27 protein-coding genes (2 of these 27 running past the window's edge) are annotated in these 57671 nt (G+C 72.6%); 16 read left to right on the top strand and 11 right to left on the bottom strand.

Annotated features, from left to right (window positions below; translation table 11 throughout):
* The 4 genes from uca to ACGFW6_RS02050 form a co-directional block, all read right to left on the bottom strand.
* Window positions 1-289, bottom strand: partial view of an urea carboxylase gene (gene uca / locus ACGFW6_RS02065; protein ID WP_393503530.1) — the 5' portion only. It extends 3305 nt beyond the left edge of the window; only the first 289 of its 3594 coding nucleotides appear in the window; its start codon is at window positions 287-289; its stop codon lies off the left edge, out of view.
* Complete coding sequence (locus tag ACGFW6_RS02060; RefSeq protein ID WP_393503528.1) at window positions 286-1113, bottom strand: urea amidolyase associated protein UAAP2; 828 nt, start codon at window positions 1111-1113, stop codon at window positions 286-288. Before ACGFW6_RS02060 ends, uca begins: the two co-directional genes overlap by 4 nt.
* A gap of 73 nt (window positions 1114-1186) precedes the next feature.
* The gene (locus ACGFW6_RS02055; protein ID WP_393503525.1) at window positions 1187-2122 is read right to left on the bottom strand and encodes an urea amidolyase associated protein UAAP1; all 936 of its coding nucleotides are present in this window, start codon (window positions 2120-2122) and stop codon (window positions 1187-1189) included.
* 64 nt (window positions 2123-2186) lie between these two features.
* Window positions 2187-3785 (bottom strand): amino acid permease, encoded by a 1599-nt coding sequence (locus tag ACGFW6_RS02050; protein ID WP_393503522.1) that lies wholly within the window; start codon window positions 3783-3785, stop codon window positions 2187-2189.
* 233 nt (window positions 3786-4018) lie between these two features.
* Here ACGFW6_RS02050 and ACGFW6_RS02045 point away from each other — a divergent pair, with 233 nt between their 5' ends.
* On the top strand, window positions 4019-5218 hold the full coding sequence (locus tag ACGFW6_RS02045; protein WP_393503519.1) for a cytochrome P450: 1200 nt from the start codon (window positions 4019-4021) through the stop codon (window positions 5216-5218).
* Here the strand turns inward: ACGFW6_RS02045 and ACGFW6_RS02040 are convergent.
* Window positions 5203-5535 (bottom strand): hypothetical protein, encoded by a 333-nt coding sequence (locus tag ACGFW6_RS02040; RefSeq protein ID WP_393503516.1) that lies wholly within the window; start codon window positions 5533-5535, stop codon window positions 5203-5205. The genes ACGFW6_RS02045 and ACGFW6_RS02040 overlap by 16 nt on opposite strands.
* 999 nt (window positions 5536-6534) lie before the next feature.
* Between ACGFW6_RS02040 and ACGFW6_RS02035 the strand changes: the two genes are divergently transcribed.
* From ACGFW6_RS02035 to ACGFW6_RS01980, 12 genes are all read left to right on the top strand, one after another.
* Window positions 6535-7446 (top strand): ParB/RepB/Spo0J family partition protein, encoded by a 912-nt coding sequence (locus ACGFW6_RS02035; RefSeq protein WP_393503514.1) that lies wholly within the window; start codon window positions 6535-6537, stop codon window positions 7444-7446.
* A gap of 447 nt (window positions 7447-7893) precedes the next feature.
* Window positions 7894-10014, top strand: coding sequence for an ABC transporter ATP-binding protein (locus ACGFW6_RS02030; protein WP_393503511.1), 2121 nt, complete (start codon window positions 7894-7896; stop codon window positions 10012-10014).
* A 46-nt stretch (window positions 10015-10060) separates the two neighbouring features.
* The gene (locus ACGFW6_RS02025) at window positions 10061-16432 is read left to right on the top strand and encodes an amino acid adenylation domain-containing protein (RefSeq protein WP_393503508.1); all 6372 of its coding nucleotides are present in this window, start codon (window positions 10061-10063) and stop codon (window positions 16430-16432) included.
* A complete protein-coding gene (locus ACGFW6_RS02020) occupies window positions 16429-20970 on the top strand; it encodes an amino acid adenylation domain-containing protein (RefSeq protein ID WP_393503505.1) in 4542 nt (1513 codons plus the stop codon). The genes ACGFW6_RS02025 and ACGFW6_RS02020 overlap by 4 nt, the downstream gene beginning before the upstream one ends.
* Before the next feature lie 62 nt (window positions 20971-21032).
* Window positions 21033-35942, top strand: coding sequence for an amino acid adenylation domain-containing protein (locus ACGFW6_RS02015; protein ID WP_393503502.1), 14910 nt, complete (start codon window positions 21033-21035; stop codon window positions 35940-35942).
* 37 nt (window positions 35943-35979) lie between these two features.
* On the top strand, window positions 35980-42453 hold the full coding sequence (locus ACGFW6_RS02010) for an amino acid adenylation domain-containing protein (protein WP_393503499.1): 6474 nt from the start codon (window positions 35980-35982) through the stop codon (window positions 42451-42453).
* 4 nt (window positions 42454-42457) lie between these two features.
* On the top strand, window positions 42458-42679 hold the full coding sequence (locus ACGFW6_RS02005; RefSeq protein WP_393503496.1) for an MbtH family protein: 222 nt from the start codon (window positions 42458-42460) through the stop codon (window positions 42677-42679).
* Between the two features lie 38 nt (window positions 42680-42717).
* Complete coding sequence (locus ACGFW6_RS02000) at window positions 42718-43995, top strand: cation:proton antiporter (RefSeq protein WP_393503494.1); 1278 nt, start codon at window positions 42718-42720, stop codon at window positions 43993-43995.
* 37 nt (window positions 43996-44032) lie between these two features.
* On the top strand, window positions 44033-45517 hold the full coding sequence (locus tag ACGFW6_RS01995; protein WP_393505048.1) for a tryptophan 7-halogenase: 1485 nt from the start codon (window positions 44033-44035) through the stop codon (window positions 45515-45517).
* 17 nt (window positions 45518-45534) lie between these two features.
* Window positions 45535-46728: a cytochrome P450 gene (locus ACGFW6_RS01990; RefSeq protein ID WP_393503491.1), complete on the top strand. Its 1194-nt coding sequence runs from the start codon at window positions 45535-45537 to the stop codon at window positions 46726-46728.
* Window positions 46729-46741: 13 nt separating this feature from the next.
* On the top strand, window positions 46742-47992 hold the full coding sequence (locus tag ACGFW6_RS01985) for a cytochrome P450 (RefSeq protein WP_393503488.1): 1251 nt from the start codon (window positions 46742-46744) through the stop codon (window positions 47990-47992).
* Between the two features lie 25 nt (window positions 47993-48017).
* Window positions 48018-48251 carry a ferredoxin gene (locus ACGFW6_RS01980; protein WP_393503485.1) on the top strand — a complete coding sequence of 78 codons (234 nt, stop codon included), beginning with the start codon at window positions 48018-48020 and terminating at the stop codon, window positions 48249-48251.
* Window positions 48252-48448: 197 nt separating this feature from the next.
* Here the strand turns inward: ACGFW6_RS01980 and ACGFW6_RS01975 are convergent, their stop codons facing one another.
* Window positions 48449-49573 carry an alpha-hydroxy acid oxidase gene (locus tag ACGFW6_RS01975; RefSeq protein ID WP_393503482.1) on the bottom strand — a complete coding sequence of 375 codons (1125 nt, stop codon included), beginning with the start codon at window positions 49571-49573 and terminating at the stop codon, window positions 48449-48451.
* Window positions 49560-50657: a 4-hydroxyphenylpyruvate dioxygenase gene (hppD, locus tag ACGFW6_RS01970; protein WP_393503479.1), complete on the bottom strand. Its 1098-nt coding sequence runs from the start codon at window positions 50655-50657 to the stop codon at window positions 49560-49562. The genes ACGFW6_RS01975 and hppD overlap by 14 nt, the downstream gene beginning before the upstream one ends.
* A gap of 170 nt (window positions 50658-50827) precedes the next feature.
* Between hppD and ACGFW6_RS01965 the strand changes: the two genes are divergently transcribed.
* Both ACGFW6_RS01965 and ACGFW6_RS01960 read left to right on the top strand, forming a co-directional pair.
* Entirely contained in the window at window positions 50828-52159 is a 1332-nt protein-coding gene (locus ACGFW6_RS01965; protein ID WP_393503477.1) for a PLP-dependent aminotransferase family protein, read from the top strand.
* Window positions 52156-53304: a prephenate dehydrogenase gene (locus ACGFW6_RS01960; RefSeq protein WP_393503474.1), complete on the top strand. Its 1149-nt coding sequence runs from the start codon at window positions 52156-52158 to the stop codon at window positions 53302-53304. The genes ACGFW6_RS01965 and ACGFW6_RS01960 overlap by 4 nt, the downstream gene beginning before the upstream one ends.
* 144 nt (window positions 53305-53448) lie before the next feature.
* Here ACGFW6_RS01960 and ACGFW6_RS01955 read toward each other — a convergent pair whose 3' ends face one another.
* From ACGFW6_RS01955 to ACGFW6_RS01940, 4 genes are read right to left on the bottom strand one after another with little or no spacing between them, the layout of a single operon-like run.
* Complete coding sequence (locus tag ACGFW6_RS01955) at window positions 53449-54621, bottom strand: ABC transporter permease (RefSeq protein ID WP_393505046.1); 1173 nt, start codon at window positions 54619-54621, stop codon at window positions 53449-53451.
* A 47-nt stretch (window positions 54622-54668) separates the two neighbouring features.
* Window positions 54669-55382, bottom strand: coding sequence for an ABC transporter ATP-binding protein (locus tag ACGFW6_RS01950; protein ID WP_393503471.1), 714 nt, complete (start codon window positions 55380-55382; stop codon window positions 54669-54671).
* Window positions 55379-56680, bottom strand: a complete 1302-nt coding sequence (locus ACGFW6_RS01945) for a peptidoglycan-binding protein (protein ID WP_393503468.1) — start codon at window positions 56678-56680, stop codon at window positions 55379-55381. The genes ACGFW6_RS01950 and ACGFW6_RS01945 overlap by 4 nt, the downstream gene beginning before the upstream one ends.
* Window positions 56677-57198, bottom strand: coding sequence for a hypothetical protein (locus ACGFW6_RS01940; protein ID WP_393503465.1), 522 nt, complete (start codon window positions 57196-57198; stop codon window positions 56677-56679). Before ACGFW6_RS01940 ends, ACGFW6_RS01945 begins: the two co-directional genes overlap by 4 nt.
* A 160-nt stretch (window positions 57199-57358) precedes the next feature.
* Here ACGFW6_RS01940 and ACGFW6_RS01935 point away from each other — a divergent pair, with 160 nt between their 5' ends.
* Window positions 57359-57671, top strand: the beginning of a protein-coding gene (locus ACGFW6_RS01935) for a response regulator transcription factor (protein ID WP_030952744.1). It continues 341 nt past the right edge of the window; only the first 313 of its 654 coding nucleotides appear in the window; it begins with the start codon at window positions 57359-57361; the stop codon falls past the right edge of the window.

The following is a 57671-nucleotide window of genomic DNA, read 5'->3' as shown; positions in this document are numbered from 1 at the left end:
CGGCGCGGGCGAAGGCGGCGTTCTCGGACAGGAAACCGTAGCCGGGGTGGATGATGCCCGCGCCGTGTTCGAGCGCGGCCGCCACGATCGCGTCGCCGCGCAGATACGAGTCGCGGGCGGGCGCCGGACCGAGCCGGACGGCGTGGTCGGCCTCGCGGACGTGCGGGGCGGCGCGGTCGGCGTCGGAGAACACGGCGACGGTCGCCAGGCCCATCCTCCGGGCCGTGCGGATGACGCGGCGGGCTATCTCCCCGCGATTGGCGACGAGTACGCCGACGGGGCGGGTCACGCGGCGTCCTCCGAGGTGTGCGTGCCCTGTGCCGCGGCGGGTTCCCGGCTCGCGTCGAGAGGGCTCGCGGAGATCTCCGGGGTGCGGGGGTCCACGACGATCATCCGCAGCGGGGTCGGGTTGAAGTCGTTGCACGGGTTGTTCATCTGCGGGCAGTTGGACACCATCACCAGGACGTCCCGCTCGGCGCGCACCGCGACCCGCCGGCCGGGCGCCGACATGCCGTCGACGATGCCCAGCGCGCCGTCCGCCTCGACGGGCACGTTCATGAACCAGTTGAGGTTGGAGACGAGGTCCCGCACCCCGAGCCCGCGCCGGGAAGCCTCGGCGAGGAAGTTCTCGCGGCAGCCGTGATGGAACATCACGTGGTGGCCGTAGCGCAGGGTGTTGGACTCCTTGCCGCAGGCACCGCCGATGGTGTCCTGGCGGTCGATCTCGTTGGCGACGACGGTCATCAGCGGGCGGCCCTCATTGCTGCGCAGGACGGTGCCGGTACGCACATAGGCGTTGCCCTGCCAGGCCAGGGTGTCGGGGACGCTGTAGCGCTCCTGGGGGTCGTCCGCGTTGTAGAGGAGACAGTCGGCGGACTGGTTGCCGCCCACGTCGACGATCGTCAGGACGTGACCCTCGGGCACCACCGCCGACCAGGGCGCGTTGGGCGCCACCTTCTCGTCCAGGACCACGGCGCCCCCGACCAGGCTCGCCCCCCAGTCAAGGGGCGAACCTTCGGCGTGCACGGCACCGACCGGAACGGTGGAGGCGACGGTGCCGCCCGAGGCGGTGGGGTAGGTGCGCAGGATGTTTCCCGTGCTCGCGGCGCTCACGGTGCTTCCTGCGCTCGCGGCGCTCACGGTGCTTCCTGCGCTCGCGGTGCTCTCGGTCCGACTGGTCGTCATGTCACAGCCCCCGGGCTTCGCAGTAGTCGACGGTGTTGAGGTACGCCCGGTGCAGCTCGGGCGTCGTGGTGAACCGCTCCTCGCCGGGACCTGTCGCGGGGCCGCGCCAGGCGTGCACCCGCAGGGGTCCGACGATGTAGTCGGGGCGCGGGTCCAGCGGGTGCGCGACGTTGGCGACCAGCACCAGGAGGGGCATTTCCGCGACGAGTTCGACATGCGTGCCCCGTCCCGCGCCGCCCTGCCACGCGAGGGCACCGTCGGCCTCGACGCGCACCCCCTGGAAGAAGGACACCCCGGGCGGCAGATCGCGCCGGCCCAGGCCGTGTCTGGCGGCCGCCTTGAGGAAAAGGGCTCGGCCGGACGGCGACGGTCCCTCCGGGCGGGCGTCCCCGTACTTGCGCTCGTTCCAGGCGTCGGTGGTGGTGCCGCAGAAGGCGTCGTGCCGACCGGAGGAGTCGCCGGTGACGACGGCCAAGATCCTGCCGTCGCCCGACAACAGAGGGTGGTTCACGCCCAAGTAGGCCTGCCAGGGGATCTTCTGGGTGTCCGCGACGTTGAGCCGCTCGACCGGTTCAAGGGCGTTGAAGAGCAGCAGATGGGCGCAGGCGTCACCGGTCGGGTCGTCGAAGCGCAAGCGGCTGCCGCGGGCGAGGACCTTGTGGGTGTAGCCGCCGGGCGCCACCGTCTCCGCCCACACCAGCGCGGCCGGGTCCACGCCCGGCGGGCAGTGGGGGGTGGCGGAGGCGGGCAGGTACGGCATCCACTCGCCCGCCTGTCCGCCCTGGGCACGGGCGTCGTCGCGGGCGTTGCGGACGCTGTCGGTCAGGTGCAGGTCACGCACGCCGCCGGGGGTGTTCTCGGTGGCCTGCTGCGCGCCGGGGTCCGCGGTGGGGCGCCGGTCGTGCGGGGTGGCCGTCGGCCCTTCGGTCCTCGTCATGGGTGTGCCGTCGTCCCTTCTTCGGTGCGTCCGGTAGTGCGTGGCCGGGTGTGCGGTGATGGCGTCAGGCGGGCTCGGGAACGGCCTCGGTGGGCGGTTCGAGGTGTGTGTGGGGGACGTGCCGCAGTTCGATGTGGTGGTGCAGCCGGCGGGCGAGGAAGTAGGCGGCGCCGACGGCGAGGCTGAGCCCGATGAAGAGCAGCGCGCTCCACTGCAGCCACCAGGTGCCCTCGGTGAGGTCGTAGATCTCCGCTCGCGGCCACAGCAGGTTGACCGCCATGCCGATCTGGAAGAGCACGGCGAGCGTGTTGACGAGCGTTCCCCAGCGGCCCAGTGAGAACAGCGGCCGGCCCGTCTCGTCGACGCCGTCCGGGAGCCGGTCGGTGCCCCGGTGCCGGATCCGGGCGACCAGCAACGGGAGTGTCACGCCCAGGTAGGCGAGGTAGAGCATGGCGATGCACAGACTGGAGAGGGCGGTGAAGATCGCCGACTGACGGACGTTCACGAGGAGCGCGATCGCCGCGCCCACGCCCACCACGATCGAGGTGGTGATCGGTGTGCCGGTGCGGGCCGAGACCTTCGCGAGGGAGCGGTGGAAGGGCAGGGCTCCCTCGCGCGCCATGGAGTAGATCATGCGGGCGCCGGAGGTCTGCACGGCGAGCGTGCAGGCGAACACCGCGACCGCCACGCAGCACAGCAGCAGTCGGCCCAGGACGTCGCCGAGCCGGTCGGTGAGCACCCAGGAAAGGCCGCCGGCGGCCAGGTTGCCGTCGGTGAGGCTCCTGGCGGCCAACAGCCCCGACAGGATCAGCAGTGCTCCGCCGACGCCCGAGATGACCAGCGCCCGCAGGATGGTCCGCGGAGTGGTCCGGCGCGGGCTGTGCGTCTCCTCCGCGAGCTCGCCCGCCGAGTCGAAGCCGACCATGACGTACGCCGCCATCAGCGACGACGCGAGGAACGCCCCGAGATAGCCGCCCTCCGCGGCCCAACCGGTGTTGTGGAGCACCACCTGCGGGCCTCGCTCCGGCAGGAAGAAGAGCACCAGCACCAGGGCGATCACCCCGACGATCTCGATCGTCACGCCGACGCTGGTGGCGGCGGCCATCTGACGGATGCCGAGGATGTTCACGACGGTGGTGATCACCAACAGGACGCAGCCCAGGAGGACCGCGTTCTGGGCGCCGCTCGGGGAGGCGACCGACGGATCCGCGTGCGGGCCACCGACGAGCTGGAATCCGGACCAGATGCCCGGCAGCACCGCCTGCGCGGCGATCGCGGCCGCCGCGACGGTGAGGATCTGACCAATGATCATGATCCAGCCGGTGAACCAGCCCACCGTGGTGCCCGCCAGTCGGCTCGACCACTGGTAGATCGCCCCGGAGATGGGCCAGCGCGCCGCCATTTCGGCGAAGCAGAGGGCGACCAGCAGCTGGCCCGCGAAGACCAGCGGCCAGGTCCAGAAGAACGCCGCCCCGCCGAGGCCGAAGCCGAGGCCGAAGAGCTGGAAGACGGTGGTGAGGATCGACACGAAGGAGAACCCGGCGGCGAATGACGCGAAGCCGCCCATCCCGCGCCGCAGTTCCTGGTGGTAACCGACGGGAACGGGTCCGGTCCCGACGCCATCGACGGGATGTGACGCAGGGGTGAGCTCAGATCGGTTCATCACCGCACCTCCGGGCGAGGGTTACCTGTCGGGCGACAGGTATTGCGATGGTGAGGTGGAGCGGTCTCGCGTCCGAGTCACGGGCGTTAACGTCGTGTAACCGGGCCCTCTCATCCGGGACTTGCCGGATCCGCGGTGCCCGGCGTCGCCCGGGACAAGCCGCCGTCGGCAGGTCCGGTCGTCCCGTTAACCTTGACCATGAACGGTTTCCCAGGCCACGGCCGAGGTGTGCGATGAGGACGGTCGGCTCTTTCCCGGTCGGAGCGGCGACCACGCTCGCCGAGCTCACCCGGGATCCGCACCCGCGACTGGCGGAGCTGCGCGCGCGGGAGCCCGTCTCCTGGCTGCCCGAGCTGGACGGCTGGCTGGTGACCCGTCGCGACCTCGCGCTGAGCGTGATGCGCGACGCCGCGACCTTCACCGTCGACGACCCCCGGTTCTCCACCGCGCAGGTCGTGGGGCCGAGCATGCTGTCCCTGGACGGCGAGGAGCACACCCGTCACCGTGAGCCCTTCGCCGCGCCCTTCCGGCCCAGGGCGGTACGCGACGGATTCGCCTCGTTCATCGAGCGTGAGGTCGATCGGCTCATCACCGCACTGGAACCGGCGGGCGCCGCCGATCTGCGGCGCACCTTCGCCGGTCCGCTCGCGGTCGCCGTCGTGACCGAGGCGCTCGGGCTGGTGGGCACCACCGCGGACACGGTGCTGCGCTGGTACGACGCGATCGTGCGGTCGGTCTCGGACCTCACCGCCGGACGCGCGGCCGGGCCTGCCGGTGGTGCCGCCTACGCGCAGCTACGGGCCGCGGTGGAGGACACCATCGCCTCCCGGGGCGCGTCGTCGCTTCTCGGTTCGGCCGCCGGTCGGCTGGCGCCGCCCGAAGTGGCCTCGAACGCCGCTGTCCTGATGTTCGGCGGCATCGAGACCACCGAGGCGATGATCACCAACGCGCTGCTGCACCTCCTGCGACACCCTTCCCAGTTGGCCCTGGTCCGAGCGGACGCCGACCTGCTGGACGGCGCGATCGAGGAGTCGCTGCGCCTCGAACCCGGCGCCGCGGTCGTGGACCGCTACGCCACACGGGACACGGAGCTCGGACCGGCCACGATCCGGCAGGGGGAACTGGTCACCGTCTCCCTCGCGGGAGCCAACCGCGACCCGGCCGTGTTCCCCGACCCCGACCGATTCGACGTCCGCCGCGAGAACGCACGTCTGCAACTCGCCTTCGCACAGGGCCCGCACTACTGCCTCGCCGCACACCTGGCCCGCCTGGAGGCCCGCATCGCCCTGCAGCGTCTGCTCGAACGCCTCCCCGCCCTGCGTCTCGACCCCGACCGTCCCACCGCTGCGTGCGGTCTGGTCTTCCGCAAGCCTCCCTCCCTGCACGTGCGGTGGGAGGAAAGCGGGGCCGGTGCCGCTCACCCCGCGGAGTAGCGGTTCCGTACGTCGCCGTCGTCGGCCGCGTCCGTATCCGCGGCCGAATCCAGGCTCGGCAGCACGAAGTTGACGATCGTGAGGTGGTGGCCGCAGTGGGGGCAGGACGCCTCGGTTCCGAGCGGCGGCAGCGGCGTCGGCCGACCGGTGTCTCCGTCGTCGGTGGAAGTCTCGGAGACGGTCCGCGTCTTGTCGGCCCGCTCCCACAGGGCGCGGCAGGTGGCGGTGCAGAACCGTGAGTCGGGGCGGCCCCGGCGACGGGCTGTCGGGACGAACTCGACGCCGCAAGTGGCGCAGAGACTGGTTGCGTTGCCCATGGAGCCTCCCGGGTCGGAGTGGGGGTGGTCGCGATCCGTGCTCAGTAGAGCGCGTCCATGGTTACCGCGCCGGAACGCCTGCCGTTACCTCCCTGCAACCCGCCCTGTGCGACGTGCCCGCGACGGCGCAGGCCGAGCGGCTGTTACTTCGCTGAAACCCCCTCGGTGAGAGCATCGGGCGCCGGCGGTGAAGTCAGGACTGCCCAGACCCCGCGCGAAACGGATTTGATCGGTCGCCGGGTTGCGAGCTCGGCAATCGGCGGCCCCACGGGAGGGAGAGGAAATCCGCTTCCGGGGTCTTCGGCGCCCGTTGCGACGGCCGCCGCTTTTATCGTGCCGAGTTGTGCACTTGCCCGACCGAGCGGTCGGACGGTGGTTGAATGGGCGAGGGATAGCCGGTAGGTAAGGGAGAATGTTCCATTCCGGCTTCGGTTCGCCCCGCATCCGCGTGTTCGGGGAAATTGGCGGGCCGTCTCAAGTGCTGGATGGCGCGCTGCGGTCCGACTTCTGGACTGTGCGCTGCTGTTAGAGTGAACGCGCCAGGAAAAAGGACTCTTGTTCGCCTGGAGTCTCGTTCGAAAAGCGAGCGCGTCATAGTTCGGCTCCTCGCCAGAGCGGACTCCACAGGTCTACGAACCGTAGTGACTCGGGACCTGACTGCCTCGACGCAGTGGTGGCGCAGCCGTACAGCGCCGGCACCGTGGACCCGATCTCCACGATATGAGCGCGTGATGTCGACCAACGTCGCCCGGCCTCTTGTCATCAGTGGCGACGGATCGACTCGTGTCAGCGGAATCGGTGTGTGCCGGAGGGCGTCGCGCGAGATTGCGACGCGTGGGGAAGGCGTTGATCGAGCGAACGGAGATGTGGGTGCGACGGGGGAGTACCGATGACAGGATTGTCGACGTTGACATCCGAGCATTATCGGCGGAAGGTTCACCGAGAAACGCGGGGGAGGATCCGGATCACGTTGCGGCACTCGCGGAATTAGATACTCCATTGCCGCCGATAATCGTGCACCGCGACTCGATGCGGGTGATCGACGGGCTGCACCGACTGCGTGCCGCCCAGTTGCGCGGCCACAGCACCATCGCGGTGACGTTCTACGACGGCACGGAGGCGGATGCCTTCGTGCTCGCCGTCGAGTCCAATGTGCGGCACGGGCTGCCGCTGTCTCTCCCGGACCGCAAACGGGCGGCGGTGCGGATCATCGCCACGCATCCGCAGTGGTCGGACCGGAAGATCGCCTCCGTGACGGGCATCGCCCCGGGCACGGTCGCCGACGTGCGCCGTTCGGCGCCGGTCGGCACGCCCGGCGAGAGCTTCGCGCGGATCGGACGGGACGGGCGGGTCCGGCCCGTCGACATCGCCGAGGGGCGCAGGCGGGCCGGACAGCTGATCACCGAGAACCCGAATCTCTCGCTGCGCCAGATCGCCCGGGCCGCCGGCATCTCCCCGGAGACCGCGCGGGACGTGCGCAATCGCCTCAGCCGGGGGGAGGAGCCGCTGCTCCCTCCGCGGCCCCGAGGGGTCCGGCCCCGTCCGCGTGAGGAGATGCTGAAGGTGGTGCCGCAGCCGGGCCATGAGGAGACCCGGCATGACGCGGTTGCCGGGCCCGCCTTCACGGAAGGGCTCTCGGCGGTGAACCGGCTCAAGGCGGACCCCGCTCTCCGACTCAATGAGACAGGGCGTCAATTGCTGCGGCTGCTCAGCGTGCACATGCTCCCGCCGGCCGAGTGGGAGGGAATAGTCGACACCGTGCCGCCGTACTGGAGCGGAACCGTGGCGCATCTGGCCCGCGAGTGCGCGCATATCTGGGAAGAGGTCGCCGCCCGGGTGGAGAAGAACGTTGCCCAGGGCGATGACGCACCGACTTCCCGGGCGGATTCGCCGGCCTGTCCGACCGTGTGAGTTCACCGGCCCGTATGCCCGTGCGTTCACCCGTCTGAACGCTCGCGCGGCTTCACCTGATTGTCCAACTGCGTGACGCGAGCGGTTGGACGCCGAAGCCGCTGAACCTTCTCGCGACAAACGGAAGCCTTCCGGCCGGGCGGCATTACGGAAGCCGCCCGCCGGAACGGCATGCCCGTCCGGCCGGGCGACGCTTTTTCGCGGCCGGGGCGCACACCATTCGCACCGGGTGCTTCTACGCGCGCAGCACCCTTGAATTCTGTCATGTGCACGATTGTTTGATGGTGTGTCCGTCATGCGGAAAAGCTCAGCCGGAGCACGTGGTTGGCCGGAATTCAGACAGGTATCGTCGCCTCCCGGATCGCGGGCCGGAATGAGGTCGAGAACCATCCCCCCATTCGCGGCCACCGCATCCCCGAATCCCAACTGCAGGAGGTCCCCGTCGACATGCTGGTCACTCAGACCCCCAGTGGGGTGATGATGAAGGGCGGCGAGGATTCGGAGCCCTCCAAGATCAGGCCGGGAACATCGCGCCGGGTACTCGCTTTTGTGGGGCCGCATCGCAAAACGGTGCTCGCCCTCATTCTCGTGACCCTCGTCGATTCCCTCGTCATCGTCACCACTCCGCTCCTGCTGAAGGAGATCGTCGACGGCGGGATCATGAAGGACGACGCCCAGGTCGTCGTCGTACTGGCGCTGATCGTCGCCGCGCTCGCCCTGGTGGGCTCCGTCACCCAACTCGCACAGAGCGCCCTGTCCGGCCGTATCGGCCAGGGAGTCAGCTACGACCTGCGGGTCCAGGCGTTCCGCCATGTGCAGCGCATGCCGCTGGCCTTCTTCACCCGCACCCAGACCGGCGCCCTCTCCAGCCGACTCAGCACGGATGTGGTCATGGCCCAACAGGCCCTCACCACCTTGCTGCTGTCGGCGACCGGCGCCCTCACCGTGGTGCTGGTACTCGCCGAGATGTTCTATCTCTCCTGGCTCGTCAGTCTCATCGCACTCGTGCTGCTGCCCCTGTTCTTCTTTCCCTGGCTCTACATCGGCCGCAGGCTCCAGGCGTACTCCCGGAAGCAGATGGAACTGCACGCCAATCTGAGCGGCACGATTCACGAGCGCTTCAACGTGCAAGGCGCCATGCTCGCCAAGCTGTTCGGACGCCCGGCGGAGGAACTGGCCAAGTACCAGGGCGAGGCGCGGAACGTACGCGAGGTCGGCGTACGGCTGACCATCTACAGCCGTCTCGCCTTCATCCTGATGGCCCTGCTCACCGCGCTCACCACCGCACTGGTCTACGGCGTCGGCGGCGGCCTCGTGCTCGACGACGTCATCGGACTCGGCACGCTGGTGGCCCTGGCCACCCTGCTGGGGCGGCTGTTCGGCCCCATCACCCAGCTCTCCAGCATGCAGGCCAACGCCCTGACCGTGCTGGTCAGTTTCGACCGGATCTTCGAACTGCTCGACATCAAACCGCTCATCGAGGAACGCCCGTACGCGGTCGCTCTTCCGGCCCCCAGCAGCAGCTCGGCCCCCGAGATCCGCTTCGAGCAGGTGTCCTTCGCCTACCCCCGCCCCGAAGAGGTCTCCCTGGCCTCCTTGGAGACGCGACCGGCCCCCGGTGAGCAACGCGGCCTGTCCGTTCCGGAGGTCCTGCACGGACTGGACTTCAGCGTCGCCCCCGGCACCCTCACCGCACTCGTCGGCCCCTCCGGCGCCGGCAAGACCACCATCACCCACCTGGTGTCCCGGCTGTACGACGTGACCTCGGGAGCCGTCCGCATCGACGACCAGGACGTACGCGACCTCACCTTCGACTCGCTGCGCGCCACCGTCGGAGTCGTCGCCCAGGACGCGTACCTGTTCCACGACACCATCCGGGCGAACCTCGCCTATGCCCGCCCCGAGGCCACCGAGGACGAACTCGTCGAGGCGTGCGAGCAGGCCCGCATCCTGGACCTGGTCCGCTCCCTGCCCGACGGACTCGACACGGTCGTCGGTGACCGCGGCTTCCGGCTCTCGGGCGGCGAGAAGCAGCGACTGGCCGTGGCCCGGCTCCTGTTGAAGGCACCGGCGATCGTGGTGCTCGACGAGGCCACCGCCCACCTGGACTCCGAATCGGAGGCCGCCGTCCAGCGCGCCCTCAAGACGGCCCTGAGCAACCGCACGTCCTTGGTGATCGCCCACCGGCTCTCCACCGTCCGCGAGGCCGACCAGATCCTCGTGATCGACGAGGGCCGGGTCCGCGAACGCGGCACCCACGAGGAACTCCTCGCCGCCGGCGGCCTCTACACCCACCTCTACACCACCCAGTTCAGCAAGTCCGAGACGCTGCCTCCGCCCCGCAGCAACGGACACCGCGAGCAGGCTCCGCCCCAGGCCCCGACCGGCCCGAGGATCCGGACACGCGGCGGGGCCATGGGCGGCGGAACGGGCCCCGCAGGCATGGGAGGCGGCATGCCCGGAGGCGGAATGGGCGGACCCGGAATGGGCGGTCCCGGAATGGGCGGAACTGGATTGGGCGGGCCCGGTGCGCGAGGCCCACGGGTTCGGGGCGACGGCTCCCCCTGAACAGCACCAGCAGCCCGAGAAGCGGTCGTCAGTCGAAGGGGGAGACATGAACGGCACGTCGGTGACAGCGCCCTTCTCGGTGCTGGAGATGTTCCGTGCGCGGGTGGCGCAGGCGCCGGATGCGGTGGCGGTCGTCGACGGCGAGCGGCAGGTGTCGTACGGGGAGCTCGAAGCGGCCTCGGACCGGGTGGCGGTGTCTCTCAGGGCTCGTGGGGTGGGCCGGGGCGATCGGGTGGCGGTGCGGCTGGAGCGGTCGATCGACCTGATCGCCGCCTTGTTGGGGGTGTGGAAGGCGGGCGCTGCCTACGTCCCGGTGGACAGTGCCTATCCGGCGGAGCGGATCGCGTTCGTGCTGAGGGACTGCGCGCCGGTCGTGACGATCGACGACTCCTCGGTTCTCACGGCCGTGGGCGAACCCGAGACGGTGAAGACGTCCGGGGACGACATCGCATACGTGATGTACACGTCCGGGTCGACGGGCACGCCGAAGGGTGTGGCGGTGCCGCACGCGAGCGCGGCGGCGTCGGTGGGGGAGACCGGGTGGGGTGTCGGTCCTGGTGACGCGGTGCTGTTCCATGCCCCGCACGCCTTCGACATCTCGTTGTTCGAGGTGTGGGTGCCGTTGGCGAGCGGTGCCCGGCTGGTGGTCGCCGAGCCGGGCAGGGCGGTCGACGCGGCGGCCGTGCGGACGTACATCGCCGCGGGTGTGACGCATGTGCACGTCACCGCTGGGCTGTTCCGGGTGCTGGCGGAGGAGGCGCCCGACTGCTTCTCGGGGGCGCGGGAGGTCCTGACCGGCGGCGATGTCGTGCCGCTGGAGGCGGTGGAGCGGGTCCGCGCGGCCAGCCCAGACGTGCGCGTCCGACACCTGTACGGCCCGACGGAAGCGGCTCTGTGCGCCACTTGGCACCTCGTCGAGCCCGGCGAAGCCACCGGTCGGGCGCTGCCGATGGGCCGTCCCCTCACCGGCCGTCAGGTCTATGTGCTCGACGATTCGCTCCGGCGGGTCGGCCCCGGTGTGACGGGTGAGCTGTACCTCGCCGGTGCCGGGCTCGCCCGCGGGTATCTGGGCAGGGGCGCTCTCACCGCCGAACGGTTCGTGGCCGACCCGCACACGCGCGGCGGACGGATGTACCGCACCGGGGACCTGGCCCGTTGGACGCAGGACGGCGAGTTGCTGTTCGCGGGGCGCGCGGACGCGCAGGTGAAGATCCGCGGATTTCGGGTCGAACTCGGTGAGGTGGAGGCCGCGTTGAGGGCGCAGCCCGCCGTCGCCCAGGCCGTCGTGGTCGTACGTGAGGACCGGCCGGGTGAAAAGCGGCTCATCGGGTACGTCGTCCCCGACGGCGATCCCGTGGACCCGGACCGGATACGCGCGCAGCTCGCCACGACCCTCCCCGACTACATGGTCCCGGCCGCCCTCGTCGTCCTGGACGCCCTTCCGCTGACCGTCAACGGCAAGGTCGATTACAAGGCGCTGCCCGCACCCGAGTTCAACCCCGCCACCGGCCGCGAACCCCGGACCCCGGCGGAGAAGCTCCTCTGCGCCCTGTTCGCGGAGGTCCTCGGCCGTGAACACGTCGGGGTGGAGGACAGCTTCTTCGAGCTGGGCGGCGACTCCATCATGTCGATGCAGCTCGCCGCGCGGGGCACGCGCCGGGGCGTCGTGTTCGGCGCGCAGGACGTGTTCGAGCACGAGACGCCCGCCGCGATCGCCGCCGTGGCACAGCTGGAGGCGGTCCCTGCCGAGGCGGCCGTGCAGAGCGGCCCTGTCCTCGTGGACCTCACCGAGGACGAGTCGGCCGAGTTGGAGGTCCTGGTTCCCGGGCTTGCCGAGACCTGGCCGCTCACGCCGCTGCAAGAGGGACTGCTCTTTCACGCCGCGTACGACGAACAGGGTCCCGATGTCTACGAGGGTCAGTGGACCCTGGAACTGCGCGGGCCGCTGGACGTCGGCCGGCTGAGGGCGGCCTGGCAGGGTGTGGCGGCTCGGCACGCGACCCTGCGGGCGGGCTTCCACCGGCTCGCCTCGGGCCGGCTGGTCCAGGCTGTCGTGGCGGGCGTGGAAATCCCGTGGCGGGAGGTCGATCTCTCCGGGCTCGGTGCACGGGAGACCGTGGCGCGGCTCGACGAGACGGCCGCGCAGGAGCAGAGGGAGCGCTTCGACCCGGCCCGGCCCCCGCTGCTGCGGCTGGTCCTCGTCCGGCTCTCCGACGAGTGTCACCGGCTCATCGTCGTCACCCACCACATCCTCTTCGACGGCTGGTCCATGTCCGTCGTCCTCGATGAGGTCTCCGCGCTGTACGCGTCAGGCGGCGACGGCTCCGGGCTCGGCCCGGCCCCCTCCTTCAGGGACCATCTGGCGTGGCTCGCCCGCCAGGACAGGGCGGCGGCCCTCGCGGCGTGGCGGGCCGAGCTCGACGAGGTGGACGAACCCACCCTCGTCGATCCACTGGAGAGGGCGAAGGACTCGGCCGATGCCGGCTTCGTGACCCGAGTGTTCCCGGAGGAGTTCACCACCCGCCTGGTCACCTTCGCGCGGGGCAGAGGGCTGACGGTCAACACGCTGCTGCAAGGCGCTTGGGCGTTGGTGCTGTCGCGGCTCACGGGCAGGACCGACGTCGTCTTCGGGGCGCCGGTCGCGGCCAGGCCCACCGAACTGCCGGGCGTCGAGGGCATGGTCGGGGTGTTCATGAACACCGTGCCCGTGCGGGTCCCGCTCGACGGCGGGCAGCCGGTGCTGGAGATGCTGACCGCGCTGCAGGCACGCCAGTCCGCGCTGCTGGGCTCCCACCACGTGGGGCTCTCCGAACTGCAGAAGCTCACCGGGTCCCGCTCCGCGTTCGACTCGGTTCTCGTCTTCGAGAACTACCCCCGCGCGGTCGGCTCCGCCGAGTCCTTCGACGGCCTTCGGACGGACCACGTCTCGACAGTTGAGGGCACCCATTACCCGCTCACGTTGGGGGTCGTCCTCACCGACCGCCTTCAGGTTCGCCTCGCTCACCGGCTCGCCGTGTTCTCGGAGGCGGACGCCCAGGGCCTCGCCCATGGCCTGGCGCGGGTGCTGGAGGAGATGCTCGCGGATCCGTCGATTCCGGTGGGCCGACTGGACGTCCCCGGCGTCGCCGCCGACGCCCTGCCGCCGGACGCCGCCGAAGCACACACGGACGCGACCGCCTCCCCTCTCCCACCCCGCCGCTTCACCGAGCAGGCGGCGCGTACTCCCGAGGCCACCGCCCTCGTCGCGGCCGGTCACGAGCTGACGTACGCCGAGCTGGTCCGTGAGACCACGCGCCTGGCACACCATCTGTCCGCGCGCGGCGTCGGCCCCGACACGCGGGTGGCCGTCCTGGCGCCCCGCTCGACGGAACTGATCACCGGTCTGCTCGGCATCGCACTCGCGGGCGGCGTGTACATCCCCGTCGACCCCGACCACCCCGCCGACCGCATCGCCTTCGTGCTCGCCGACGCCGCGCCCGAAGTGCTGCTGTGCACGGCGCGGACCCGGGAGTTGGTGCCGGAGGGGTTCACGGGTGTGGTGGTCGTGCTGGACGAGGACTCACCGTCGGAGGACACCGCCGGGCACCCCCTCGCGACCCCGGACGCAGACCACATCGCGTACGTCATCCACACCTCCGGATCGACCGGCACCCCCAAGGGCGCCGCCGTCACCTGGGGCGGGCTGCGGAATCTGGTCGCCGACCGGATCGGGCGGTACGGCATCGGCACGGACACCCGTCTCGTGCAGCTGGTGTCGCCGAGCTTCGACGTGTCGATGGCGGACATCTGGCCGACGCTGTGCGCGGGCGGACGTGTGGTGCTGGCACCGCCGGGCGGGCACACCACCGGCGACGAGCTCGGCGACCTGCTGGCCGACCACCGCATCACCCACGCCGTGATGCCCGCCGTCCAGCTCACCCATCTCCCGGACCGTGAACTGCCCGCGCTGCGCGTGCTGGTGAGCGGCGGCGACGCTCTGCCCGCAGACACCAGGCGGCGCTGGGCGGCCCGCTGCGACCTGCACAACGAGTACGGCGTCACCGAGGCGACCGTCGTCTCCACCGTCACCGCACCGTTGGACGGCACGGGCGCGCTGACGATCGGCCGCCCGATCGCGTGCTCCGGCGTCCATGTCCTGGACGGATTCCTGCGTCCCGTGCCGCCGGGCGTGACGGGCGAGTTGTACGTGACCGGCACCGGACTGGCCCGTGGCTACCTCCATCGGCAGGGCCTCACCGCCCAGCGATTCGTCGCCGACCCGCACACCCGGGGCGGGCGGATGTACCGCACCGGTGACCTGGTGCGGCGCACCCACGGCAGCGAGTTGGTGTTCGTCGGCCGGGCCGACGAGCAGGTGAAGCTGCGCGGGCACCGCATCGAACTGGGCGAGGTCGAGGCCGCCCTCTGCGGTCACCCGGAGGTCGGGCAGGCGGTGGCCGCCGTCCACGAAACCCGGTTGATCGGCTACGCCGTGCCCGTGGCGGGGCGCCGGCCGGACCCCGCGGCCGTGCGCTCCCACGCCTCCCGCGTGCTCCCCGACTACATGCTGCCGGCGGCCGTGGTGCTGCTCGACGAGCTGCCCCTGACCCCGAACGGCAAGCTGGACCGCGAGGCCCTGCCGGCGCCGGACTTCGCCGCCGGAGCCGTCGGCCGGGCGCCCAGGACTCCCGCGGAGGAGCTCCTCTGCACCGCCGTCGCCGAGACGCTCGGACTCGACCGGGTCGGCGCCGACGACAGCTTCTTCGTGCTCGGCGGCGACTCCATCACCTCGCTGCAACTCGTCACCCGGGCCCGGCAGGCGGGACTGGTCGTCACTCCCCGGCAGATCTTCGAGGAGAAGACCCCCGAGCGGCTCGCTCTCGTCGCCCGGCCCGCCGGCACCGGCGACCGGGGCGCCGACGTCGACGACCGTGGAGGCGAGGTGCCCTGGACGCCGGCCGCTCATCTCCTCGGCGAGCGGGTCACCGGAGGCACGTTCGCGCAGTGGACGATCCTCACGACACCGCCCGGACTCCGTCAGGACGCCCTCGCCACCGCTCTCGCCGCCCTCGTCGACACCCATGCCATGCTCCGCTCCCGGGTGACGGACGCGGCCGCCGGGCCCCGACTGGTCGTCGGAGCCGACGACTCCGTGGCCACCGCGGGCCTCCTGGCCAGGGTGGACGCGACGGGAACTCCCGAAGGACTCGCCGACGCCACCGAATCAGCCGCCCGCGACGCCGTGCGCCGGCTCGACCCGGCGGCCGGGGCGATGGTCCGCGCCGTATGGCTGGACGCGGGAGGCGAACGAGCCGGGCGGCTGGTCCTCGCCGTGCACCACCTCGCCGTCGACGGGGTGTCGTGGCGGATCCTGGTGCCGGACCTGAAGCAGGCGTACGACGCCGCCACGGCCGGCCTCGCCCCGCGTCCCGCGCCGGTCGCCACCTCGTACGGACGCTGGACCCGACTGCTCGCGGCGGAGGCGCACCGCGACCACCGGGTCGCCGAACTGCCCGCCTGGGCCGCACTGCTGCGGCACGTCACCCCGCTGCCCGGCGTCCCGCCCCTCGACCCGGCCCGGGACACGGCGGCGACCGTACGCCACACCTCCTGGACCCTGCGCAACAACGACACCGCCACCCTCGTCGGCCGGACGGCCGCCCTGTTCCACTGCGGTGTCCACGACATCCTGCTCGCCACGCTGGCGGGAGCCGTCGCCCACTGGCGCGACGACGCGTACGCACCGGTCCTGGTGAACGTGGAGAGCCACGGCCGTACGTCACTCGGCGGCGTCGATCTCTCCCGGACCGTCGGCTGGTTCACCAGCGCGCACCCGGTACGGCTCGACGTGCGTGGCGTGGACATGTTCCGGGCGCTGGACGGCGAGACGGCCGCGGGGCAGCTGCTGAAAACCGTCAAGGAACAGATCCGTGCCGTGCCCGGTGACGGGCTGGGCTACGGGATGCTGCGGTACCTCAACCCCGCGACCGCACCGGTCCTGGCCGAACTGCCCGTACCCCAGATCGGCTTCAACTACCTGGGCCGCTTCGACGCCCGGGCCGGCGGCCTCGGCGGAACCGCCCGCGCGGGCGGCGCCGTGCCCTGGGAGCCCGCCACCGCGCGGGCCCTGTACAGCTCCGACGACCCGGACATGCCCGTGCCGCACGCCCTGGAGGCGGGTGCCGTGGTCCGCGACACCCGCCACGGCCCCGAACTGACCCTCACCCTCAGCCGTCCCGCACGGGTGCTCGCGGACGGTGCCGTGGAGTCCCTCGGCCGGATCTGGCTGGCGCTCCTGCGAGGGCTGGCCGCCCACTCGGACCACCCGGCGGTCGGCGGCCACACACCGTCCGACTTCCCCCTGCTGGACCTGGACCAGGACGAGGTCGAGCAGCTCGAAGCGATCGCAGCGGACCTCGAAGGAGGGCTCTCCCGGTGACGTCCACAACCCCGGTCCACGGCTCGGCGCTCGCCGAGGTATGGCCGCTCTCTCCGTTGCAGGAAGGTTTGCTCTTCCACGCCGAGTACGGCGGGCAGGGGCCCGACCTCTACACCATCCAGCGCACCGACCTGCTGAGCGGGCACGTCGACGCCGCCCGGCTGCGCGCCTCCTGGCGGGCCCTGTTGAACCGGCACGCCGCCCTGCGGGCCAGCTTCCACCGACGCAAGTCGGGCCGGACCGTGCAGCTCATCCCGCGCGAGGTCGCGCTGCGCTGGCGCGAAGCAGACCTGTCGGACACGGACCTGACCGAGGAGGAAGCGCTCGCCGAGGTACGGCGGCTGGCCGCGGAGGAGCGCGCGGAACGGTTCGACCTCGCCAAGGCACCCCTGCTCAGGCTGCTGCTCGTCCGGCTGACCGCCGAGCGGCACTGGACCGTCATGACCTCCCACCACATCCTGCTGGACGGCTGGTCGATGCCGGTCATGCTCACCGAGCTCGCCGCCGTGTACGCCGCCGGCGGGGACGCCTCGGTCCTCGGCCCGGCGCCCACCTTCCGGGACCACCTGGCCTGGTTGTCCCGGCAGGACAAGGAGAGCGCCGGCGAGGCATGGCGCGTCGAGCTCGCGGACGCCGACGGCCCCACCCTCGTCGCCCCCGCCGTCGCGGACCACGCCTCCGTGCTCCCCGAGAGCCGGGAACTGACCCTCTCCGACGAACTCTCGGACGCCCTGACCAGCCTGGCCCGCCGCCACGGCCTGACCGTCAACACCGTGATACAGGGCGCCTGGGCGATGCTCCTGTCCCGGCTGACGGGCCGCACGGACGTCGTGTTCGGCGCGACCGTCGCCGGCCGGCCCGCCGAACTCCCCGGTGTGGAATCGATGGTGGGCCTGTTCATCAACAGCGTGCCGGTACGGGTCCGTCTCGACGCCGACCAGCCTGTGCTGCGCCTGCTGACCGATCTTCAGGCCCGGCAGTCCGCGCTCCTGCCCCACCAGCACCTCAGCCTGCCCGAGATCCAGCGGGTGGGCGGACCGGGCGCCGTGTTCGACGCCATGCTGATGTTCGAGAACTACCCCCTGCCGCCCGAGGAGGCACCGGCGCCCGGAGCGCTCGCCTTCACGCATCTGGAGGGCCGGCAGGCGACCCACTACGCGCTGACCCTCGGCGTGATGCCGGGCAGTCCGATGAAGCTCCACGTGACCTACCGGCCCGACGCGATCGACGCCGACGTGGCCCAGGACCTGCCGGGCCGGCTGGAGTGGGTGCTGCAGCAGTTGGTCTCCGACCCGTCCGTGCTCGTGGGCCGGATCGGCCTTGTGGGGCGGCTGGAACACGGGCTGGTGGTGGAGGGCTGGAACGCCACCGCCGGTGACGTCCCGCCGGGCTCCTCGGTGCTGGAGATGTTCCGTGCGCGGGTGGCGCAGGCGCCGGATGCGGTGGCGGTCGTCGACGGTGAGCGGCAGGTGTCGTACGGCGAACTGGACTCGGCCTCGGACCGGGTGGCGGCCGGTCTGCGGAACTGTGGGGTGGGCCGGGGCGACCGGGTTGCGGTGCGGCTGGAACGGTCGACCGACCTGATCGGTGCCCTGCTGGGAGTGTGGAAGGCGGGCGCTGCCTACGTCCCGGTGGACAGCGCCTATCCGGCGGAGCGGGTCGCGTTCGTGCTGGAGGACTGCACGCCGGTCGTGACCCTCGACGGCTCCTCCGTCCTCAGCACCGACGGCGACCCGGAAGCGGCGGAGACGTCCGGGGACGACATCGCGTACGTGATGTACACGTCCGGGTCGACGGGCACGCCGAAGGGTGTGGCGGTGCCGCACGGGAGTGTGGCGGCGTTGGTGGGGGAGACCGGGTGGGGTGTCGGTCCTGGTGACGCGGTGTTGTTCCATGCTCCGCATGCCTTCGACATCTCGTTGTTCGAGGTGTGGGTGCCGTTGGCGAGCGGGGCGCGGGTGGTGGTCGCCGAGCCGTCCGTGGCGGTGGACGCCGCGGCCGTGCGGGCGCACATCGCCGGGGGTGTGACGCATGTGCACGTCACTGCCGGGCTGTTCCGGGTGCTGGCGGAGGAGGCGCCCGACTGCTTCGACGGCGTCCACGAAGTGCTCACCGGCGGCGATGTCGTACCGCTGGACGCGGTGGAGCGGGTCCGCGCGGCCTGCCCAGACGTGCGCGTCCGGCACCTGTACGGCCCCACCGAGGTCTCCCTGTGCGCCACCTGGCATCTGTTCGAGCCCGGTGAGGCACAGGGTGACGTGCTGCCGCTGGGCCGGCCGCTCAACAACCGGCAGGTGTACGTCCTCGACCCCTTCCTGCAGCCCGTGCCACCCGGAGTGACCGGTGAGCTGTACGTCTCCGGCGCCGGACTCGCCCACGGCTATCTGGGCCGGACCGGACTGTCGGCCGAGCGGTTCGTGGCCTGCCCCTTCGCGGACGGCGAGCGGATGTACCGGACCGGCGACCTGGTGCGCTGGACCACCGGCGTCGAGCTGGTCTTCGTCGGCCGGGCCGACGCCCAGGTGAAGATCCGCGGCTTCCGCGTCGAACTCGGTGAGGTGGAGGCCGCGTTGGCGGCGCAGCCCGCCGTCGCCCAGGCGATCGTCGTGGCCCGTGAGGACCGGCCCGGCGAGAAGCGACTGACCGGCTATCTCGTACCGAGCGGCGAGGAACCGGACATCGAGGCCGTGCGTGCCGCGGTGGCGGACGCACTGCCCGAGTACATGGTGCCGGCCGCCCTCGTCGTGCTCGGCTCCCTGCCCCTGACCGCCAACGGCAAGGTCGACCTCAAGGCGTTGCCCGCACCCGAGTTCGCGGGCTCCGCGAGCCGTGCGCCGGGCACCGCCGCCGAGGCGCTCGTGTGCGAACTGTTCGCCGAGGTGCTGGGCCGTGACCACGTCGGGGTGGAGGACAGCTTCTTCGAGCTCGGCGGTGACTCCATCATGTCGATGCAGCTCGCCGCGCGGGGCACGCGCCGGGGTGTCGTGTTCAGCGCGCAGGACGTGTTCGAGCACGAGACGCCCGCCGCGATCGCCGCCGTGGCGCAGCTGGAGGCGGACGGCGAGCCGGCTCGGGACGTCGGCTCGGGGCCCGTGCCTCCCACTCCCGCCCTCCTGGCCTCCGGCCCGGCTGCCGCCCGTCCCGGATTCGCGCAGTGGACCGTGGTCGGGGCGCCACCGGAGCTGGACGCGGAGACACTCGCCGCAGGGCTCGGCGTTCTGCTCGACACGCACGACATGCTGCGTGCCCGGGTCGTGGACGGGCCGAGGCTCGTCGTGGGGGAGCGGAGCGGCGTCGACCCGGCCACGCTGATCTCCGTGCTGCGGGTCACCGCACCGGGCGAGCTGGACGAGGCGGTCGAGCGGGCCGCCCGGGCGGCTGCGGGGCGCCTCGACCCGGCGGCCGGAGTGATGGTGCGGCTGGTGTGGGTGGACGCAGGTCCGGGCCGGGTGGGGCGGCTCGTCCTCGTCGCGCACCACCTCGTCGTCGACGGTGTGTCGTGGCGGATCCTGCTGCCGGATCTGCGGGCCGCGTACGAGGCGGCCGCGCAGGGCCGGGCGGCGGAACCGGGCGCGGCCGGAACGTCGTTCCGGCGCTGGGCGGAGCTGCTGGAGACCGAGGCCCGGCACGAGAATCGGCTCGCCGAGCTGGACGGCTGGCGAACGGTGCTCGGCGGCGGCGACGCGCCGATCGGCCGAACGGCACTCGACCCGGCGCGTGACACCGCCGGCACCCTGGAGCGCCATGTCTGGACCGTGCCCGCACCGCAGGCCGAGGTGATCGTCGGACGCACTCCGGGCGTCTTCCACTGCGGTGTCCACGACGTGCTCCTCGCCACGCTCGCCGCGGCCGTCGTAGAGTGGCGCAGCGGTACAGAACATGACGTTCTGGTCGATGTTGAGAGCCACGGCCGTACGGCGGTGGCCGGCGCGGAACTGACCCGGACCGTCGGCTGGTTCACCAGCGTCCACCCGGTACGGATCGACCTGGCCGGCATCGACCTGGCGGACGCGCTGGCCCGGGGACCGGCGGCGGGAGCGCTGCTGAAGGCGGTCAAGGAACAGACGCGGGCCGTCCCCGGGGACGGGCTCGGCTACGGCCTGCTGCGTCACCTCAACCCCGACACGGCGCCGCTTCTGGCCCAACTCCCCGCCCCCCAGGTGGGTTTCAACTACCTCGGCCGATTCCCCGCCCCCGCCTCCGAGGCGGTCCCCTGGCAGCCCGCCGGACCGTCCGCCCTGGGTGGTGCGAACGACCCGGACATGCCCGTCAAGCACGCGCTCGGCGCGGGCGCGGTGATCCGCGACAGCACCGAAGGCCCCGAACTCACCCTGTTGTTGAGCCACCCCGCCGGCCCGCTCGACGCCGGCTCGGTCGACGAGCTCGGCCGGATCTGGCTACGGCTGCTCGACGGCCTGGCCGCGCACACCGCGGACCCGTCGGCCGGCGGTCACACCGCGTCCGACTTCCCCCTCCTGCGCCTCGACCAGGACGACGTCGACGAGCTCGAGGCCGAGTTCGCCGACGAGCACCCGTAGTCACCCGCCCCGGCACCGGCCTGCGGGCCCGCCCGACACGCGCTTCTGTGAGGAGTTACGCGATGACCCGATCCCAGGTCGAGGACGTCTGGCCGCTGTCGCCGCTGCAGGAAGGCCTGCTGTTCCACGCGGCCTTCGACAGCGACGGACCGGACGTCTACCAAGGGCAGCGGCTCCTGGACCTGGACGGCCCCGTCGACGCCGACCTGCTGCGCGTGTCCTGGGCGGCGCTGCTCGCCCGCCACCCGGTACTGCGGGCGGGCTTCCGCCGCCGCAAGTCGGGCGAGGCCGTGCAGGTCATCGCACGCGAGGCGGACCTGCCCTGGCGGACGGAGGACCTCTCGGAACTGGACGAGGAGACGGCGGCGGCCCGTCTCGCGGACCTGGCGGCCGAGGACCGGGCGCAGCGCTTCAACCTGGCCGCACCGCCCCTGCTCCGCCTGCTGCTGGTCCGGCTGGCGGAGAACCGGCACCGGCTGATCGTCACCAGCCACCACATCATCATGGACGGCTGGTCGATGCCCGTCCTGCTGCAGGAGCTGACCGCGGTCTACGCCGCCGGCGGCGACGCCTCCGTACTCCCTGCCCCCAGCTCCTACCGCGACTACCTCGCCTGGCTCGGCCGCCAGGACAAGGACACGGCACACGAGGCGTGGCGGGCGGAACTCCTCGGCGCCGAGGAGCCCACGCTCGTCGTGGCCGCCGACCCGGGCCGTACGCCCGTCCTGCCCGAGAGCCTGATCGCCGAACTCCCCGAGCAGCTGACGAGCGAACTGGTCGGACTGGCCCGGCTGCACGGCCTCACCGTCAACACCCTGATCCAGGGCGCCTGGGCCATGGTCCTGGCGCGGCTGACCGGCCGTACGGACGTAATCTTCGGCGCCACCGTCGCCGGCCGCCCCGCCGGACTCGCGGACGTCGAGTCGATGATCGGCATGTTCATCAACACGCTGCCCGTGCGCGTCGAACTCGACGGTGAGCGGCCCGCGGTGGAGATGCTGAAGGCACTCCAGGCCCGCCAGTCCGCACTCATCGCGCACCAGCATCTCGGCCTGGCCGAGATCCAGCGGGTCGGCGGCGCGGGCGCGGTCTTCGACACCCTCGTCGTCTTCGAGAACTACCCCCGGCCGCCCGAGGAACCGGCCGCCCCCGACGCCTTCACCCTGCGCTTCGCCGCCGGCCAGGAGACGGCCCACTACCCGCTGACCCTCGTCGCCGTGCCCAAGGACCGGATGCTGTTCAAACTCGACTACCGTCCGGACCTGTTCGACCGCGCGACCGCCGAGGCCGTCTTCGGCCGGCTCGTCCGCGTGCTGGAGCAGCTGGCGGCCGACCCGCGGCAGCCCGTGGGGCGCGTCGAGGCGATACGGGAGAGCGAGCGGACTCGCGTCGTCGACGAGTGGAACGCGACCGTGGCCGAGACACCGGCCGAGTCCGTGCCGGAGCTCTTCTCCCGACAGGCGGCACGGACACCGGACGCCGTCGCCGTGTCGGACGGCGAGCGGGAACTGACGTACGCCCGACTGCACACCCTCTCCGACCGGTTGGCCCGCCGTCTGGCCGACCGGGGAGTACGCGCGGGCGACCGGGTCGCCGTGGTGCTGGAGCGGTCCGCCGAGCTGCTGGTCACGCTGCTCGCGGTGTGGAAGGCCGGCGCCGCGTACGTGCCGGTGGACACCGGATACCCGGCCGAACGCATCGCGTTCCTGCTGAAGGACTGCGAACCGGCGGCCGTCGTGTGCTCCGGGCGGACGCGAGCTGTCGTACCGGACGACGTGCCGGCCCGTCTGGTGCCGCTCGACGATCCGTCGGTCCTCGACGGCGGCGGCGAGCCCGCTGCCGGACCGGTGACCGGGGACGACATCGCGTACGTGATGTACACGTCCGGTTCGACGGGCGTGCCGAAGGGCGTCGCCGTGCCGCACCGGAGTGTCGCGGCGCTGGTGGGGGAGACCGGCTGGGGGGTGGGGCCCGGGGACGCGGTCCTGTTCCACGCCCCGCACGCCTTCGACATCTCCCTGTTCGAGGTGTGGGTGCCGTTGGCGGGCGGCGCCCGGGTCGTGGTCGCGGAACCCGAAGTGGACGCGGTGGCCGTACGGGAGCACATCGCGGGCGGGGTGACCCATGTGCACGTCACCGCCGGGCTGTTCCGGGTGCTGGCCGAGGAGGCGCCCGACTGCTTCACGGGAGCGCGGGAGGTGCTCACCGGAGGTGACGTCGTGCCCGCCAGGGCCGTGCGGCAGGTGCGCGCGGCCTGCCCCGAGGTGCGCGTGCGGCATCTGTACGGTCCCACCGAGGTGTCGCTGTGCGCGACCTGGCATCTGCTGGAGCCGGGCGCGGACACCCCCCAGGTGCTGCCGGTCGGGCGGCCGCTGGCGAACCGTCGGGTCTACGTCCTCGACACCTACCTGCACCCCGTCGCCCCCGGTGTGACGGGTGAGCTGTACCTCGCCGGTGCCGGACTCGCCGACGGCTATCTCGGCCGGACCGGACTGTCGGCCGAGCGGTTCGTGGCCTGTCCTTTCGCGGACGGCGAGCGGATGTACCGGACCGGTGACCTGGTGCGCTGGACCTCGGACGGCGAGCTGGTGTTCGTGGGCCGGGCCGACGCCCAGGTCAAGGTCCGCGGCTTCCGGGTCGAACCGGCCGAGGTGGAGGCGGCACTGGCCGCTGAGCCCGGCATCGGTCAGGCGATCGTCACCGCCCGCGAGGACCGGCCCGGCGAGAAGCGGCTGGTCGGATACGTCGTCCCGGACGGCGAGGACGTCGACCCCGGGCTGCTGCGCGAGCGCCTGACGAAGGTGCTGCCCGAGTACCTGGTCCCGGCCGCCCTGATCGTGCTCGACACGCTGCCGCTGACCGCCAACGGCAAGGTCGACCACAAGGCGTTGCCGGCGCCGGACTTCGCGGGCCGGGTGACGGGGCGTGAACCGCGCACCGACGCCGAGCGGACGCTGTGCGAGACCTTCGCGGCGGTGCTGGGCCTGGAACGGGTCGGTGCCGAGGACGACTTCTTCCACCTGGGCGGTGACTCGATCACCTCGATGCAGGTCGTCGCCAGGGCCGGACGCGCGGACCTGGTACTGACACCACGTCAGGTCTTCGATCTGCGCACACCGGAGAGGCTCGCGCAAGCCGCCCTGCCGGCCGCGGCGAGGGCCACGACCCCGTCCGAGGACGCCGTAGGCGAACTGCCCTGGACACCCGTCATGCGCGCCCTCGGCCGCGCCGCCACCCGACCGGGATTCGCGCAGTGGGCGGTCGTCGCGGCGCCGCCGGCGCTGGGGGAGGAGACCCTGGCCGTCGCACTGCGGGGCCTGCTGGACACGCACGACATGCTGCGCGCCCGGGTGGCGGCCGACACGCCGACCCTCGTGGTCGCGGAGCGCGGGTCCGTGGACCCGGCCGCGCTGGTGTCGCGCGTCGAGGTCCGCGGTGACGAGGACCTGGACCGGACCGTGGAGCGGGCGGCGCGGGAAGCGGCGGACCGGCTGGACCCGATGGCCGGCGCGATGGTGCGGCTGGTCTGGGCGGACGCCGGACCGGAGCGGACCGGCCGACTGGCCCTGGTCGTCCACCACCTGGTGGTGGACGGCGTGTCGTGGCGGATCCTGCTGCCGGACCTGCGGGCCGCGTGCGAGGCGGCGATCGCGGGCCGGGCCCCGGACCTGGACCCGGCGGGGACCTCGTTCCGACGCTGGGCGCAGCTGCTGGGGACCGAGGCCCGGGACGAGGCCCGGATCGCGGAACTGGACGGGTGGCGGGAGCTGCTCGGTGACGGTGACGCCCTGATCGGCGCACGGCCGCTGGACGCCGCCCGCGACACCGCCGGCACCCTCCGGCACCGCTCCTGGACCTTGTCCGGCGCACCCGCCCACGACCTGATCGGCCGTATCGCCGCCGCCTTCCACTGCGGTGTCCACGAGGCACTGCTGGCCACCCTGGCGGGCGCGGTCGTCCGCTCCCGGTCCGGTACCGACAGCGTGGTCCTGGTCGATGTCGAGGGCCACGGCCGCGAACCGCTCGGCGACGTGGATCTGTCACGCACGGTCGGCTGGTTCGCCGACTCCCACCCCGTACGACTCGACACGGCGGACATCGACATCGCGGACGCGCTCGCCGGGGGACCGGCGGCGGGAGCGCTGCTGAAGGCGGTCAAGGAACAGACGCGGGCCGTCCCGGGGGACGGGCTCGGCTACGGCCTGCTGCGTCACCTCAACCCCGACACGGCCCCGGTACTGGCCCAACTCCCCACCCCCCAGGTGGGTTTCAACTACCTCGGCCGATTCCCCGCCCCCACGACCGAAGGGGCAGCCGGGCCGGCCGCCCCCGGCGGCTCCATCGACCCCGACACGCCGCTGCTGCACCCGGTCGAGGCCGCCGCCGTGGTCCGCGACACGCCGGACGGCCCGTCGCTCACCCTCACTCTGAACTGGGCCGAGAACATCCTGGACGCCGCCGACGCGGACCGGCTCGGCAGCACCTGGCTCGCTCTCCTCACCGGCCTGGCCACCCACCTCACGGACCCGTCGGCGGGCGGCCACACCCCGTCCGACTTCCCGCTCCACACCCTCACCCGGTCGGACGTGGAGGAACTGGAGACCGCGGTCCCCGGACTCACCGACGTCTGGCCGCTCTCCCCGCTCCAGGAGGGACTGCTCTTCCACACGGCCTACGACGACCGGGGCCCCGACGTCTACGAGACCCAGCGGGTGCTCGACCTGACCGGCCCGCTGGACGCCGACCGCCTGCACCGGTCCTGGAACGCCCTCGTGGCCCGGCACGACATGCTCCGCGTGAGCTTCCACGAACTCGCCGACGGACGCAGCGTCCAAGCCGTCACCGGGGCGGCCGAACCCCTCTGGCGCGAGGCCGACCTGTCCGACCGCCCAGAGCCGGAGGCGCTCGCCGAGGCCGAGGCACTGGCGGAACGCGAACGCGCCGAACGCTTCGACCTGACGCGGGCCCCGCTGCTGCGGCTCCTCCTCGTCCGGCTGGGCGAGCGACGCCACCGCCTCGTCCTGACCTCCCACCACATTCTGCTGGACGGCTGGTCCACGCCGATCGCCCTCGACGAGGCGTCCCGGATCTACGCCGCCGACGGCGATGCCTCCGGTCTCGGCCCGGCGCCCTCCTTCCGCGACCATCTGGCCTGGCTCGCCCGGCAGGACAAGGAGACGGCACATGCGGCCTGGCGGGCCGAGCTGGCGGGCGCCGACGAGCCCACGCTGATCGCGTCCCTGACCACGGGCCGGGGACCGGCGGCCACGGAAGGCGACTCGGTGCAGCTCTCCGAGGAGCTGACCCGCGTCCTCACCTCGATGGCCCGCGCGCACGGACTGACCCTGAACACGCTCGCGCAGGGCGCCTGGGCCATGGTGCTGAGCCGGCTCGCACGGTGTACGGACGTCGTGTTCGGCATCTCCGTCGCGGGCCGCCCGCCCGAGCTGACCGGCGTGGAGTCGATGGTGGGCATGTTCCTCAACACGCTGCCGGTGCGGGTACGGCTCGACGGCGACGAAAGCGTCGTGCGGATGCTGACACGGCTTCAGGCCCGCCAGTCGGCCCTGCTCGCTCATCAGCACGTCGGCCTGGCGGAGATCCAGTCCCTGTCCGGTGCGGGCGCCGTCTTCGACACCATGCTGATGTTCGAGAACTACCCGGGCGGCCCGTCCCGCCTCGCCGCGACGGACGACGAAGTGACCGTCGAACGCGTCAACACCCGTGCGGGCACCAGCTATCCCCTGGCGGTCGGCATCATGCCCGGCGACCGGATGCGGGTCCACGTCACCTACCGGCCCGACCTCTTCGACCGCGACGAGGCCCTCCAGGTGGCCCGGCAGGTCGAACGGGTTCTGGAGCAGATGGTCGCCGATCCCTCGGTGCCGGTCGGACGGGTCGACGTCGTGGGTCCGCTGGAGCGCGGGCTGGTGGTGGAGGGCTGGAACTCCACGCACGGCCGGTCGCCGGGTTCCTCGATGCTGGAGATGTTCCGTGCGCGGGTGGCGCAGGCGCCGGATGCGGTGGCGGTCGTCGACGGCGAGCGGCAGGTGTCGTACGGGGAGCTCGAAGCGGCCTCGGACCGGGTGGCGGTGTCTCTCCGGGCTCGTGGGGTGGGCCGGGGCGATCGGGTGGCGGTGCGGCTGGAGCGGTCGATCGACCTGATCGCCGCCTTGTTGGGGGTGTGGAAGGCGGGGGCCGCTTATGTCCCGGTGGACAGCGCATACCCGGCGGAGCGGATCGCGTTCGTCCTGGAGGACGCCGCGCCGACGTTGACCATTGACGCGGTCGTGCAGGGCGAGGGCGAGGCTCCGTCCGTTGCGGTGACCGGGGACGACATCGCGTACGTGATGTACACGTCCGGTTCGACGGGCACGCCGAAGGGTGTGGCGGTGCCGCACGGGAGTGTGGCGGCGTTGGTGGGGGAGTCCGGCTGGGGTGTCGGTCCTGGTGACGCGGTGCTGTTCCACGCCCCGCATGCCTTCGACATCTCTCTGTTCGAGGTGTGGGTGCCGTTGGCGAGCGGGGCGCGGGTGGTGGTGGCCGAGCCGTCCGTGGCGGTGGACGCGGCGGCCGTGCGGGCGTACGTCGCCGGGGGTGTGACGCATGTGCACGTCACCGCTGGGCTGTTCCGGGTGCTGGCGGAGGAGGCGCCCGGCTGCTTCTCCGGGGCGCGGGAGGTCCTGACCGGCGGCGATGTCGTACCCCTGGAGGCAGTGGAACGGGTCCGCGCGGCCTGTCCCGACGTGCGCGTACGGCACTTGTACGGCCCCACCGAGATCTCCCTGTGCGCCACCTGGCATCTGCTGGAGCCCGGCAAGGACACGGACCGAGTGCTGCCGGTCGGCCGTCCGCTGACCAACCGTCAGGTGTATGTCCTCGACGCCTTCCTGCGGCCGGTGCCGCCGGGAGTGGCGGGTGAGCTGTACATCGCCGGCGCCGGACTCGCCCTCGGATACCTGAATCGGGCCGGGCTGTCGGCCGAGCGGTTCGTGGCCTGTCCCTTCGCGGACGGCGAGCGGATGTACCGCACCGGTGACCTGGCCCGTTGGACGGAGGACGGCGAGCTGCTGTTCGCGGGACGCGCGGACGCGCAGGTGAAGATCCGCGGATTCCGGGTCGAACTCGGAGAGGTGGAGGCCGCGTTGGCGAAACTGCCCGCAGTCGCCCAGGCCGTCGTGGTCGTACGTGAGGACCGGCCGGGTGAAAAGCGGCTCATCGGGTACGTCGTCCCCGACGGCGATGCCGTGGACCCGGACCGTACGCGTGACCGACTCGCCACGATCCTCCCCGACTACATGGTCCCGGCCGCCCTCGTCGTCCTGGACGCCCTTCCGCTGACCGTCAACGGCAAGGTCGACCACAAGGCCCTGCCCGCACCCGAGTTCACCGCCAGCACCGGCCGCGAACCCCGGACCCCGGCGGAGAAGCTGGTGTGCGAGCTGTTCGCCGACGTCCTCAATCTGGAGCAGGTCGGCGTGGAGGACAGCTTCTTCGAGCTGGGCGGCGACTCCATCATGTCGATGCAGCTCGCCGCGCGGGGCAACCGCAAGGGCATCGTCTTCAGCGCCCAGGACGTCTTCGAGCGTGAGACACCCGGCGCCATCGCCGCCGTGGCACGGCTCGCGGACGACAGCGCCGGGACCGAGGAGGACACCGGGGGCGAGGTGCGGTGGACGCCGGTGATGCGGGCACTGCGGGACCGGGCCCCGCGCGCGGTGGAGACCGGCGGCCTCGCCCAGTGGGCGGTCATCGCCGCCCCGCCCGCACTCGGAGAGCGGACACTGGCCGCCGGCCTCGGCGCCGTCCTCGACACGCACGACATGCTGCGCGCCCGCGTCGAACCCGGGGCGGATCCCAGGCTGTTCGTGGCCGAGCGCGGGAGCGTCGAGGCCGCCGGGATCATCACCCGTGTCGCAGCCACCACCGGTGGTGCCGAGGACCTGGACGCACTCGCCGACAGCGCCGCCCACGACGCCGTCTCCCGGCTCGACCCCGTGTCCGGCGTGATGGCACAGGCCGTGTGGATCGACGCCGGCCGGGACACCGGGCGGCTGGTGCTGGCCGTGCACCACCTGGCCGTCGACGCCGTGTCCTGGCCGGTGCTGCTCAGCGACCTGCACGCCGCGTGCGAGATCGCTGCATCCGGACGGCGACCCGAGCCCGTGCCCGTCGGGATCTCCTTCCGGCGCTGGGCGGAGAAGCTGGCCGCCGAGGCACGCAAGGACAGCCGGGTCGCCGAACTCACCGCCTGGACAGCGCTGTTGGCCCAAGGTGATCACCCGATCGGCACCCGGCCGCTCGACCCCGCCCTCGACACCGCGTCGACCGTACGCCGCTCCACCTGGACCCTGGCGCCCGCGCAGGCCCAGAACTTGGTGAACCGCGCCCCCGGTGCCTTCCACTGCGGCGTCCACGAGGTGCTGCTCGCCACCCTCGCCGGAGGAGTCACGCACTGGCGGGAGCGGTCCGTGCAGGACGCCGGCACCGCCGTGCTCCTCGACATCGAGGGCCACGGCCGGGAGGCGCTCGACGGCGTCGACCTGTCCCGTACGGTCGGCTGGTTCACCGGCGTCAAGCCCGTGCGCCTGGACACCGCCGGCGTCGACACCGCGGACGCGCAGGCCGGCGGTCCGGTGGCGGGGGCGCTGCTGAAGGCCGTGAAGGAGCAGGTGCGTGGCCTGCCGGGTGACGGGCTGGGCTTTGAGCTGCTGCGCCACCTCAACCCGCAGACCGCGCCCGCCCTGGCCGAACTCCCCGTCCCGCAGATCGGTTTCAACTACCTCGGCCGGTCCGCCGCCCCCACGGGCAAGGGCGTCGAACCCTGGCAGGCCACGGCCGGCATCGGCGGATCCGTCGACCCCGACACGCCGGTGAAGCACGTGATCGAGGCGGGCGCCGCCGTACGGGACACGCCGGACGGGCCGGAGCTGACCCTCAGCCTGAGCTGGGCCGCCGAGGTGCTCGACGCGGCCGACGCCGAGGCCCTCGGGCGGGCCTGGCTGGCGATGCTGGAAGGGCTGGCCGTCCATGTCGCCGGTCCGGCAGCCGGCGGTCACACGCCCTCCGACTTCCCGCTGCTCGACCTCACCCAGGAGGAAGTCACCGAGATCGACACGGCGGTGCCCGCGCTCGCCGACGTATGGCCGCTGTCGCCGCTGCAGGAAGGGCTCCTCTTCCATGCCGCGTACGACGAGCAGGGCCCCGACGTCTACGAGGGGCAGCGCTGGCTGGAGCTGACCGGAACGCTCGACGTGGCAAGGCTGCGGGCCGCCTGGCAGGCGGTGGTGGCACGGCACGCCACGCTGCGGGCCGGGTTCCGGCAGCTGGAGTCCGGGCGGTTCGTGCAGAGCGTCGCCCGCGAGGTGGAGATCCCGTGGCGCGCGGAGGACGTGTCCGGCCTTCCGGAGGCCCAAGCGCTGGCGGCGTTCGAGCGGCTGGCCGCCGAGGACCAGGAACACCGCTTCGACATCGCCGAGGCCCCGCTGCTGCGGGTGCTGCTGGTGCGGATCGCCGAGCGGCGGCACCGGCTGGCGTTCACCAGCCATCACATCGCCTCCGACGGCTGGTCGCTGCCGGTGATGGTGAGCGAGGTCGCCCGGCTCTACGAGGCCGGGGGCGATGCCCGCGCCCTGCCGCCCGCCACCTCCTACCGTGCCTACCTGGAGTGGCTGGCCCGGCAGGACAAGGAGGCCGCGCGCGCCGCCTGGCGGGCCGAACTGGCCCCCGTGGACGAGCCGACGCTGGTGGTCCCGGCCGACCTGGTCACCGCGCCCGCCGAGCCGCAGCGCGTGACGTACGCACTGGACGAGGAACTCGGCCGCAGGCTCGTCGCCCTCGGCCGAGGACACAGCCTCACCCTCAACACCCTGCTCCAGGGAGCCTGGGCGATCCTGCTGGCCCGGCTCACCGGCCGCACCGACGTGGTGTTCGGCACCACGGTCGCCGGCCGCCCCACCGAACTGCCGGGCGTCGAGTCGATGATCGGGCTGTTCATCAACACCCTGCCGGTACGGGTCGGGCTCGACGGCGCGCAGCCGCTGCTGGAGATGCTCACGGACCTCCAGGAACGACAGGTCGCGCTGATGTCCCACCAGCACCTGGGACTCACCGAGATCCAGCGGCTGGCCGGCCCCGCCGCCACCTTCGACACGCTCGTCGTGTACGAGAACTACCCGCGCCCGCCGCTGAGTTCGGGCGACCCCGACGCGCTGTCCATCCGGCCCGCCGGGACACCCGAGGACGCGGGCCACTATCCGCTCACCCTCGTCGCCGTCCTGGAGAACGAGCGGGTGCGCGGGGACCTCGTGTACCGGCCCGACGCCTTCCAGCGCGGGGACGTGGAGGAACTGCTCGCCGCCCTGGTCCGGGTCCTGGAGCAACTGGTCGCCGATCCGTCGGTCCCCGTCGGACGCCTGGAGGTCACCGGCGCGGCGGAACGGGACCTGGTCCTGGGGGAGTGGAACGACACCGCCACGCCCGGCCGGCACCGGGCCTCCCTTCCGGAGCTGTTCGGCGCCCAGGCCGCACGCACCCCCGGCAACACGGCCCTGGTCGGGGCCGGCCGTGAGCTGACCTACACCGAGCTGGAGCGGGACTCCGGGCGGCTGGCGGCCCACCTGCGCTATCTCGGCGTGGCCGCCGAGACCCGGGTGGCACTGCTCGTGGAACGCTCGGTGGAGATGGTCGTGGCGCTGCTCGGGATCTCACGGGCCGGCGGCACCTTCGTCCCCGTCGACCCCGCGCACCCCGCCGACCGGATCGCCCACCTCCTCCGTGACGCGGCACCCCCGCTGCTCCTGTGCACGGCACGCACACGGGACGCCGTGCCCGCGGACTACCCGGGACGGATCGTCGTCCTCGACGAGATCGACGACACGGCCGTGGGAATCCGGCCGTTCGACGCGGTACCGGTGGAGCCGGAGCAGGCCGCGTACGTCATGTACACCTCGGGCTCCACCGGCACCCCGAAAGGCGTCGTGGTCCCGCACTCCGGCCTCGGCAACCTCGCCGCCGCGCAGATCGACCGCTTCGAGGTCGGCCCCGACGCGCGCGTCCTGCAACTGGCCTCCCTCGGCTTCGACGCGGCGGTCTCCGAACTGCTGATGGCGCTGCTGTCCGGCGCCGCCGCGATCGTCGCGCCCGCCGAGACCCTGCCCCCGCAGGTGTCGCTGGACCAGGCGCTGCGTCACTGGGACGTCACCCACGTGACCGTGCCGCCGAGCGCGCTGGCCACCGCCGACGAACTCCCCGACGGCCTGCGGACGCTGGTGGCCGCCGGCGAGGCGTGCCCGCCCGCGCTGGCCGACCGCTGGGCCGGCAGCCGACGGATGATCAACGCGTACGGCCCGACCGAGACCACCGTGTGCGCGTCGATGAGCCCGCCGCTGGCCCCGGGCGCGGACGTCGTCCCGATCGGCAGGCCCCTCGCCAACGGGCGCACCTACGTCCTCGACTCCTTCCTGCGACCGGTCCCGCCCGGTGTCACCGGCGAGCTGTACGTCGCCGGCGCGGGCCTCGCGCGCGGCTATCTGGGACGCGGCGGGCTGACGGTCACCCGGTTCGTGGCCGACCCGTTCACCCCGGGCGAGCGGATGTACCGCACCGGCGACCTGGCCCGCTGGACGCGGGACGGCCAACTCGTCTTCGTCGGGCGGGCGGACACGCAGGTCAAGGTGCGCGGGCACCGCATCGAGCCGGGCGAGGTCGAGGCCGTGCTCGCCGGACACCCGGGCGTGGCGCAGGCGGCGGTCGTCGCCCGAGAGGACACGCCCGGCGAGCGGCGGCTGATCGGATACGTCGTGCCGGACACCGCCGACCGGGGCCGTGACGAGCGGATCGCGCGCGACCAGGTCGGCGAGTGGCAGGTGCTGTACGACACCGTGCACGCGGAACCCACCGACACCGCCTTCGGCGAGAACTTCGCCGGATGGAACAGCAGTTACGACGGACAGCCCATCCCGCTCGCCGAGATGCGCGAGTGGCGGGAACGGACCGTGGACCGGATCCGGGCGCTGCGGCCCCGCCGGGTGTTGGAGATCGGCGTCGGCACCGGGCTCCTGCTGTCCCGACTCGCCGCCGACTGCGAGGAGTACTGGGCCACGGACTTCTCCGCGCCGGTCGTCGCCGAGCTGCGCCGTCAGGTCGAGCGGGACCCGGAGCTGGCCGCGAAGGTACGGCTGCGGGTGCAGGCCGCGGACGAGACCGACGGACTGCCCGAGGGGCACTTCGACACCGTCGTGCTCAACTCCGTCGTGCAGTACTTCCCCCACGCCGGCTACCTGCGGGGAGTGCTGGAGTGGGCGCTGCGGCTGGTCGTTCCCGGAGGCGCGGTGTTCGTCGGCGATGTGCGCAACCACCGTCTGCTGCGGCCGTTCGCGACCGCCGTCGAGACCGCCCGCGCCACCGAGCAGGACGTGTTCACCCTGCGCCGGGCCGTCGAGCAGAACCTCACCCTCGAGAAGGAACTGCTCGTCGACCCGGAGTTCTTCGCCGCGCTCGCCACCGCACTGCCCGACGCGGCCGGCGCCGACATCCGGGTCAAACGCGCCTCGCACCACAACGAGCTCAGCGGGCACCGCTACGACGTGGTGCTGCGCAAGGCGGGCGCGACCACCCTGGCCGTCGCCGACGCACCCCGGCTGACCTGGACGGAGGCCGGCGACCTCGACAGGCTGACCCGCCACCTGACCTCCGCGCACCCGGAACGGCTGCGCCTGACGGGCGTACCCAACTCCCGTGTGGCCTACGAGGTCGAGCTGGCCCGCGCCCTCGACGAGGGGGTACCGCCCGCGTCCGGGGAGAGCGTGACCGCCCCGGACATCGAGGAGCTGTACGACCTCGGCGACCGGCTCGGCTACTGGGTGGGCGTGACCTGGTCGGCGACCGCGCCGGACGAGGTCGACGCCGTGTTCGTCCGCACCGGACTCACCGCGTCCGCGGCCGTGGTGGACGTCTACACACCCGCACCGGCGCCGCCGGCGGCCGTCACCAACGACCCCGCCGCCCGCCGCGGCACCGGTGCCCTGCTGGCCGAACTCCGCGAGCACGTCGAGCGGCGGCTGCCCGCCTACATGGTCCCGACGGCCTTGGTGCCGATGGACCGCCTCCCGCTCACCCCGAACGGCAAACTGGACCGGCGCGCACTGCCCGCCCCCGACTTCGCGGGCCGCGCCGGCGGACGTGACCCGCGTACCGCCGCCGAGGCGCTGCTGTGCCGCCTCTTCGCGGAGGTGCTCGGCCTGGACCGGGTGGGGGCCGACGACTCGTTCTTCGCGCTCGGCGGCGACTCGATCACCTCGATGCAGCTCGCCTCGCGGGCCCGCCGCGAGGGCATCGTGCTCACGCCCCGGCAGGTCTTCGTCGAGAAGACGCCCGAGCGGCTCGCCCTGCTCGCCGAAGCGGCCGCCGCCGAGGAGGCGGCGACGGGCGTGGTGCCGTGGACACCGGCCATGCGGGCAGCGTCGGTCGGCGGGGCAGTGTCGGCCGGTGGGGCAGTGTCGGCCGAAGGGGCTGTGCTGGCCGAAGGGGCTGTGCCGGTCGGTGGGGCTGCGCTGGCCGGTGAGGGTGCGCGGGTCGGCGGGGCTGTGCCGGTCGACGGGAGCGCGTCGGTCGACGGGAGCGCGTCGGCCAACGGGAGCGTGTCGGCCAACGGGACCGCGTTGGCCAACGGGACCGCGTTGGCCGACGGGGCCGTGCCCGCCCAGTGGATGGCCCTTGCCGTCCCCGCCGGCCTGGACCGCGATGCGCTGGCCCGTGCCCTGCGGGCGGTGCTCGACACCCACCCGATGCTGCGCTGCCGGATAGGCGAGGACCTGGTCGTGGGCGAGCCGGGAGCACCGGACGCGGCCCGGCTGATCGACCGGGCCGACCCCGGCGTACCGCTCGACCACGCCGTGGCCGACGCCGCGTCCCGACTCGACCCGGCCGCGGGCGAGCTGGTCCGACTGGTGTGGGCGGACGCCGGCCCGCGGAGCAGGCTGGTGGTCGTCGTCCACGAGCTGGTCGTGGACGACGAGTCGTGGCGGATCCTGACGTCCGACCTGCGGACGGCGTACGAGACCGCGGCCGCCGGACAGGAACCCGTGCTGGAGCCGGAGAGCACGTCGTACCGGCGCTGGGCGCGACTGCTCGCCGAGCAGGCGACAGCGGCGGCACGGGTCGAGGAACTCGACGGCTGGGCGGCGCGGTCGGAGGCCGGCGAGCGGATCGCGCCCGGCGGTCCCGAGGCCCGCGCCACCTGGTCGCTGGCTCCGGAGATCACGGCCGTACTCACCCACCGAACCCCGGAGACGTTCCACTGCGAGCCGTCGGACGTGGTCCTCGCCGCCTTCGTCGGCGCCGTGGTGGAGGACGGCACCGCCGCCGTGATGGACCTGGAGATCTCCGGCAGGCAGACCGTCGACGGAGTCGATCCGTCGCGCACGGTCGGCCGGTTCGCCCACGACATCCCCGTACGCGTCGAGCTCGCCGGACTCGACCTCGGCTCGGCACGGGCCGGTGGCGCGGCGGCCGGGGACTTGCTCAAGACGGTCAAGGAGCAGGTGCGCGCGGTGCCGGGCGACGGACTGGGATACGGGCTGCTGCGCCACCTCAACCCCCGGACCGCGCCCCGGCTCGCCGCTCTCGCCCCGCCCGCGCTCGCGTTCGGCTACCACGGCCGCACCCCGGACACCGGAGCGCCGTGGCGGCCCCTCGCCCGGCCGTCCGCCGTCCGGCCTCCGGTGCACGCCGTGCGGGCCACCGCCGAGCTGCGGGACACACCGCACGGCCCCGAACTGACCCTCGAACTCCGCGGCAGGACCGACGCGCTGGACCGGCTCGGCCAGGCGTGGACCGAACTGCTCGGCGGCCTCGCCGCCCACACCGACGACCCCGCCGCCGGCGGGCACACCCCCTCCGACTTCTCGCTCCTGGACCTCGCGCAGAGCCAGATCGAGGAGCTGGAGGCGCAACTCTCCGACGACAAGTGACAGCACATGACCGCAAGCCTTTGTGAGGAGTAACGCGATGCCCCGATCCCTCGTCGAAGACGTGTGGCCGCTGTCCCCGCTCCAGGAGGGCCTGCTCTTCCACGCCGCCCTGGACGACCGCGGCGGCCCCGACGTCTACACCGTGCAGGCCGTGCTCGCGCTCGACGGACCCGTGGACGCCGCCCGGCTGCGCGCCTCCTGGGAGGCACTCGTCGCCCGGCACGCGGCCCTGCGCGCCTCCTTCTGCCATGTCAGCGGCGCTCAGATGGTGCAGGTCATCGCCCGCGAGGTGACCCTGCCGTGGCGTGAGGAGAACGTCGGCGGACTGCCTCGGGAGGAAGCCACCGCCGCGGCCGACCGGGTGGCGGCCGAGGAACTGAGCCGGCGGTTCGACCTGGCGGCGGCACCACTGCTGCGGATAGCCCTGGTCGAACTCGCCGACGACCGGCACTGGATGATCGTCACCAGCCATCACGTGCTCATGGACGGCTGGTCGATGCCGGTCGTGATGAGCGAGCTGTCCGCGCTGTACGCGGCCGGCGGCGACGCCTCCGGGCTGGCGGCCACGGCCTCCTACCGGGACTATCTGGCCTGGCTGAACCGGCAGGACAAGCAACGGGCGCGCGACGTGTGGCGGGCCGAGCTGGCCGGCCTGGACGCCCCGACGCTGGTCGCGCCCGCCGACCCGACCCGGCTGCCCGACTCCGGCTTCGTGCTCACCGACCTCTCCGCGGAGCTGACGGCGGGCCTGGTGAGCCTCGCCCGCGGCCACGGGCTGACCCTGAACACGGTCGTGCAGGGCGCCTGGGCGGTCGTGCTGGCACAGCTCGCCGGACGCACCGACGTGGTGTTCGGCGCCACCGTCTCCGGCCGGCCCGCCGAACTGCCCGGTGTCGAGACCATGGTGGGCCTGCTGATCAACACCCTGCCGGTGCGGGTGCCCCTCGACGGGCGGCAGTCGGCCGTGGAGATGCTCACCGCCCTCCAGGAGCGGCAGGCGGGGCTGATCGCCCACCAGCATCTCGGCCTGCCCGAGGTACAGCGCCTCGGCGGTCCCGGCGCGGTCTTCGACACCCTCGTCGTCTACGAGAACTTCCCGCACGCGCCCGGCAAGCCCGGCTCCGAGGGACTGTCCATGCGCCCGGCGAAGCTCTCCCGCGACACCGCCCACTACCCGTTCACCCTGGTCGTCGCGCCCGGCGACGACCGGCTGCACGTCAAACTCGACCACCAGCTGGAGCTGTTCGACCGCGGGACCGCCGAGGCGGTGCTCGGCCGGCTGATCCGCGTGCTGGAACAGATCGTCTCCGACCCGCGGCTGCCGGTCGGGCGGCTCGCGGCGGTCGGCGGACCGGAGCGGGAACGCGTCCTGCGCGAGTGGAACGTCACCGAGGCGGCCGTGACCGGCGGTTCCGTGCCCGAGCTGTTCGCGGAACAGGCGGCCCGCACCCCCGAAGCGGTCGCCGTCACCGGCGGGAAGCGGATCCTGACCTACGCCGAACTCGACGCCGACGCGACCCGGTTGGCGGGACACCTGGCGCGGCGGGGCGTGGGCCGCGGTGACCGGGTCGCCGTGCTCATGGAGCGTTCGGCCGACCTGCTGAGCGCGCTGCTCGCGATCTGGCGGGCCGGAGCCGCGTACGTGCCAGTCGACGTGGGCCAACCGGCCGAGCGGATCACGTTCCTGCTGAAGGACTCCGCACCGGCCGCCGTCCTGTGCACCCGCTCCACGCGCGGTGCCGTACCCGAGGACACTCCCGTGGCGCCGCTCGTCCTCGACGACCTGCCCGCCGGGGGAGAGGGCCGGCCCGCGGTGCGGACGACCCCGGACGACCTCGCGTACGTGATGTACACGTCCGGCTCGACCGGGACACCCAAGGGCGTCGCCGTGCCGCACGGTGCCGTCGCCGCGCTGGCCGGGGACCCGGGCTGGGGACTGCGCGAAGAGGACGCGGTGCTGCTGCACGCCCCGCACGCCTTCGACGCCTCGCTGTTCGAGATCTGGGTGCCGCTGGTGTCCGGGGCCCGCGTGGTGGTGGCGGAGCCGGGCGTGGTGGACGCCCCGCGGATCCGGGACGAGGCCGCCGCCGGGGTGACCTCGCTGCACCTGACCGCGGGAACCTTCCGGGTGCTCGCCGAGGAGGAACCGGAGTGCTTCGCCGGGCTGCGCGAGGTGCTCACCGGCGGCGACGTCGTACCTCTGCAGGCCGTCGAGCGCATACGGCAGGTCTGCCCCGAGCTGCGGATCCGGCATCTGTACGGGCCGACGGAGACCACCCTGTGCGCCACCTGGCACCTCGTCGAACCCGGCTCGCCCGGCGTCGGCACCCTGCCGATGGGACGGCCGCTGGCGGGCCGCCGCATCCACGTCCTGGACGCTTTCCTGCAGCCGGTCCCGGCCGGCGTGCCCGGCGAGCTGTACCTCGCAGGGGAGGGCGTGGCACACGGGTACGCCGGACGGGCCGCCCTGACCGCCGAGCGGTTCGTGGCCGACCCCTACGACACGGCCGGGCGGCGGATGTACCGCACCGGGGACCTGGTGCGCTGGACCGACGAGGGCGACCTGGTCTTCGTCGGCCGGGCCGACTCCCAGGTCAAGATCCGGGGCTTCCGGGTGGAACCGGGCGAGGTGGAGTCCGCGCTCGCCGCACAGCCCGGCGTCCGGCAGGCCGTCGTCGCCGTCCGTGACGACGGGCCCGGCGAGAAGCGGCTGATCGGCTACGTCGTCGCCGACGGACCGGACCTCGACCCCGACCACGTCCGCGAGCGGGTCGCCGAGGTGCTGCCTGAGTACATGGTCCCGGCGATGGTGATGGCCATGGTCACGCTGCCGGTGACCGCCAACGGCAAGGTCGACCGCGACGCGCTGCCCGCCCCCGACTTCGTCTCGCGGAGCGCCGGGCGCGCCCCGGAGAGCGAGACCGAGCAACAGATGTGCACGCTCTTCGCCGAGGTCCTCGCCCTCGACGAGGTCGGCGCCGAGGACAACTTCTTCGAGCTCGGCGGCGACTCCGGCCTCGGCATGCGCCTCGCCCGCCGCATCCGCGAGGACCTCGGCGTCGACCTGCCCATCCGGCAGCTGTTCTCGGCACCCACCCCGGCCGGCGTGGCCCGGGTGCTCGCCGCCAAGGTCCGCCCCGCGCTGCGGCAGGTCGAGGACCGCCCGGACCCGCTGCCCCTCACCGCCGGCCAGCTGCGCACCTGGCTGCTGGACCGCCTCAACGGCGACGACGCGCCCGCGCACCACGCCCTCGCGCTGCGGGTGCGCGGCGCCCTCGACCGGGACGCGCTGACGGCGGCGCTGGGCGATGTCGCCGACCGGCACGAGATCCTGCGTACCACCTTCCCCGGCACCGGCCGCTCGGTGCGCCAGCGGGTGCTGGAGCCGGAGGCCGGACGCCCCGGGCTGCGGCTCACCGAGGCCCGCGAGGAGGAGCTGCCCGCCCTTCTCGAGCGGGCGACGGCTCACACCTTCGACCTCACCCGCGAAGTGCCCTGGACCCACACCCTGTTCGCCCTCTCCGACACCGACCACGTCCTGCATCTGCTCGTGCACCGCATCGCCGCCGACGCGCGGTCCACCGGCGTGCTGATGCGCGACCTCGCCGCCGCCTACGGGGCCCGGCGCCGGGGCCGCGCCCCCGAACGGGCGCCGCTGCCACTGCAGTTCGCCGACTACGCGCTGTGGGAGCGGGAGCTGCTGAGCGGCGAGCAGGACCGCGAGACCCTCGCCTGGGACGAGATCCGGTACTGGCGCGGCGCCCTCGACGGCGCCCCGGAAGCCCTGGACCTGCCCACGGACCGCGACCGTCCGGTGCTGCCCACCCGCCGGGCCGGATCCGTGCCCGTCCGGCTGGGGGCCGAGGCGCACACGCGGCTCGCCGCGACGGCCGAGCCCTCGGGTGCCTCGGCGTTCACCGTCGTCCAGGCCGCGCTCGCGCTGTTGCTCGGCAGGCTCGGCGCGACCGACGACGTCACCGTCGGCACCGTGCTGCCGCGCAGCGAGGACGAGGTCGAACTCGAAGGGCTGATCGGCGCCTTCGAACGGCCCCTCGCCCTGCGCACCGACCTCTCCGGCGATCCCACGTTCGCCGAACTGCTCGGCAGGGCGCACGACGCGGGTCGCGAGGCCCGCCGCCGGCAGGACGTGCCCTTCGCCCGGCTGCTGGAAGCCCTCGACCTGCCGCCGACACCCGACCGCCACCCCGTCTTCCAGGTCGCCCTCGACGTCCGCGACGAGGGCGAGGACCCCTGGGACGCCTGGCAACTGCCGGGCCTGAACGGTGGACCCGTCGACCTCGGCACCGACGCGATGGAGTTCGACCTGTCCCTCCACCTCGACGAGACCGAGGACCCGGACGGACTCCCCGGTGGTCTGACGGGCGAACTCCGGTACGCCACCGACCTGTTCGACCGGCACACGGCGGCCACGCTCGCCGCACGACTGGTCCGGGTCCTGGAACAGGCCGCCGAGGACCCCGAACTGCGCGTCGGGGACTTCGACCTGCTGCTCGACGACGCCGAACGGCGGGCCGCCGTGGAGCTCGGCGACCACTCCGGCACCGAGCCGCCCGAGACCACGGTCGTCGAGGCACTGTCCGCGCAGGCGGCCGCCACGCCCGACGCGGTCGCGGTGGCCGACGGGACCGGAGCGCTCACCTACGCCGAACTGGACGCCGAGGCACGGACACTGGCGTTGCGGCTCGCGGCGCGGGGGATCGGCGCCGAGGACGTCGTGGCCGTGGACCGGCCCGCCGACGCGGGGCTCGTCGCCGCGCTGCTCGGCGTGCTGCGATCCGGAGCCGCGGTCCGGCCGGTCTCCGGAGCGGACCCGGCATCGGGGGAGATCCGTGCCGCCGCCGTGGTGACCACCTCAGCCGGTGCCGGGCCCTGGGCGGCAGCGGGGGCAGCGGTGCTGCTCAGCGACATCACCGCGACCGCGTCCGACGAGGACCCCGCCGAGCACACCGCCCCGCGCCCGCCGCACCCCGGCCACCCCGCCCTGCTGCTCCCCGCCTCAGCCGGGAACGGCTCCCACGCGGTCGTCGAGCACCGCACGCTCGCGTCCCGCACCGCGCACCGCGCGCAGGTCTCGCCCGTGTCCGGCGTGACGCAGCTGGACCCCCGCGTGCCGGTTCCGGCCCTGCTCACCCCCCTGCTCGCCACCCTGACGTCCGGCGGCACCGTGCGCTTCGGGACGCCTTCCACCGACGGGCCGGGCGCCGACCTCCTGGTCACCACCGGCGCCCCGCTCACGGAACGGGCCACGGACTCACCGTCGTACCCGGAGATCCTGGTCGTCGACGAGGACCCGCGGCGGATCCCGGCCGTCACCACACGGGTCACCGGTCACGCCGTCCCCGAGACCGGCGGCACCTGGCTGGAGGCGCGCTACGGCCCCGGCGAGCTGACACCCGCCTCCGGACTCCAGGCGGGACGACCGCTCCCGCACACCCTGGCCTACGTCCTGGACGACCGGCTGCGCCCTGTCCCCGGCGGAGTCGAAGGGGATCTCTACGTGGCCGGCGGCGCCCTCGCGCGGGGATACGCGGGCCGCCCCGCACTCACCGCCGAGCGGATCGTCGCCGACCCGTACCGTCCCGGCGGCCGGATGCTGCGGACCGGCCAGCGCGCCAGGCGCGACGGCCGGGGCGTGCTGTCGCTGCGCGACCGCCGGGTCGCGCGGGCCGGCAGGCCGGCCGGCCCGGGCGGCGGCGAACTGGGCGTTGTGCTGCCGCTGCGGCCCGAAGGCACCCGCAAGCCGCTGTTCTGCCTGCACCCCAGCATGGGCCTGAGCTGGTCGTACGCGGCGCTGTTGCCGTACCTGCCGGCCGACCTCCCGGTGTACGGCGTGCAGGCGCGCGGCCTCGCCGGGCCCGAGGAACTGCCGCACAGCATCGAGGAGATGGCGGCCGACTACGCCGACGAGATCCGCAACGTCCAGCCCGAAGGCCCCTACCACCTGCTCGGCTGGTCCTTCGGCGGCATGATCGCCCAGGCGATCGCCTGCCGGCTGGAGGAGCTGGGCGAGGAGGTGGCGCTGCTCGCGCTGCTCGACGCCTACCCCAGCAGCGCCGGCAAGTCGGTCTCCCGGGACCGCGGGGCCTCCCGCGAGGAGCAGGCGTCGACCTTGATGGAGCAGGAGATCGAGGTGTCGGCGGGTGTCGACGCACGCGGGAACCTGGGCGACCGGGTGCTGTCGCGGATGCGGGAAGTGCTGGGCAACATGGCCCGGTTCGCGCCCGGCCACACCCCCCGTCGCTTCGGTGGTGACGTCCTGCTGTTCATCGCCGCGCACGACCGCCCGGACGAACTGCCCGCCGCCGAGGCCCGGGCCTCCTGGCGGCCCTACACCGGCGGCACCGTCGAGAGCCACGAAATCCCGGTCGACCACTACCGGATGCTCCACCCCGGAAATCTCCCGCCGGTCGGCTCCGTCCTCACCGGGAAACTGGCCGCGATTCCCCAGACCGCGAAATCCACGAACCACTCCGGAAAAGAAGGCGAATGACACCATGACCAACCCCTTCGACAACGAGAACGGCACTTTCCTGGTGCTCGTCAACGACGAGGGCCAGCACTCGCTCTGGCCGGTCTTCGCGGAGATTCCGCAGGGCTGGACGACCGTGTTCGGCGAGGCGGGCCGAGCCGAATGCCTGGAATTCGTCGAGCAGAACTGGACCGACATGCGGCCCAAGAGCCTCATCGCCCGCATGGAAGGCACCGCCACGGCCTGACCGGCGGTGCGGGCACGCAGTGAGAGGAAGGGAGGGACGTGGACACCGGACAGGTGACCACCGTCGTCATCGGCGACGTCGCGCTCATCGTCGTCGCCTCCTGGCTGCTGGGCGCGCTGGCCCGCCGGCTGGGCCAGCCCACCGTGATCGGGCAGATCGTGGCGGGAATCGCCCTCGGTCCCACCGTGCTCGGGCGGCTGCCGGGCGATCCGACGAAGACACTCTTCCCGCCGGAGGTGCTGCCGTTCCTGACGGTCCTCTCCCAGGTCGCCGTCGTGATCTTCATGTTCCTCGCCGGATACGAGATCAACTACCGGCAACTGCGCCGTGGCGGCCGGTCCGTGCTGGCGGTGGCCGCGCTGGCACTGCTGGTCCCGGCCGGGCTCAGCACCGGCGCGGTGACGCTCCTGGACGGCATGTTCACCGCGGTCGAACCGGGCGCGGGCGGGCGGACGTTCGTGATGTTCATGGCGGTCGCCTGCTCGGTGACCGCACTGCCGGTGCTGGTCGCGATCGTCCGCGAGCGCGGCATGGCGGGCACGCCCACCGGGGCGGTCGCCACCACCGCCGCCGGGATCATGGACGTGGCCGCCTGGCTGGTGCTCGCCGCCGCGTTCGCCGGCACCGGGCACTCCTCGGGGCCGTCGTGGCTGCTGGCCCTGGTGCTGATCGTGCTGTTCGGCGCCGTCATGTTCCTCGTCGTACGGCCCCTGCTCGACCGGCTGCTACGGCGCTCGGAGTCACGGCTGCTCAGCCCTGTGCCGGTGGCCCTGGGACTCGCGCTGGGCAGTGCCTGGGTGACGTCCGTGCTGGGGCTGCACCCGGTGTTCGGCGGCTTCCTCGCGGGCCTGGTCATGCCGCGCCGCAACGAGGTCCCGGACGCCGAGGTGCTCCAGCCGATGGAGCAGACCGCAGCGGTGTTCCTGCCGCTGTTCTTCGTCACCACCGGGCTGAAGTTCGACGTCGGCACGCTCGACGCCGACGGACTGGTGCTGCTGGCGCTGATCCTGGGCATCGCCGTCGTCGGCAAGCTCGGCCCGGCGTACGCGGCCGGCCGGCTGACCGGCCTCGGCCCGCGTCAGTCGGCACGGGTCGCCGCACTGGTCAACACGCGCGGCCTCACCGAACTGATCGTGCTCGACGTGGCGCTCGAAGCGGGGGTGATCGGCCCCGGCCTCTTCACGGTGCTCGTCCTGATGGCGCTCGTCACCACCTTCATGACCGGCCCGCTGCTCACCCTCGTCGGACGAAAAGAGCGTCCGGAAAAGGAAATTGGACGAGTTGACGAGCCCGCCGGACAAATTCAGGCTCAATGAGAACACCGCAACGGACAGGGAGTTGGCTGTGGCAGCAGTGACCGAAGAATTCGACGTGGCCGTCGTCGGCGGCGGACCCGCCGGTTCCACCCTCGCCGCGCTCGTCGCCAAACAAGGGCACCGGGTCGTCGTACTCGAAAAGGAGAACTTCCCGCGCTACCAGATCGGTGAATCGCTGCTGCCGTCGACCATTCACGGTGTGTGCCGGCTCTCCGGCGCCGCGGACGACCTCGCGAAGGCGGGCTTCCCGCTCAAACGCGGCGGCACCTTCCGCTGGGGCGCCAGGCCCGAGCCCTGGACCTTCGCCTTCTCCGTCTCGCCCCGCATGGCGGGCCCGACCTCCGTCGCCTATCAGGTCGAGCGGTCCAAGTTCGACGACATCCTGCTGAAGAACGCCCGCAAGCAGGGAGCCGACGTCCGCGAGGGCTGCTCGGTGCGCGGGGTGATCGAGGAGGGCGAGCGGGTCCGCGGCCTCACCTACACCGACGCCGACGGAAACGAGCGCGAGATCCGCGCCCGGTACGTCGTCGACGCCTCCGGCAACAAGAGCCGGCTTTACAACAAGGTCGGCGGCACCCGCGAGTACTCCGACTTCTTCCGCAGCCTCGCCCTCTTCGGCTACTTCGAGAACGGCAAGCGGATGCCCGAACCCAACCGCTTCAACATCCTCTGCGTGGCCTTCGAGAGCGGCTGGTTCTGGTACATCCCCCTCAGCGACACCCTGACCAGCGTCGGAGCCGTCGTACGGCGGGAGCTGGCCGAGAAGATCCAGGGCGACCCGGAGAAGGCGCTGCGGGCCCTGATCGACGAGTGCCCGATGATCGCCGACTACCTCTCCGGCGCCACCCGTGTCACCGAGGGCCAGTACGGCGAGATCCGGGTCCGCAAGGACTACTCGTACCACCACACCACCTTCACCCGGCCCGGCATGATGCTCGTCGGCGACGCCGCCTGCTTCGTCGACCCCGTCTTCTCCTCCGGCGTCCACCTCGCCACCTACAGCTCGCTGCTCGCCGCCCGCTCCCTCAACAGCGTCCTGGAGGGCAAGGTCGACGAGGATGCCGCGATGAAGGAGTTCGAGGCCCGCTACCGGCGCGAGTACGGCGTCTTCTACGAGTTCCTCGTGTCCTTCTACGAGATGCACCGCGACGAGAACTCCTACTTCTGGCAGGCCAAGAAGGTCACCTCGAACAGCGAGCCGGAGCTGCAGTCCTTCGTCGAGCTCATCGGCGGTGTCTCCTCCGGCGAGCAGGGCCTGATGAACGCCGAGGCGCTGAGCGAGCGGCTCGCGGACAACTCCGAGGAGTTCGCCACCGCCGTGGAGAAGTTCGCCGCGAACGAGGACGGCAGCTCGGTGCCCCTGTTCAGCTCCTCGGTCGTGCGCAACGCCATGCACGAGGCGGGCCAGGTGCAGATGCGGGCGCTGCTCGGCGAGGACGCCGAACCCGAGACACCCATGTTCCCCGGCGGACTGGTCTCCTCCGCGGACGGCCTGTACTGGCTGCCGGCCACCACCGCCTGAGGGAGGCGAGCTGCCACATGGTGTCCCGTGACGTCCCCGTGTACAACCGCCGGGACCGGTTCGACCCGGTCCCGGAACTGGTCGAACTGCGCAACCGGTGCCCGGTGCTGCGGACGGAACTGCACGGCGGGCCCTCCAGCCAGGTCGTGGGCTGGCTGGTCACCGGCATCGACGAGGCCCGCGAGGTGCTCAGCGACCAGCACCGGTTCACCATGCTCCCGCCCGCCGACACCGAGGCGCAGTCCCGGCGGCTGCAGAACATCGGCAACCCCCTGCACTACGACCCGCCGGAGCACACCCGGCTGCGCAGGATGCTGAACCCCGAGTTCACCATGCGGCGCCTGCGGCGGCTCCAGCCGCGGATCGACGCCGTCGTCGAGGAGTGCCTCGACGCGATGGAGCAGGCCGGGGCGCCGGCCGACCTGATGCAGCACTTCGCCTGGCAGATCCCGGGCCAGGCGGCCTGCGAACTGCTGGGCGTGCCCCGCGACGACCGCGCGGAGCTGTCCCGCCATCTCGACATCACCCGCGACGACGGCCGCGGCCGGGCCCGCCAGATGGCGGCCGGCCGGGCCTACCGCGCCTACTTCCACCAGCTCACCGCACGGCAGCGCCGGGACCCCGGCGACGATCTGCTGGGCATGCTGGTGCGCGAGTACGGCGACGAGATCACCGACGAGGAACTGGAGGGCCTGGCCGCGTCGCTGACCTCCGCCGGCATCGAGAACGTCGCCAGCATGCTGGGACTCGGCACCCTCGTCCTCCTCGAACATCCCGACCAGCTCGCCCAGTTGCGGAAGAAACCCGAACTGATCGACCGCGCGGTGGAGGAACTCCTGCGCCACGTCTCGGTGATCCCGACCCTCTCGCCGCGCACCGCGCTGGAGGACGTGCCCCTCGGCGGGCACGTGATACCGAAGGGGGAGCGGGTCATCTGCTCGGCCTTCGCGGCGAACCGGATCGCCACCCCGGGTGGCCGTCCCGACGACCGCTTCGACATCACCCGTGAACCGGCCCCGCACATGGCGTTCGGACACGGCGTGCACCACTGCCTCGGCGCTCCGCTGGCCCGGATGCAACTGCGCACCGCCTACCTGGCGTTGTGGCGGCGCTTCCCGGACCTGCGGCTCGCCGTCCCGCACGAGGAGATCAGGTTCCGGATGCCGTCCTCACGGGTCTACTCCGTGGACGCGCTCCCGGTGGCCTGGTAGGAGGACAACGCTCATGCCGCAGCAGACCCAGCACCCGGCCCCGCAGCAGCAACCGCGGGCACAGCAGGCGTACCCCGAACTGCTCTACACCCGGCGCACCCGCTTCGACCCGGCCGACGACCTGCGTGCCGCGGCCCCGCTGAGCAGGTACGTCATCGGCCCCAACGAATCCGACGAATGGGTCTGGCTCGCCACCGGCTACCCGGAGGTGCGCCGGATCCTGGGCGACCACACCAACTTCAGCACCCGCCGCCGGTGGGGCGCCGAAGGACCGAACTGGCGCCCGCCGGAGCTGGTCGGTCACCTCATGGACTACGACCCGCCGGAGCACACCCGGCTGCGCCGGATGCTCACCCCCGAATTCACCGTACGGCGGCTGCGCCGGCTGGAACCGGACATCACGGCGATCATCGAGGAGCACCTCGACACCGTCGAGGCAACCGGGCCGGGCGCCGACCTGATGCCGCTGTTCGCGCAGCCGGTGCCGGGCGAGGTGCTGTGCGAGCTCATCGGCGTGCCGCGCGACGACCGGCCCGAGTTCCTGCGCCACTGCCACCGGCACCTGGACTTCTCCCGCAGCCGCAAGGTGCGGGCCGCCGACGGCGCCGCGTTCTCCCGCTATCTCGTCTCGATGGTGGCGCGGCAGCGCAAGGACCCCGACGACGGGTTCATCGGCGCGCTGGTGCGCGAGCACGGCGACGACTTCACCGACGAGGAGATGCGCGGCGTGTGCGTGCTGCTGATCCTCGCCGGCATCGACAACATCGAGGGCATGATCGGCCTCGGCGTCCTCGCGATGCTGGAGAACCCCGACCAGCTCCCGCTGCTGCTCGGCGAACGCGACGACAAGGGGGACGGCTCCCGGCTGGCCTCCGACCGCGCCCTGGACGAGCTGATCCGCTACATGTCGGTGGCGAACGCGCCCACACCGCGCACTGCCGTGAACGACGTGCGGATCGGCGACCAGCTGATCAAGGCGGGCGAGACCGTCATCTGCTCGCTCACCATGGCCAACCGCGACCCGGCCCTCACCGACGGACCGGACCGGCTCGACCTCGCCCGTGAGCCCGTCGCCCACGTCGCCTTCGGGCACGGCGTCCACCACTGCCTGGGCGCCGCGCTGGCCCGCACCGAGCTGCGCATCGCCTACCAGGCCCTGTGGCGGCGCTTCCCCGAACTGCGGCTCGCCGTGCCCGCCGAGGAGGTGCGCTTCTACAACCGGGCGCTCGCCCACGGACTCCACCGCCTGCCGGTCGCCTGGTGACCGACGGAAAGGAGACGGCAGACCGATGGAGATCCGGATCGACCGTGAGAAGTGTGTGAGCGGCGGCGTCTGCGCGATGTTCGCGCCCCGGGTGTTCGACCAGGACGACGACGGCATGGGCGTCGTGAACGACGCCGCCCCGGCCGCGGAACTGGCCGCGGCCGTACGGTCGGTCGTCTGGCGCTGCCCCGGACACGCCATCACCGTCCACGACCGGGAACCGGCACCGCAGGAGACGGAGCGGGGAGGACGCCGCTAGAGCGTGCTGCCCCGCACAGGGCGCGTGCCCGGCATCGAGGTGATGCCGGGCACGCGCCCTGTGCGGGGCACCCCCATGCCGGGCACGCGCCAAGTGCGGGGCACCCCCATGCCGGGGACGCGCCATGTGCAGGGCACCCCCATGCCGGGGACGCGCCAAGTGCCGGGCACCCCGATGCCGGGCCCTGCCTGCCTCCGCTACCCGATCCCCACGCCGACCGGCCGGAGAATGTCCAGCCCCGCCGCGTCGGCGACCCCCGCGCATCCGGCCAGCCCCAGGGCGTCCGTCACCTCACCGGCCAGCAGCTCCAGCACGCGCCGTACGCCTTCCTCGCCGCCGGCCGCCAGACCCCAGACCGGGGCGCGGCCCACCAGGACGCCCGACGCGCCGAGCGCGAGGGCCTTGAGGACGTCCGTGCCGCTGCGCACGCCTCCGTCGAGGAGGATCTCGCAGGCCCCGCCGACCGCTTCCACCACGCCGGGCAGCGCGTGCACGGCGGTCAGTGCGCCGTCCAGCTGGCGGCCGCCGTGGTTGGAGACGACCAGGGCGTCGACGCCGTGCTCCACGGCGCGACGCGCGTCCTCGGGGGCCAGGACTCCCTTGAGCACGATCGGCAGCCGGGTGCTCTCCCGCAGTTGCCGCACGCACGACCAGGTCACGGACCGGGAGAAGGTCTCCGCCGTGTGCACGGCCACCGCCGACTCCCCGCCGCCCGCGCGGTGTGCCGTCGACGTCCCGCCGCCCAGATGGACTGCCCGGACGTGGTCGGGCAGCGCGAATCCGTTGCGGACGTCCCGCAGCCGCCGGCCCATCCACGGCACGTCGACGGTGAGCACGATCGCCTCGCAGCCGGCGTCCTCGGCCCTGCGGACCAGATCCAGCGTCCGCCCGGTGTCGCGCAGCCAGTAGAGCTGGAACCACACCGAGCCGCCGACGGCCGTGATCTCCTCCACCGGCACGCTGCTCAGCGTCGCCACGGTGAAGGGCACGCCCGCCGCCTTCGCGGCCCGCGCGGTCGCCGACTCGCCCTCCGGGCACACCAGTCGGTGGTACGCCACGGGTCCGACCGCCACCGGCATCCGCACGGCTCGCCCGAGCAGTGTCGTCTCCGTGTCGCACCCGGACACGTCCCGCAGGATCCGGGGGCGCACGAACACGCCGTCGAACGCGGCCCGGTTGGCCGCCAACGACAGTTCCCGGCCGCTGCCCCCGGCGACGAAGTCCCACACGTCGGGCGGCAGTACCGCGGCGGCGGCCCGCTCGACATCGTCCATGTCGAGCCAGACCGCCGCCGTACCCCCGCCCACGTCATCGCAGGCCATGCTGCCCGGCCTTCTCCAGTTCCACCGCCTCGTACAGCGCCTTGATGTTGGCGCTGCCGAACGTGCCCGCGCCCTGCCGCTCGATGATCTCGAAGAACAGGGTGCGCTTGGGGTGAGTGGAGGCGGTGAATATCTGGAACAGCTGACCGCCGTGGTCCTCGTCCGCGAGCAGCTGTGTCTCGCGCAGCGTGGCGATGGAGTGCGTCGCCAGATCGATCCGGCCGTCGAGCAGGTCGTAGTAGGCGTCCGGCGTCTTCAGGAAGCGGACGTCGCGTTCCCGCAGCGCGCGGACCGAGCGCACGGCGTCGGCGCTGGAGAAGGCGACGTGCTGGACCCCGGCGCCGTCGTGGTTCTTCAGGAAGTCGTCGATCTGCCCCGGCTCGGCCTTGGTGTCCGGCTCGATGAGGGTGAGCGTCACCGCGCCGTTCGGGCTCTGCACCACCTTCGACTCCATCGCCTGTGTGCCGACGACGATCCGCTCCTCGAAGATCTCGCTGAAACCGAGGGCGTTGCGGTAGAACCGCACCGTCGTGTCGAGATCGCCCGCGGGGAGACAGACCGCGAAGTGGTCGATGTCCAGCAGCCCCACCTCGCCGGACCACTGCGGCCGTTCACCCGCGACGGGTGTGAACCCCGCCGGGAGGCCGCCGGCCGCGACGGGCTCTCGTTCCACCAGTGTGTGGACGACGTCCCCGAAGCCACCGATGAGCGCGGTGACCCGCGGCCCGTTCCCGGAGTGCCGCTCCGGCCTGCGCAACGCCCGGCCCCCGCCCGCCACGGCGGCGGCGAACGCCGCGCCCGCGTCCCGGGTGCGCAGCGCGATGTCGGCGACCCCGTCGCCATGGGCCGGCAGATACGCGGACGCGGGGTGCCGGTCGCTCAACGGGGTCGTGAGGACAAGGGTGATTCCGCCGTGCCGCAGCGCGACGCTCCGGTGATCGGCGGAAATGCTCTCGCCGGCCACGGAAAAGCCGTATGCGTCCTGCCAGTCCCGGGTCGCTGCCTCCAGGTCCTCCACATACAACTCGACGTAGTCGATCGTGTAGTGACTGACGGGTCGATGCGCGCTCGCTCGATCATTCATGACGGTCCCTGGGTCGAAGAAGGATCGGGATTTGCGGCACCACCGTACAACTCGATTCGCGAATACCGAACTTGTCAAAGTTGGCAGCTGAAGATGCAGGTCAACGCCGGTTCCAGGGTGTCAAACGTGCGGCATTGTCGCAGTTGCCGCAGTGCGTGATACTGGCCTCCATGCCGATCCCGAAAAATCTCGCGGAATTGAGTTCGGAGCCGCTGCACGCCTCGCTCTCCGCTGCGTCCATGGAGTCGATGAATCTGCTCAACAATATTGCCGGAAACCATCCCGCGGCAATATCGTTCGCGGCCGGCCGGCCCTACGAGGGATTCTTCGACACGGACCAGATCCATGAATACCTGGAGGTGTTCACGGAGTATCTGCGAACCGAGCGGCACATGACGGAACAGCAGGTGTCGCGCACCCTCCTGCAGTACGGCGAAACCAAGGGCGTCATCACCGAGCTGATCGCCAAGAACCTCGCGGTCGACGAGGGCATCGACGTCGACCCGCGCTGCGTCGTCGTCACCGTCGGATTCCAGGAGGCACTGTTCCTGGTGCTGCGCACCCTGCGCGCCGACGACCGCGACACGCTGCTGGCGCCGTCCCCCACCTATGTCGGTCTCACGGGCGCCGCCCTGCTCATCGACCTGCCGGTGCTGCCGGTGCCCTCCGGGGAACAAGGCCTGGACCTGGGGGAGTTGGTGCGCCGCCTGCACGCCGCGCGTGACGCCGGCCGCCGGGTGCGCGCCTGCTACGTCACCCCGGACTTCGCCAACCCCGTCGGTCTCAGCATGACCGTCGCCGACCGGCACCGGCTGCTGGAGATCGCCGCGTCGGAGGGCTTGCTGCTGCTGGAGGACAACCCCTACGGACTCTTCCACCGCACGCCGGACCGACGCCCGCCCACGCTGAAGTCGCTCGACACCGAGGGCCGGGTCGTCTATCTCGGCTCCTTCGCCAAGAGCGGCGTGGCGGGTGCCCGAGTCGGCTTCGCGGTCGCGGACCAGCCGGTGCGCGGCGGAGTGCTCGCCGACGAGCTGTCGAAGATCAAGAGCATGCTGACGGTGAACACCTCCCCGATCGCCCAGGCCGTCATCGGCGGCAAGTTGATCGCCAACGACTTCAGCCTGGTGGCCGCCAACGCCCGCGAAACCGCCGTGTACCAGAGCAATCTGACGCAGGTTCTGCAAGGGCTCACCGAGCGGTTCCGGGAGGCCACGGGGGTGACCTGGAACGAACCCGACGGCGGGTTCTTCGTGGTCGTCACCGTGCCGTTCGCGGTCGACGACGCCTTCCTGCAGCACGCGGCGCGCGAGCACGGCGTGCTGTTCACCCCCATGCACCACTTCTTCGGCGCGGGCACCGAGTCCCGCCAACTGCGGCTGTCGGTCAGCACCTTGACCCCGGAGCGGATCGAGGAGGGGCTCGACCGGCTCGCCGCCGCCGTCATCTCACGTCTGCCCGGCGATGTCACCGCGGACGTCCCCGCCGGGGCTGCCTCGTGATCCGCTCCCTGGCCGTCGTCGGCACCGGACTGATCGGCACCTCGGTGGCGCTCGCCGCCGCGCGGCGCGGCGTCACCGTCCATCTCCTCGACGCGAGCGCGTCCGCGGTCCGCACCGCCGAACTGCTCGGCGCCGGCACGGCGCTGCCGCCCGAGGCGCCGGTGGACCTCGCGGTGCTCGCCGTCCCCCCGAGCAAGGTCGCCGACGTGCTCTCCGAACAGCAGGCGCGCGGCCTCGCACGCAGCTACACGGACGTGGCCAGCGTCAAGGCGGGCCCGGAGCGCGAGGTGCTGGCCCGTGCCCCGCGGCCCACGCACTTCGTCGGCGGACACCCGCTGGCGGGCCGTGAGCGCTCCGGCCCGCTCGCCGCACGCCCCGACCTCTTCCAGGACCGGGTGTGGGTGCTCACCCCCTCCCGGCTCACCTCCAAGCCCGCCTTCGACCGGGCCCTGGACCTGATCGACCTGTGCGGAGGCGTCCCCACGGTCATGCGGAGCGGCGCCCACGACGAGACCGTGGCGCTCACCTCCCACGCCCCGCACCTCATGGCCAGCCTGGTCGCGGCACGGCTCGGCGGCCGGTCGCCCGTCAGCGCGCTCCTCGTCGGCCAGGGGTTCCGGGACGCCACCCGCATCGCCCGCGGCGAGGCCCGGCTGTGGACCGACATCATCGAGACCAACGCCGCCGAGGTCGCCGGTGTCCTCACCGCGCTGCAGACCGATCTCACCGAACTGCTCACGGCGGTACGGGACCTGTCGGTGCGCGACCCGAGGAGCAGGGCGCGAAGCAGGCGCAACCTCACCGGTCTGCTGGAGCGCGGTGTCGCCGCGCTGGAGGCTCTTCCCGCCCCGGTGTCGGGCCCGCTCCCCGCCGACACCGCCCATGTCGACGTCACCATCGCCGAGCGCCCCGGCGAACTCGCCCGGCTCCTGGAGACCGCGGCCGGACACGGCGTCGGCGCGGACACCGTCGCCGCGCCGGTCGCCGGGTACGGCCCGGACGCACCGCTGGTCATCCGGTTCGAGCTCGCCGCGGCCGACGCGGACACCCTGGCGCAGAAACTGGCCGCCGCGGGCTGGGACGTCGTCCACGACGACGGCGTACCGGAGGGAACCGAAACCGCCCTCGTCGGGGTTCCTTCGTGACCACGGCCGACCGTCACCGCCGGCACACCGACACCCTCCCCGGCGACTCGCCGGGGAGGGTACGGACCCGGTGCCCCCTGCGGGGGAATGTCCAGGGGCACCGGTGATCGGGGAACGACTGCCCCTGCCGTACGAGGCTGCCGCTCACGGTGTCGCCAGCGCCTCCGTGGGGGGCAGCCGGGCCGCGCGCACCGCCGGGTAGAAGCCCGCCAGCGCGCCGATGACCAGCGTCGAACCGATGCCACCGGCCATGGCCCACGCCGGGACGACCGACGGCCAGCCCTGGTACGAGGCGTAGCCGATGGTCACCGCGATCCCCAGAGTCACCCCGCCGACGCCGCCGAGCGCGGACAACAGCTGCGACTCGCACAGGAACTGATTGCGTATCTGCCCCCGAGTGGCCCCCAGCGAGCGGCGCAGACCGATCTCGGAGCGGCGCTCCAGCACGGAGATGACCATGGTGTTGGCCACGCCGACACCACCGACCAGCAGTGCCACCGCGCCGAGCCCGAGGAGCAGCCCGCTCAGGGTGTCGTCCGTGGCCTCCTTCGCGGCGAGGGCGTCGGAGGGCCGGGAGACGGCCACCTCGTCGGGCTTCTCCGGGTTGGTGGTCGCCCCGAGGATGCCCTGCACCTGGGAGACGCGCTCCTCCACGGCCCGTACGTGGATCACCGACGGGTAGCCGTCGAAGCCGAGCTTGTCCTGCGCGTAGGGCCAGCCGACCAGGGCCTGGGTGTCCAGCTCCGGAGTCAGCTCGTTGGGCGCGAGCAGTCCGATCACGGTGAACCAGCGGCCACCGAGCCACACCTGCACGTCGGATCCGGCCCGGTGCACCCCGAGCTGTTCGGCGGCGCGGGGACCGAGCACCACGGAGGGATAACGGTCGTTGGCGGCGTTCAGCCACCGCCCGTCGGTCACCTGCGCGCCGGTCGTCTCGGGCAGGTTGGTCTTCGCCGCGTAGACGGCGATACCGCTGGTCTCGGCCTCCGGTATGTGGTCGTTGCGATAGACCTTGGCGTCCACCTTGCCGAGTGCCGTCACCGACTCCACGTCCGGAATGTTGCCCACCATCTGCACCGACTCGCTCGGCAGATGGGAGGCGTCACCACTGAGCGACGGCCCCGGAGTGACGGACAGCAGGTTGGTGCCCAGCGCGCTCAGCCGCCGGTCCAGGTCCTCCGTGCTGGAGGTGGAGATGCCCACCACGCCCACCATCGCCGCGATGCCGATCGCGATGCCCAGCGCGGACAGGAACACCCGCATGGGCCTCGCCCGCAGCCCGTACCCACCCACCCGCAGCACGTCGGCGGGGCTCATCCGGGCCGGGCGGGGCCGCGAGCCGGCCGCCCGCCCGTCGGACCGCGTCACCGCCGCGCCCCGGACGCGGCGGCCGCCAACTCCCGGCCGGCGGTGGAGTCGTGCTCGATCCGCCCGTCCTTGAGCCGCACCTCGCGCGGCAGGGACGCGGCCACGTCCCGGTCGTGTGTGATGACGACGACCGTGGTGCCGGCCTCGTTCAGCTCGTGCAGCAGCTCCAGCACGGTCGCGCCGGACCGGGAGTCGAGCGCGCCGGTCGGCTCGTCCGCCAGCAGCAGCGGCGGGTCGCCCAGCACCGCACGGGCGATCGCCACCCGCTGCTTCTCACCGCCGGAGAGCTGATGCGGCTCGTGATACAGCCGATGCCCCAGCCCCACCCGGCGCAGCGCCGTCTCGGCGAGCCGGCGCCGCCTGGCGCGCGGGGTGCCGCTGTACAGCAGCCCGTCGGCCACGCTGTCCAGCACCGGTATGCCCGGGGTGAGATGGAACTGCTGGAACACGAAACCGATCGTGCCGGCGCGCAATGCCGACAACTCGCGGTCGCTGAGCTCCTCGACCGCGTGGCCGTCGACCCGGACGTGCCCGGAGGTCGGACGGCTGAGCGTGCCCATGATGTTGAGCATGGTCGACTTCCCGGAACCGGACGGCCCGACGATCGCGACCAGTTCCCCGCGCCCGATCACCAGATTCGTGTCGGCCAGCGCGACGACCTCTCCGTACCGTTGGGAGACCCCCGTCAACTCCACTACGTTCGGCGTCACTTGGGCACCCCCACCCTCATACCTTCTTCGATGCCCGAGCCCTTGACCTCGACCAGACCGCCGGCGAACATCCCCAGCTCCACCGGCACCATCTCGCTGCCGCCGCCGGTCTTCGGGACCTCCAGCGCATAGCCGCCGCCCGGCCGCGCCATCAGCGCGTTGACCGGCACCGCCAGCACGTCCCGGCGGCTGTCGGCCTCCAGGATCACGTCGACGGACGCGGCCTGGTAACGGCCCAGCTTCTTCTGGTCGTCGATCTCCAGCCGCACCGGAAGGGTCGCCTCGTCGGCACCCTGGCCCTCACCGCCGGCCCCGCCGCCGGAACCGGCGGAGGCATTGGCCGGGGTGCCGATGTCGGTGACCTCGCCGACCACGGTGCTGCCGTCCGGCAGCCGGACCGTGGCCTTCGAGCCCTCCTTCACCAGGTCCTCGTGCTGAGGGTCCAGGTCCATGGAGACGAGCCGCTCGGTGCCGGTCCAGGTGAGCACCTCACCGCCGGCGACCGCGCCGGGCGAGGTCTTCAGCTCCGCGATCCGCCGCGCCCCCGCGGCGACCACCGCGTCCCCGGGCCGTACGGTGCCGGTCTCCTCGGCGTTGAGGTCGTCCTGCCACTCCTCGACGGCCGCGGCGGTGCCCGAGGTGTACTCGTCGTCCACGTCGAAGCCGTCGTAGCCCAGAGCGGCGAGGTTGCGCTCCAGCATCCGCACGTCGGAACCCTCGCTGCCCGCCTCCAGCGTGCGGTACAGCGGGACGGACCCGTACAGCAGGGGCACCTTGCGCTCGTTGACCCGGTAGACGGTGTCGCCGCGTTCGAGCGTGTCGCCCTCGCCGGGCACCCACGTGACGAACTCGCTGTCGACAGGCGCCTGGCCGCCGCTCTGACCGTTCTGTCCGGACGCGGGGGCGGCGGAGCCGGTGGTGACCGCGGTCGGCTCGCCGTGGCCCAGCGTGCCGTCCACGGTCTCGGTGCTGGTCAGCGTCATCCGCTGGACCTTCGTCGTCGCGGCCGGACCCGACGGGGCGGCCTGCGCCGCGGCACCGTCGTCACCGCTGAAGGCGCCCGTGGCGGCGAGCCCCGCGGCGGCGGCCACGGCGATCGCGATCACCACGAGGGCGGCCGTACGGCGAATGCTGCGCCTGCGCCGGTCGGCCGTCGGCCGGTCGGTGTCCTCGGCAGGCGCCGGCTGTGCCGCCTCCTCGGCGACGGCCGGGGCCTGTTCCGCGTCGTCCGGGACCGCCGGGGCCCCGCCGGGCTCCACGACGGCCGGGAGGTGTTCCGCCTCCTCCTGCGTGGTCACTGGCCTCCGCCGCCCTGGATCATCATCCCGCCGCCGGGCCACTTGTCCTGGCACGCGGAACGGGCCTTCTGGAAGGCGGGGTCGGCCATGCTGAGGCCGGCGCCGGCGAAGTCGAGGGCCATCTGACCGCCGTTGATCTCCGGGTCCGGGAACTTCGGCACGCCGTTCTCCCGGATGCACTCCGCCCAGGCGGCGACCTTGGTGGGATCGAGCGGCTCGCCGCCCTGGGCCTGCCCCTCGGCCTGCGGAGCCTTGTCACGGCAGGCTTCCATGGCGCCCTGGAACTCCTGCGAGTTGGTGTCGACACCCCCGGCGTCCATGCGGATACCGCCGTCGGCCTGCTGGGGGTCGGGGAATTCGGGTACGCCCTCGGCACGCATGCACTCGGCGAATTCCAGGGCCTGGTCGAACGCGCCGTTGGCCGACCCGGAGGATTCCGAGGTCGGGTCACTGTCGGAAGCCGCGCTGGACGAGCCGGAACAGCCGCTGATCAGCGCGCCTGTGAGAAGCAGGGACACGGGAAGAATTGCGCGCCCGATCAGGGCACGTCGCTGTGTGGAGAACATGCACGGAGTTGTACGCCGGGTGCGGTTACACCCGGGGAACAGTCGTGCCGGCCTCTTTGACCCCGTCCACGCGTTATTCCCCTGTTATGGGTCGCAGGGCATCCTGACCGGCATGAGAGTGCTGATTGTCGACGACCACCTCGAACTCGCCGAGACGATCGCCGCGGGGCTGCGGCAGGAAGGCATGGCCATCGACCTGGCACTGGACGGCCGGCAGGCGCTGGAACAGGCGACCGTGTACGACTACCACGTCATCGTGCTCGACCGGGACCTCCCGCTGATGCACGGCGACGAGGTCTGCCGTGCGCTGATCAAGCACGGCTGCCGGGCCCGCATCCTCATGCTCACGGCCTCGTCCACCATCGCCGACCGGGTCGACGGACTGAGCCTGGGCGCCGACGACTATCTGACCAAACCGTTCGCGT

Source organism: Streptomyces sp. Y7 (genome assembly GCF_043195415.1).
In the GTDB taxonomy this organism is placed as follows: domain Bacteria; phylum Actinomycetota; class Actinomycetes; order Streptomycetales; family Streptomycetaceae; genus Streptomyces.
Note: the sequence above shows the minus strand (reverse complement) of the source record. Positions and strands in the feature narration are given on the sequence as shown.

What these genes read in the sequence shown, in the direction of transcription:
- ACGFW6_RS02055 (WP_393503525.1), bottom strand. Translation starts at nt 2,122, where the DNA reads ATGACGAGGACCGAAGGGCCGACGGCCACCCCGCACGACCGGCGCCCC.
- ACGFW6_RS02050 (WP_393503522.1), bottom strand. Translation starts at nt 3,785, where the DNA reads ATGAACCGATCTGAGCTCACCCCTGCGTCACATCCCGTCGATGGCGTC.
- ACGFW6_RS02045 (WP_393503519.1), top strand. Translation starts at nt 4,019, where the DNA reads ATGAGGACGGTCGGCTCTTTCCCGGTCGGAGCGGCGACCACGCTCGCC.
- ACGFW6_RS02040 (WP_393503516.1), bottom strand. Translation starts at nt 5,535, where the DNA reads ATGGGCAACGCAACCAGTCTCTGCGCCACTTGCGGCGTCGAGTTCGTC.
- ACGFW6_RS02030 (WP_393503511.1), top strand. Translation starts at nt 7,894, where the DNA reads ATGCTGGTCACTCAGACCCCCAGTGGGGTGATGATGAAGGGCGGCGAG.
- ACGFW6_RS02025 (WP_393503508.1), top strand. Translation starts at nt 10,061, where the DNA reads ATGAACGGCACGTCGGTGACAGCGCCCTTCTCGGTGCTGGAGATGTTC.
- ACGFW6_RS02015 (WP_393503502.1), top strand. Translation starts at nt 21,033, where the DNA reads ATGACCCGATCCCAGGTCGAGGACGTCTGGCCGCTGTCGCCGCTGCAG.
- ACGFW6_RS02010 (WP_393503499.1), top strand. Translation starts at nt 35,980, where the DNA reads ATGCCCCGATCCCTCGTCGAAGACGTGTGGCCGCTGTCCCCGCTCCAG.
- ACGFW6_RS02005 (WP_393503496.1), top strand. Translation starts at nt 42,458, where the DNA reads ATGACCAACCCCTTCGACAACGAGAACGGCACTTTCCTGGTGCTCGTC.
- ACGFW6_RS01990 (WP_393503491.1), top strand. Translation starts at nt 45,535, where the DNA reads ATGGTGTCCCGTGACGTCCCCGTGTACAACCGCCGGGACCGGTTCGAC.
- ACGFW6_RS01985 (WP_393503488.1), top strand. Translation starts at nt 46,742, where the DNA reads ATGCCGCAGCAGACCCAGCACCCGGCCCCGCAGCAGCAACCGCGGGCA.
- ACGFW6_RS01980 (WP_393503485.1), top strand. Translation starts at nt 48,018, where the DNA reads ATGGAGATCCGGATCGACCGTGAGAAGTGTGTGAGCGGCGGCGTCTGC.
- ACGFW6_RS01975 (WP_393503482.1), bottom strand. Translation starts at nt 49,573, where the DNA reads ATGGCCTGCGATGACGTGGGCGGGGGTACGGCGGCGGTCTGGCTCGAC.
- hppD (WP_393503479.1), bottom strand. Translation starts at nt 50,657, where the DNA reads ATGAATGATCGAGCGAGCGCGCATCGACCCGTCAGTCACTACACGATC.
- ACGFW6_RS01965 (WP_393503477.1), top strand. Translation starts at nt 50,828, where the DNA reads ATGCCGATCCCGAAAAATCTCGCGGAATTGAGTTCGGAGCCGCTGCAC.
- ACGFW6_RS01955 (WP_393505046.1), bottom strand. Translation starts at nt 54,621, where the DNA reads ATGAGCCCCGCCGACGTGCTGCGGGTGGGTGGGTACGGGCTGCGGGCG.